Source organism: Serratia sp. Ag1 (genome assembly GCF_000743355.1).
Classification (GTDB): Bacteria; Pseudomonadota; Gammaproteobacteria; order Enterobacterales; family Enterobacteriaceae; genus Chania.
The window spans coordinates 1-57671 of the sequence record NZ_JQEI01000024.1; the positions used below are offsets into that span (position 1 = coordinate 1).

Consider the following 57671-nt stretch of genomic DNA (forward strand, 5'->3'; position numbering starts at 1 on the left):
AGCGCCTTCGGGGCCACCTCGCAGCTGACGGTGAACAGCGGCGCCACCCTGAATGCCAACGCCTTCAGCCAGGCCGTGGGGGCCCTGACCAACCTGGGGAGCGTCATCCTCAACACCGGGGAATTGACCAGCGGCCTGCTGACCAACAGCGGGGGGATTGACCTGGCAGGCGGCACCCTCAACCTGTCGGCGGGCGGCACCTCTACTACCGTGGGCGGCCTGACCGGGCCGGTACCCTTAACGTCAACGGCGGTGACCTGGCCCTGAGTGCCGCCAACGGCGGCCTGTCCGCCACCACCCATATCGCCAGCGGGGCTTCGGTCACCGCCAGCGCCGCCAACGCCCTGGGCACCAGTGCGGTGGATGTCGGCGGGACGCTGAACCTGGACGCCACCGATACCCTGGCCAACGTGCTGAGCGGCGCAGGCACCGTCAACACCGATGCCGCCATTGGGCTGACGGGTGCCAACAGCTTCAGCGGCAGCCATAACGTCAATGCGGGTGGGGCCCTGACGGTCACTGCCGCCAACAACCTTGGCACCTCGGTGGCCCGTGTCAACCTGACCGACGCCACCGCCCAGTTACTGCTCACTGGTTTTGCCGGTACCCTGGCCAACACCCTGAGTGGCGTGGTGGGGTCCACCGTGCAGCTCAATACGGGCTCCTCTGTTAACCTGACCGGGGCCAACGCGGACTTTGACGGCCTGTTTGACCTGCTGGGCAACAGTACCCTGACGGTGTCGCAACCGGCCAACCTGGGCAGTGGCAGTGTCACGATTGCCAGCGGCAGTACGCTGGCGTTTGACACCTATGCCGGGGGGGCCCTGACCGCCCTGAGCAATGCCCTGAGCGGGGCCGGAACCTGGGTGCTGCGCAACAGCAATATTAATCTCTCGGGGAACAGCACGGATGTCGTGGGCTTTGGCGGCCTGCTGGACATCAACACCGCGTCCTCGCTGACGCTGGATGGCGTAACGGCGTTGAATGCCGGCACCGTGCTGAACGTCAATGACGCCAGCAGCACGCTGAACCTCGCCACCACCGGCAGCTATACCCTGAACAACACCCTGACCGGGGCCGGTCAGGTGAATGTCGACACCGCCAACACCGCCTTCAACCTGGGGGCCGGTGCAGGCAGCGCCTTTACCGGCAATATGACGTTGAATAATGCCACCTTCTCGCTGGCGGGCACCAATGCCGGGGCGCTGGTCGGGGCCGGGCTGACGCTGGGCAGTGGCAGTGTGACCACCGTCGGCGTGCCCGGCACACCGGCCACCGAGACGCTGCGGGCCCTGGCCCTGAATGGCGGGACGCTGACCTTTACCGGCGGCGCGCCGCTGTCGCTGGCCGAGAGCACGATTGACACCCAGAGCCTGACCGCCAATGGCGGCACCGTCAACGTGGTGGGCGGCGGGGCGTGGGACAACACCCTGCCGGTGGTGCCACCGAACCTGTCGATACTGGACCAGAACCGCGGGGCGACGGCGATGACGCTCATCAACGCCAACACCGCCAGCGGGGCCGATACCCTGACGCTGATGATTGACGGCGTGGCGGTCACCCCGCAAGGGGTGGTCTCGGCCATCAACCAGAACGCTTTTCACGTGGCGGACGCCACCTACAACTATGCCTTGTCCAACACCAACGGGGTGGGGGCAACGGGCCTGTTCCTGGACTACGGCCTGAGTGCCATCAACCTGTTGCTGGACACCCCCAATGCGCTGGTGATTGCCACCGACGCCAGTCCGGATGCCAACAAGACCCTGACGGCACAGCTGACCGGGGTGGGTGGCATTGTGTTTGATGCCACCCACGATACGCTGACCGTCACCAACAGCCTGAACAGTTACACTGGCAGCACCACGGTGACCGGCGGCACGGTGCTGCTGGGCAGCAACAGTGCCTTCGGGGCCACCTCGCTGCTGACGGTGAACAGCGGCGCCACGTTTAATACCAATAACTTCAGCCAGAGTGTGGGGGCCTTGACCAACCTCGGCACCGTGAGTCTTGACCCCGGCGTGCTGACCAGCGGCCTGCTGACCAACAGCGGGGTGATTGACCTGGCAGGCGGCACCCTCAACCTGTCGGCGGGCGGCACCTCCACTGCCGTGGGCGGCCTGACCGGGGCCGGTACCCTGAACGTCAACGGCGGTGACCTGGCCCTGAGTGCCGCCAACGGCGGCCTGTCCGCCACCACCCATATCGCCAGCGGGGCGTCGGTCACCGCCAGTGCCGCCAATGCCCTGGGCACCAGCGCGGTGGACGTCGGCGGCACGCTGAACCTGGACGCCGCCGATACCCTGGCCAACGTGCTGAGCGGGGCCGGCACAATCAATACCGACGCGGCGGTCACCTTGAGTGGCACCAACAGCTTCAGCGGCAGCCATCGGGTGAATGCGGGCGGGACCCTGACCGTCACGGCGTCCAATAACCTCGGCACCTCGGCGGCCAGTGTCAACCTGACCGACGCCACCGCCCAGTTGCTGCTCACCGGTTTTGCCGGCACCCTGGCCAATACCCTGAGTGGCGTGGTGGGGTCCACCGTGCAGCTCAATAACGCCGCCAACACCACCCTGACCGGCAATAACGCGGGCTTTGCCGGGCAGTTCGACCTCACCGGCAACAGTACCCTGACGGTGTCGCAGCCAGCCAACCTGGGCAGCGGCAGCGTCAATATTGCCAGTGGCAGTACACTGGCGTTTGACAGCTTTGCCGGGGGGGCGCTGACCGCCCTGAATAATGCCCTGAGCGGGGCCGGGACCTGGGTGCTGCGCAACAGCAATATTACTCTGGCGGGGAACAGCACGGACGTCGTGGGCTTCGGCGGCCTGCTGGACATCAACACCGCGTCCTCGCTGACGCTGGATGGCGTAACGGCCCTGAATGCCGGCACCGTGCTGAACGTCAATGACGCCAGCAGCACGCTGAATATCGCCACCACCGGCAGCTATACCCTGAACAACACCCTGACCGGGGCCGGTCAGGTGAATGTCGATACCGCCAACACCGCCTTCAACCTGGGGGCCGGTGCAGGCAGCGCCTTTACCGGCAACGTGACGTTGAATAATGCCACCTTCTCGCTGGCGGGCACCAATGCCGGTGCGCTGGTCGGGGCCGGGCTGACGCTGGGCAGCGGCAGTGTGACCACCGTCGGCGTGCCCGGCACACCGGCCACCGAGACGCTGCGGGCCCTGGCCCTGAATGGCGGGACGCTGACCTTTACCGGCGGCGCACCGCTGTCGCTGGCTGAGAGCACGATTGACACCCAGAGCCTGACCGCCAGCGGCGGCACCGTCAATGTCAATGTGGGCAGCGCCTGGGACAATGTCCTGCCGGTGGTGCCACCGAACCTGTCGATACTGGACCAGAACCGCGGGGCGTCGGCGATGACGCTCATCAACGCCAACACCGCCAGCGGGGCCGATACCCTGACGCTGATGATTAACGGCGTGGCGGTCACCCCCGGCCAGGGCGTGGTGTCGGGGATTAATCAAAACACGGTGCACGTGGCAGACGCCACCTACAGCTACCTGTTGTCCAACACCAACAACCTGAACGCGACAGGCCTGTTCCTGAACTACGGCCTGAGTGCGCTCAACCTGTTGCAGGACGGCCCCAATGCGCTGGTGATGGCCACCGACGCCAGCCCGAGCGCCAACAAGACCCTGACAGCACAGCTGACCGGCACGGGTGGTATCGTGCTGGATGCGACCAACGGGGCGCTGACCGTCACCAATAGCCAGAACAGCTACACCGGCAGCACCACGGTGACCGGCGGGACCGTACTGCTGGGCAGCAACAGCGCCTTCGGGGCCACCTCGCAGCTGACGGTGAACAGCGGCGCCACCCTGAATGCCAACGCCTTCAGCCAGGCCGTGGGGGCCCTGACCAACCTGGGGAGCGTCATCCTCAACACCGGGGTATTGACCAGCGGCCTGCTGACCAACAGCGGGGGGATTGACCTGGCAGGCGGCACCCTCAACCTGTCGGCGGGCGGCACCTCTACTACCGTGGGCGGCCTGACCGGGGCCGGTACCCTGAACGTCAACGGCGGTGACCTGGCCCTGAGTGCCGCCAACGGCGGCCTGTCCGCCACCACCCATATCGCCAGTGGGGCGTCGGTCACCGCCAGCGCCGCCAATGCCCTGGGCACCAGTGCGGTGGATGTCGGCGGCACGCTGAACCTGGACGCCGCCGATACGCTGGCCAACGTGCTGAGCGGGGCCGGCACCGTCAACACCGAGGCGGCGGTCACCCTGAGCGGCGCCAACAGCTTCAGCGGTAACCATAACGTCAATGCGGATGGCACCCTGACGGTCACGACGGCCAATAACCTTGGCACCTCGGCGGCCCGTGTCAACCTGACCGACGCCACCGCCCAGTTACTGCTCACCGGTTTTGCCGGTACCCTGGCCAACACCCTGAGTGGCGTGGTGGGGTCCACCGTGCAGCTCAATAACGCCGCCAACACCACCCTGACCGGCAATAACGCGGGCTTTGGCGGGCAGTTCGACCTCACCGGCAACAGTGCGCTGAGCGTCAGCCAGAACGCCAATCTGGGCAGCGGGTCGGTCACGGTCGACACCGGCAGCCAGCTGGTGTTTGCCGGGTTGACCGGCACCCTGAGCAACCTGCTCGGCGGCACCGGTGCCTGGGTCCTCACCAACAGCCACGTGCTGCTGAACACGGCCAATGCCTCGGCCTTCACCGGCACGGTCAGCCTCAATGGCGGGTCGGTGCTGAGCCTGGACAGCATTGACTGGTTCAACCCGGCGGCCACGGTGGATGTGGTCAGCGCCAGCGACACACTAAACATCAGCAACAACGGGGACTTCACCTTTGACAACCGCCTGCTCGGGGCGGGCGTGCTGAACATCAACACCCACCACAACCTGTTCAACTTCGGCAGCAACGTGGGGACCGGGTTCACCGGGCAGGTCAACCTGCAGAACACCCAGTTCCAGCTGTCGAACACCAACACCACCAGTAACAGCAACACGGTGTTGAACCTGGAGACCGACAGCCGCACCCTGGTCGGCGATGGTGTGCAGGCTATCGGCGCCCTGACGATGAACGGCGGCACGCTGGTGTTCAATAACATCATTGATAACAGCGGGTTGCTGACCTCCGGCGGAACCGTGACCGCCACCCGTATCGACACCACCGGGGGCGGAACGGTGAGCGTCAACCTGCCACCGAACGTCTCCCCGAGCCTGGAGGGCATCAGCACGCTGTCCCTGGACACCGGGGCGATTGTGGTTGACCTGGTGAAAGGTGCCGCCACCGGCACCGGGCGTGAACTGACCCTGACGGACGGCAGCAACACGCCGATTATTCAGGACTATTTTGAAGGGATCACCAACCCGAACAGCAGCGTGGTGGCGGCGATGGGGACCTTCGGTTTTGGCCTGACCACCGGCGAACAGCGGGACGGCCTGTACGTGAACTACAGCCTGAAGAGCATGGAGTTGCTGACGGCGGGCAGCGAGGCGCTGGAGCTGGTCGGCACGGCCAGGTTTAATGGCACGCCGGGCAACGAGCTGTTTGCGCACATCACCGGCAGCGGTGACCTGGCCATCACCGAAGCGGATCCGGGGACGGTAGTGGTGATTTCGGGGGCGGACAACACCTACACCGGGGCCACTCTGGTGCATGCCGGTACCCTGCAACTGGGGGCGGATACCGCACTGGGCCAGACTGCGAACCTGGTGATGGACAGCGGGGCGGCAGTGGACCTCAACGGCCATACGCAAACCGTGGGGGCGTTGAACAGTGCCACCGACAGCCTGCTGAACCTGAACGGCGGTGCGCTGACGGTCAGCAACGGCGGGGTGGCCGATGGCGCCCTGGCGGGGGCGGGTGACCTGGTGCTGAACGGCGGGACGCTGAGCGTCAACCACAACAACACCGGTTTTAGCGGCACGACGACGATTGCCAGCGGTGCAACGGCGGACGTCACGCAGGCGCAGGGGCTGGGCACCGGGAATATCCTGGTGGACGGCACGCTGCAACTGGACGGCCGCACCGGCGGGCTGGCGACGGCTGCCCTGGTCAACGCGCTGCAGGGCAGCGGCACCACCCTGCTGAGTGACGGGGCCAATGTCATCCTGAGCGGTGACAACAGCGCCTATGCCGGCACCTTCACTACCCAGAGCGGCACCACCCTGACGGCAACGCAGGGGGCTAACCTCGGCGCGGCGTCGGTCCTGAACGCCGGGAGCCTGGTGCTCAATACCGCCGGGTACTGGGACCTGACCACGCCCATCAGCGGCAGTGGCAGCCTGGTGAAACAGGGCAGCGGGACGGTACAGATTAACAACAGCCTGGTGAGTGCCGGCATGACCACGGTGCAGTCCGGGACCTTGCTGGTGGGGACGCCTGCGGTGAACGCGCCCGTCCAGCAGGCGGTGCCGATGGCGTTTGCCTTGCCGACGGCGTTGGCATCGGTCGGGAGTGCCACGCTGACCAGCAACGTGACGGTGCAGGCGAACGGCACCTTCGGCGGTGACGGTCAGGTTATCGGCAACGTGAGCAACGCCGGTAACCTGGTGGTCGGGCGGGCCGCCACCGGGGGCAGTTACAGCGATTTCGTCATCAACGGCAACTACCTGGGGGATGGCGGTAACGTGACGCTGAACACCGTGCTGGCCGGGGACGATGCCGCCACCGACCGTCTGGTGGTGACGGGGGACACGGCGGGCACCAGTACGGTCACCGTCAACAACATCGGCGGCGACGGGGCGAAGAACATCAACGGTATCCAGGTCATTCACGTCGGGGGGACGTCGGCGGGGACCTTTACCCTGAATGGCCGTGCCCAGGCCGGGGTGCTGGAGTACTTCCTGTACCAGGGGACCCCAACGGCCCCGACCGACGGCAACTGGTACCTGCGTTCGAACTATCAGGACAAGGTGGTGACCTATAACCCGGAAGCGGGGGCCTTTATCGCCAACCTGGCGGCGGCCAAGACGCTGTTCAACACCCGGCTGGACGATTTGCACACCGGGGAGCACCGTGACAGCGGTGACGTGAGCGGTGCGGCGCCGCACTCCAGCCTGTGGCTGCGTCAGGTGGGCTCGCGCAACACGTTCGAGGATGCATCGGGGCAACTGTCCAACACCAGCAACCGCTACGTGGTGCAGTTGGGGGGGGACGTGCTGGAGACGCAGTTTACCGGTCAGGACCGTTTCGGGCTGGGGGTGATGGCGGGGTACGGCCGTGCCACCGGCACCAGCGATTCGCATGAAACCAGTTACAAGGCCGATAACAGCCTGACGGGGTACACGGTGGGGATGTACGGCACCTGGTATGCGAATGCCCGTGAACGCCACAGCCCGTATGTGCACGGCTGGCTGCAGTACGACTGGTTCAATGCGTCGGTGAGCAGCAGTGCCTACGACAGCGGGAACTATCGGCTGCGTGGGGTGAGCACTTCGCTGGAGGGGGGCTATCCGGTCTCCCTGTACCAGGGTGAAGCGAATGACCTCTTCGTCACACCACAGGCACAACTGACGGTGAACGGGGCGAAGATGGGCGACCTGGAGAACAACGGTTCCCTGGTGCAGCAGAATGGCAACAACAACCTGCAGACGCGTCTGGGGGCCAAGCTGTCGAACGATACGCACCTGGGGAAAGACCGGTCGGCTATCCTGACCACTTATCTTGACCTGAACTGGATACACAACACCCGCCTGCCGGGGGTGACGGCAGACGGTCTGGGGGTCCAGCAGAGCGGTAACCGCCATCTGGTGGAGGTGAAAGTGGGGGCGGAAGGTCAGCTGAGTGAGAATGTCAGCGTATGGGGCAACCTGACGCAGCAGCTGGGGCAGAAAGGGTACGATGACAAGGCGGCGATGCTGGGGGTGAAATACCGCTTCTGACGCAGCGTGAGAATGCGAGCTGCCCCTGCGGGCAGCTCGCATTACGCGGAACTCTCTCCTTTCCCCTTAATACCCCGAACAGCCAAGTACCGACTGAGCCTCTTCGCCATTTCAGGGCAAATCGTGGGACGGTTCAATTACTGCAACTGAGACAACTTATTACTGTCGCAACCGGTACTCTTACACTCACGCTCCACGCTTTTCAGGAAATTAATCCGGCTTTGCATGGTCTTGTTTGAACAATCCAGGAACAGGCGTGCGCCGTCGCTACATTCGTTATCCCGGTTTTGCAACCACTGGATTTGCGATTGTTTCAAGATCTGCTTTTGCTGTGGGTTCAGTAGCCCTACCACTTTCTTGTATTCCACATTCAGTTCCTGATCCAACTGAACCATTTCCAGTGACGCACAATAGGTTCTGTCGTAAGCATTACGTGGGTTATCGCAGCCACCCGCCAGCGCAGCGGCGGAAACTAATAGCAGCGAGCATCCCAGAATGGTTTGTTTAAACACTTTACACTTCTCCTTGTTTTGTCTTGAACCAGGCACACAGTAAACCAAAGCGGTGCATTGGAATATACCCATCAGGCTTTAGGCCCGGGTGTTGGCTGCATGTTGTCGCCTCGGTCACAGAGTCATAGTCTGCGAATGATCATTGATAGTGGTTCACATAAAAAAGCCCCCTTTATCGCTAAAGAGGGCTGGGTAACCGGAAGGACGATCAGGCTTCGGTTTCTGCCGTGACCTTTTGCTTGTCGGAGTTCATGCAACTGTAGATCACCGGCAGTACCAGCAGCGTCAGCACGGTGGCAAAGCCCAGACCGAACATGATAACCACCGCCATGCTTTGGAAGAAGGCGTCGCTAAGCAGCGGGGCCAGACCGAGCACGGTGGTAAAAGCGGTCAGCAGGATCGGGCGTAAACGCGAGGTCGATGCATCAATAATCGCTTCCAGCATCGGTTTCTCTTTGCGCTGCAGGCCGATCTCTTCCACCAGCACAATACCGTTACGGATCAGCATACCACTCAAGCTCAGTAAACCGATCAAGGCCATAAAACCAAATGGAATACCGGTGAGCAGGAAGCCTAGCGTTACCCCAATCAGCGCCAGCGGAATGGTCAACCAAATCGCCACGGCATTTTTCAATGAGCTGAACATCAGCACGGTGATAATGAACATGATCACAAAGGCGACCGGCAGGCTGGTGAACAGCCCGGCCTGTGCTTCTTTGGTGCTTTCATAATCGCCGCCCCACTGCAGTTCATAGCCGCGTGGCAGAGGGATAGCGTCAATCCCCGGTCTGATACGTTGCAGCAGTTCGGCAGAGGTTTCACCACTCTGGGTGCTCGGATCGGCTTGCACTGTCAGGGTCCGTTTACGATCCCGGCGCATCACTAGCGGATCTTCCCACTCGGTTTTGAAACTGCTGACCACGTTATCGATAGGAATAAACGCCTGCCGCGCCTGGCTCCAGATCATCACGTCGTTCAGCCGTTCAGCATTCAGTCGTTCAGCATCCGGTGTTCTCAGCACAATCGGCATCAACCGGGTACCATCGCGGTACAGCCCAACCGTGGCGCCGCCAAAGCTCATACGCAACGCGCTGTCGATTTCGCGTTTATCCACACCCAGTTCACGGCCAAGGTAGTCGGAGAACTGTGGGCGGATCACTTTGGTGCGCTCTTGCCAGTCGTGCATTACGCCATCAGCGTTCGGATCCGAGCTGGCCACTTTCTCTGCTTTGGCAGCCAGTGTACGCAACACGTTCGGATCTGGCCCAATAAAGCGTGCTTCAATTGAGCTGTTATTGGACGGGCCAAACATGATGCGTTTGGCTTGTGCGTTGACCTGCGGGTAATTTTCACGCACGTAGGTTTCGATCTGGCCGATCATGCCCGGGATCTGGTTCAGCTGTTTAGCCCGCACCATCACCTGCGCATAGTTGGAGTACTGCCGCTGTGCGTTATAGGTAAGCATAAAGCGCATGGCACCCTGGCCCACGGTGACCATGGTATCGCTGACGGTCGGCAGCTCCTTGATGTGCTGCTCGATCTGGGCGGCGATCTTCTCGGTATAGGCGATGTCGGTGCCATAGGGCAGCCAGATATCGACAAAGAAGATCGGCGTGTTGGACGGCGGGAAGAAGCTTTGACGCACGCTGCCAAAGCCGATCACCGAAGCGACCATCAGCGCCGCCAGCACCGACAGGGTAACGGTGCGCTGGCTGAGCAATTTGCTGAGCAGATTGCGATAGACGCGGAACAGCCAGCCGTCGTAAGGGCTCTTGGTTGATTCACCCTCTTTCGGCTCGACGATTTTCTGCTTCTCAAAGGCCCATTTGGTGAACACTGGGGTCAGGGTCAGCGCGGTAAACCAGCTCAGCATCAGTGAGATCAACAGCACCTGGAACAGCGACTTACAATATTCCCCGGTGGAATCGTTGGATAACCCGATCGGTGCAAACGCCAGAATGGCGATAATTGTTGCCCCCAGGAGAGGGAACATGGTGCGTTTCACCACGTTGTTGATGGCTTGCAGGGTACTTTCGCGCTGTTGCCGCCCGACCAGTACGCCTTCGACAATCACGATGGCATTATCCACCAGCATACTCAAGGCGATAACTAATGCCCCGAGTGAGACCCGCTGCAGCTCGATGCTGAACAATTTCATGATCAACAGCGTGCCCAACACGTTCAGCGCCAGCGAGGCGGCAATGACCAGGCCGCTGCGTACCCCCATGAAAATCAGCAGGGTGCCGACCACGATCAACAGGGCCAGCAGGAAGTTCATGATAAAGCCGTTTACTGCCCCTTCCACCTCATGGGATTGATCGTAGAAAACGCTGATGTCCATCCCTGCCGGACGTTCAGCTTCCAATTGCGCCAGACGCGCTTTGACTGCCTCCCCGACTACGATCACGTTGACGTTCGGCGCAAAAGAGACCCCGATAGACAACGCCGGTTGGCCGTTGGCGCGGTAAATATTGTTAGGCGAATGGGTGAAGCCCTGAGTGATGGTGGCGATATCACGCAGGTAGACGCTCTTGGCACTGCCCGGTTCGCTGATCAGCAGGTTACCCAGCTCCTGCACGTTAGAGAATTCGCCGGTTGGGTGCAGCCTGATTGATTCGCTGCCAACCAGCAGATCCCCGGCGTTAGACACCACGTTCTGCCGGCTCAACAGATCGAATAACCGCTGCGGAATGATATTGGCGGCAGTCATTTGAGCGCGGGAAATTTCGATTTGCACTTCTTCCGGTATGATGCCGACAATGCCGACTTTACCGACGCCGGGCACCACTACCAGTTCACGGCGCAGGACTTCGGCAAAGTTGCGCAGTTCCTGGTTGCTGTAGCCCGCCCCGTGCAGCGAGAAGAAAAAGCCGTAGACGTCGCCGAAGTCATCATTGACCAGCGGCGGACTGGCGCCGGGCGGTAAACGTACGCTGGCATCATTGATGCGGCGGCGCAGCACGTCCCAGATTTGTGGCAGTTCCGCCGCACCATATTCGGCACGAATATTAACGGTGATCTGCGATAATCCCACGCTGGAAATGGACGTCACGTTATCCACATAGGGCAACTGTTGAATGGCGTTTTCCAGCGGCAGGGTCACTTCCTCTTCAACCTGTTGAGCCGAAGCGCCTTCATAGCGGGTGACGACTACCGCCGTTTTAATGGTAAAAGCCGGATCCTCCAGCCTGCCAATATTCAGAAAAGCAATGACACCACCAATCCCCAGCAGCAGAATGGCCAGCCAGATACGGGTGCCGTTGTTGATGAAGTTCTCTGTCAGTTTCATTACAGACCTCGCTCACGAACCCAGGCGCGCACTTCTTGATTTGGACGCAATTCACGGGTGCCCGTTGCGACGATCTGTTCACCATCGGCCAGACCGGAAACGATCTGAATACCGTTGGCGGTCAATTGCCCGGTTTCAACCCGGCGGGATTCAACAAAAAGCTTCCCATCCTTTTCTTTCACCACCCAGACGTGGGGCTGATTACGCGGTGAGTTGTCCGGATCAAAGACGGCTTCTACGGGCACGATCACATTGCTGTCCTGTGTCGCAGTCGCCAGGTTACCCAGGTTGATTTTTACGCTACCGCTCATACCTGAGAGCAGCGGCAAGTCTTGTGGGCGAGCCATAGATAAGGTCATTTGGTAGGTTAACGAACCTGATGTGGTGTTGGTGGTGTGTTCTTTATACTGAGCGACGAATTCACGGCCCGGTAAGTTGTTCAGAATGACTCGGGGCTGATACTTCGCATTGTTGGCATCAATGATGACAAACAGGTTTTCGGGAATGCTGAAGATAACATCCAAAGAATCCAGTGCATTCAAGGTCGCGATAGGTTGACCCGCAGGTATCACCTGATAGTTACGTGAGTCAACGGAAGCGATGACGCCTGAAAAGGGGGCGCGGATCTGCATATCGCTCAGTTCTTCTTGCGCGAGCTTCAGCGCTGCCTGAGCGGAATCGCGGGCGGCCCGTTGTACGTCAAGCTCTGCGCGTGGGATGACATTGCGTGCGCTCAGCGTGGCGAAACGGTTGAACTGGGCCTGTGCCAGATCGAAGGTTGCCTGGCGATCTTTGAGGCGCAGCCGGGCATCATTGCTGTTAAGTTCAGCAATCAACTGACCTTGGCTTACCCGTTGGCCTTCACGCACCAGCAACTGTTGTAATTGACCGGGGCGTTTAAAGGCCAGATCGGTTCTATCGCCAGCGACGATCCTGGCGGGGAAGATCCGCTCGCCTTGCTGGGCATTGTTTGTAACATCAAAGATGCTGACCGGACGCACGCTTTCGTTATTTTCAGGGGTCCCTCGGTCACAGGCGACAAGGGACAGTGTGAAAAGCAGAACGGCAACAAGTTTTATATTCACGATGCAATCTCTTAGGATCAGATTTTAAGGGAGCGATGACTTAACTTAATCTACCAACAGGCGTTACTGGCGCTGTGGCTTATCGCTCGTCCGGGCCTGCTCCGGCCCATATTCACGCCTGTAGTGGCGTGAATATAAATGGCTCGTTGCATCTGTCAGGATGAGGTAACAGATAACGAGCTATACCCGTCATACTTCAAGTTGCTTGGGTGTTGGCTGCGTTACTCGGCCCAGACTGGGCCTCGCCCCTTCGGGGCCGCTGCAAGCAGCGTTCAAGTCTGCTTACGCAGACTTGTCACTCACCCCAGTCACTTACTTCAGTAAGCTCCTGGGGATTATGAGCCTCAAAGAGGCTCACCCTGCGGGCCAGCGCAAGCGCTGTTCAAACCGGTCTTTGACCGGTTTGTCGTTCAGTTGCCGCCTACAAGCAACTCGAATTATTTTGGGTATAAGTTCTCATAAAGGTACAGCAACAACATGATTTACTGGGCCGCAAACACTAGGCGGCTCGCTCGGTAACCATCCCACATCCAGATTTGCGCCTAGCCAATAGCTTCATCCTCCTCTTTATGCTACTGATTCTAAACATGCCTCTTACGAGAGTAGGCCATAACCACGCAAGGCGACAGTACAAATCTAAGATTTCCCTGGTTCGATTGTGACTCCCAACATCGCAATCGTTTCCTTGAGTTTCAATCACTCGCAGTCTTTACAAGTTTAGTTTGCTTGTGGCAATTGAGATGAAATTATCTTCGCGACGTCACCAGATTAGGTGCGCTTGGTATCTACCCGTGATACATCAAGTTGCTTGGGGGGGACCCCATCACACCGTGGACCACTTTTTGGCTTCTCCCGCGCTACTTGGTCAGTGCAGGTGCGGTTCAAAAACGCGTTGCGTTCTTGCAGACAACATGAATGATTGGGGGCGATGCCAGAAAAATTCCTTTAATATTTTAGCGATGTCGTTGCTGATAGGTATTCTTTGAAAGAAATATCCCGTATTTGTTTTTTTTCTATTCGATGATATTAATGATTATTTTTATTTAATAGAGTATTTATATAAGAATTACTAAGAAATATCCTGACATTAATAATTAAACTGTTTATAAACACCCTGTCGCCTGCGATAAAAATTGTATTGATCTGACCCATGCGTCACGCTATCCTTGCCCACCAATGCAGTACTAATACAACAGATGGAACGTAAATAACTTCCTCTTGATTTCTACGTTTTAATAAAGGCATGGTTTGTGCCTTTATATCAAGCGTAGATTTGTCCTATTGTAAAGATAGGCAATGCTAGGGTTGGTTTTATTTCACTTTTATATAAGGATGATGTTGTGAAAAAGATTAATTTGTTCGAAGCTAATGCAATCGTTGGTGGTACTTGCACTACTTGTAGTGTTGAGTATGTCAGAGGGTCACTGACTACTTGTAACGCAGTTTCAACTTGTGTAGACAAGAATGGTCAAATTGTAAGTACTGAAACTACTCCTACTGATATTGCAAACTGCGGTGTTGTCGACCCAAGCTAAGCATTAGCTTGCTTTCCTATATTCTAGGATATAACTTCAGTGCTGATGCGATAAGATATTTCGTATCAGCCTGTTTGATTTTTGTGCTTTTAAATGGACAGGGATGTGATTGCTGCTGGTATTATCAGTGGCGCAAGCGTGCTGAAAAAGACAATGATTGTCCCTCCTGTTTCTAAGAGTTAATGAATCTGCCTTTTTAGGACGTACTTGTTTATGTTCAAGAAACCCTTGTATCTAATCGCTTATACCCTTTTTGTGATAGTCGTCTCTTCTCTGATAACAACGGCCTATTTCCACTATTTCATTCTTAATCAGAATTCGGGTAGTGGTGCAGAACAAAACAGCCTGACTTCGGTCAGTGCCCAAGAAGTGCAAAACAGTCCAATCAAAGACGACAACAGCATTGTCGAATTGTTTTCTTATGCTTGCCATTATTGCTCAATCAATGAAGGGAATGTGGACAAGCTGGAAGCGCGTATGCCACAAGGCTCCAAGCTGCTCCGGCTACATGTCAATGGCGATCAGATGGGGGCATTTTCGAATACAGCTCCGCTGTTTGCTACGCTGACCGTAATGGGTATTGAGCCCAAATACCGTGAAAGCGCCTATAAAGCCGTTATTAAAGATAAAATTAACCTGAGCGATATACAGAATCGCGATCGCTGGTTGCAGGATAACGGTATTGATCTGGCCGCTTACACCCAGGCCAGCCAGTCACAACAGGTTAAAGACTTGTTGAATTATATGACTGAAGTTGCCAAATATTACAAAATTAATGCAACACCCACCTTTATCGTGAATAAAAAGTGGTTGGCACAGCAGGATCGTGAATTCCCAGAATTTATCGATAAATTGCTGTCGCTGTTGCAACATGATAAGCCGCTGGAGCAATAATGCGTTTATTTGCCGTGTGGGTTTATTTGGCGTGGAGAAGTTTACTCACAAAAATAGCGCGCAGCTTTGATCCCGTGCGCCGTACACGCGGCAGGGTTATTTGTTGGATGCTGCGGTACGGTGATTATCGGCTGCTGCTTGGGTTGGCAGCCGTCGGGCGCTGGTTGAAATTGAGCGATCGGGGTGAGCGCCAGCGCGCGTTTGTTGCTGCGGCGAATAAACAGTGTTTGCTTGATGACGAGCGCCAGGTTGATTTTGTCAAAATCAGCCAGCGCCGTCGCCTGCTGGAGCTGGCAGCAACCGTTGGTCAGAATGCTCAGGTGATGGCCCAGTTGGATCGTTGCAAAGCTGAACTTAACGCCGTGGTTGAACCTTTGCATCAGGCGGGTTCACCCGTGGTGTTAGCGCCGTTGCATATGGTTTCTGATATGTTGGCTGGTCTGGTGGGTGGCGCGGCATATCCTGGTAAAGCAACGGTGATCGTGTCTGCCAGCATCGAGGTTTATAACGAAAAATTTCGGCAGCAGGGGGGCGTTGATCTCTCTTACTGTTCTATCCACGATGATAATCGCGCGATTGCTGGTAATTTGATGACGGCAATTATGGAAGCGACTGAACACCAGCGCAATATTATGATATTCCCGGATATCACCCCAGATTACACCGTAAACGCCAATAAGGCTGAGACGGCAAAATTACACTGTAGACTATTTGACCGCCCAGCCAATGTGCATAGTGGCGTGATCCGGATCGCCAGAGCGTTGTCGGCACAGGTGGTTTTTTATTATCTGTATTATGACAAAGAAATAAAAATCCATATTTATCCGCCTACGTCAGCGCGCAGCCTGAAGTCATCGTTGCCCGAGATTATTGAATCCTCAATCACCCGGCATCCACAAGACTGGCTGCTATGGCACTCACATTCGTTATTTTTTATCAATGAATAACCTGGAAATTTAAGAAGTCAGATCATGGAAAAGATAATCCCAACGCTGGTTTTTCAAGGCGAAACGAATGAATGTGGGTTGGCCTGTATCTCCATGATGGCCGAGACGCAAGGTATCAGTGCACCGCTGGAAAGTTTGCGTGAGCGTTATCCCGCGTCGCAGCACGGTACTTCATTGGCTACGCTGTGTACCATCATGTCTGAGTTGGCAATGCCGTGCTACCCCGTGGCCTTTGAGCATGACGAATTGGCCGAATTGCCGTTGCCTGCCATTCTGCACTACGGAGCCAGCCACTATGTCCTGCTTGCCTATCGCAAGGGGGATTATGTTTGCGTGATGAATCCGGCGATTGGTCAGCAGCTGTTGCCCGTAGAGGCGTTAAAGCGCGATATCAGCGGTTATGCGCTGGTGTTAGACAGTGAAACGCAGCCTGATCCGCAGGCACTGGCAGGCGTGAAGCGCAGCAAACGTTTCAGCGCTATGGAATGCATGAGTCTGAAAGAAACTGCGGGCATTCGCGGTATTTACCGCTTAATGGTGCTGTCTTTCCTGATTTCACTCACCTTGTTTATCATGCCGACGATGGTCAGTTCGGCCATCAATAAAGTGTTCTCCTCGGCGGGTGAGACTGATTTCCCGTATTTCTATTTCCTGCTGGCGTTTGTGGTATCGACGACGCTGGCATTTGGCGTGCGCTGGGTTACTGAGCGCTTTATCAAGCGCTTTGTGGTGGTGAACAGCGTGGGGGGGTTCTCGCGGTTACTCAGCAATTCGCTGAACTTTTTCGACAAGCGTGCCCCAGGTGAAGTGTTCAGCCGTTTTGCCAACTGGCAGATGGCCTCTGCAATCAAGATCGAGTTGGATAACGGCCTGCGTACCGACTGGGTGATTGGTGCTATTGCCTTGGCTGTGATGTGTTATATGAGCCCGCTATTGGCGATGGTATCAGGTATTGGCGTCACGCTGATGGGCTTGGTCAGCGTCTGGGCGATCTACCGCGATCGTTATTTTACCCAGCAGATGCAGGTCAAAACCGCTGAGCAGAGTGATTTTATTCTGGAAAGCATTCAGGGCTTCTCTACTATCAAGTCGGCTGGCTTAGACAGCCAGCGTAAAAGCCTGTTTGCCAAGTATGCCCTGTCGTTATTTAGCTGTCGTCAACGGCAGAAGATTTATGAGCAGGTAAAAAGCAGCCTGTATCAGATGATCGGCAGCCTGGAGATGGTGTGCTTTATGTTCCTGGCATTACCGCTGCTGAAAGGCGGCACCATTACGCTGGGTGAGTTTTTTGCTTACAGCTTTGTCCGTGAGATTTTTACCTCATATATCACCAAAATCTTTTATGCCATCCTGCAGAAGAACCAACTGCATGTGATTGATACCCGTGCGCGCGATCTGTTCCCCGCGTTGCCAGAGCGTGAAGAATCGGATTCCGCCATTCCTGCCGCCATCCCGACTTTCGCTTCACAACTGCGGTATCACAATATTGCTTTTGCTTACGATGCCCAACAGCCAGTGCTGCGTGATCTTTCGTTGTCGCTGAAGCCTGGCCAAAGTATCGCCATTGTGGGGGAATCTGGTGCGGGTAAAAGCACCTTGCTGAAAGTGATGACCGGCTTGATGGCACCGCAGCAGGGCGAGGTTCTGGTGGATGGTGAACCGGTTGACTATCGTCAGATTCACTCGCTGTTCTTCCTGCAAAGCCAGGAAGATATTCTGTTCAACGCCTCGGTGCTGCACAACATCACGCTGTTTGATGACCAGTTTGATGAACACAAACATCGGCAGATTGAACAGTCGCTCAAGGGGCTCAACCTGGCGTCGGTGGTGGAAAAGTTGCCGGGTGGCTTGAATGCACTGATCCGCGAAAGCCATGCCGGGCTGTCATTAGGCCAGCGCCAGCGTTTGCTGTTGGCTCGCGCAATGTATAGCGAACGCCCGATTCTGGTGTTGGATGAACCGACGGCAAACCTGGATGAAGAAACGGCACATCTGGTGATGACCACGCTGCTGGATCACTGCCGTGAACACCATAAAACTCTGATCACCGTGACACACAGTGAGAGCGTATTACCGATGTTTGACCGTGTTTACCGTATGTCCGGCGGGCATATAGCCGGTGTTAATACAGAATTTGAGCCTCAACCGGTTCTGGCAACGGCGGTGGGTTGATGAAAACGACCTTGCCGATTTCAGGTAAAAGAACAGTACGCGTGATGTTGTTGCTTGGTTTACTGGCAGCAATAGCACTGGTGGGTGTAGCGATTTGGTATTTTGCTGTTCCCAAACAGGTTCAGACGCTGAGCACTGCGGTAGTGACGCAGGGCGACATTGAGAAAACCGTGCTGGCTACTGGCATTCTCAAACCGGCACTGCAGGTGAGTGTTGGTGCCCAGGTTAACGGTCAGTTGACCAAACTGTATGTCAAACAGGGCGATCGCGTTGTTCGTGGGCAGTTGCTGGCGGAGATCGACCCTAGGTTACAGCAGAATGAATTGCGTAAATCGGAAGCGGCACTGCAAAGTGCTCAGGCGCAGAAACAGGTCACTCAGGCAACGTTACGCCAATACCAGCAAGAGCTGAATCGCCAATTGAAGCTGGATCGTGACAGAGCCGGTGTGAAAAGCGATCTGGAAAAAGCGCAGGCGCTGTTCCAGACGCAGGTGGCACAGTTAAAAGTCAACGAAGCACAGATTGTGCAGTCTGAGATGGCGCTGGAAACGGCCAAGGCTAACTTGGATTTTACCCGGATTGTGGCTCCGATCGACGGTGAGGTATTGGGGATTGTCACTAAAGAAGGGCAAACCATCGTTTCGTCTCAGACCGTGCCGACCATTCTGGTACTGGCCAGTTTAGATACGATGACGGTTCACACCCGCATTTCTGAAACTGACATTCTGAAAGTGCGCGTGGGGCAACCCCTGTGGTTTTACGTGGTGGCGGATCCCAAGCATCGTTATGACAGTGTGATGGGAGCCATTCAGGAAGCACCAAACGATGCTTTATTGGAGAGCAACCTGTCAGCTTCGACGAATCAGCAGCCTGCTGCGGTTTACTACAACGGTATTTTTACCATTGCCAACCCTGAACGTGTGTTGCGTACTTCAATGACTGCACAGGTGTTCATTATCACTGAACAGGCGAAGAACGCCCTGCGTGTGCCAGTTGCCGCCTTGGGTACACAGCAGGAGAAAGATCGTTATCAGGTGCGGGTATTGGAGGGCGATCAACCCGTTTCCCGCTGGATCCGCGTAGGCACCAACGATGGTCAGTTCGTTGAAGTGAAAGAAGGGCTGAAGGAAGGGGAGCGTGTTGTGCTGCCGCAGCAGTCCGGTGGGGGAGTGGGCCATGGTTGATCAACGCTCGCCACTCATTGAGCTGCGTGGTATCTCACGCCATTTCGTTTCCGGGCTGCAGACGGTTGCGGTGCTGAAGAATATCTCGCTGACCATCCAGCGTGGCGAAATGGTGGCGATCGTTGGGGCTTCCGGTTCGGGTAAATCCACGCTGATGAATATTATTGGCTGCCTGGACAAACCGACAGAAGGTGAGATGCGCATTAAGGGCATTTCAACGCAGTTGGCTAGCAGTGAACAACTGGCACAATTAAGAAGCCAGTACATCGGATTTATTTTTCAGCGCTATCACCTGATGCCTTATCTGAGCGCCACGGAAAACGTGTCGATTCCGGCACTGTACACGGCAATGCCGTCGACAGAACGGCAAACGCGGGCCGAATACCTGCTGACCCGGCTGGGATTGCAGCAGCGTATGGAGTACAAACCGGCGCAGCTTTCTGGTGGGCAACAGCAGCGGGTCAGTATTGCCCGTGCGCTGATGAATGGTGCTGAAATTATTCTGGCCGATGAACCGACCGGTGCACTCGACAAGGCCAGCGGGCATGAGCTGATGGGGATCCTGCATTCGCTGCACCAGTCCGGCCACACCATTATTATCGTTACCCACGATCGCGACGTTGCCAATCAGGCACAGCGCATTATTGAAATCAGCGATGGTGAGATTATTGCCGACAGGCGTAATGAATCGGTGCCAGCGCTGGAAAACAAACCGTCGATACCGGTCGCGGTAGCCACCGGGCGGGCGCAGTTATGGCAGAGCGTCAAAGAGGCGGTCAAGATGGCCTGGCGTGCCCTGCTTGGGCACCGGGTGCGGGCTTTTCTGTCGATGCTGGGCATTATCATCGGTATTTCTTCCGTTGTCTCGTCAATGGCCGTTGGCGAAGGGGCGCGGCAAAGTATTCTTGAGCAAATCAGCCAGCTTGGTACCAGCACGCTGGAGATTCGCCCAGGCTTAGGTTGGGATAAACCGCGTGCTGATTATGCCCGCTCTCTTAAGCTGGCGGATGTCGAACTGTTAGCGCGGCAACCTTATGTGGACAGCGTATCCCCGGTGATCAGCAATTCCGTCACGGTCGTTCGCGGCGGGAAAGAGGCGTTTGTTTCGCTTTCTGGCGTCAGTGACGCTTATTTCCGCGTGCGGGGCCTGCGTTTTATTTCTGGTAACAGCTTCACCCGAAGCGATGTCGAGGAGCGGGAACCGGTGGTTATCATCGATCCCGATCTGCGCTCAACGCTGTTTAAAAAAGATGAACAGCCAGAAGGGCAGATTATTCAACTTGCCGGGGCACCTTATCGGGTGAGTGGTGTCGCTGAACCTAAAGGCGGCAAGTTCAGCGGCATGATGCTGGGGGCGTGGATGCCCTATACCTCGTTACTGGAGCGGATGTCTGGCAGCATGCCTATTGAGTCGATCACTCTGCGTTTACGCGATGGTTTCTCATTGAGTGAAGCGCAGAAAGACGTAGAGCAGTTACTGGAGCAGGCCCACGGTCGGCGCGACTTTTTCACTCAAACCAACGATCAGATGACCGAGACCATGCGTAAGGCATCGGATTCGATGTCGCTGCTGATTACGGCGATTGCAGGTATTTCGCTGTTGGTGGGGGGGGTTGGTGTGATGAACATCATGCTGGTTTCGGTGACCGAACGCACTCATGAGATCGGTATTCGTCTTTCTGTCGGTGCCCGTCCGGCGGACATTATGCGCCAATTCCTGATTGAAGCCATGGTGATCTGCTCGCTGGGCGGCATGATCGGCATTATCGGTTCCGGGATCGCCGGGCTGATTTTTTCTCAGGTTACGCAGCAATTCACCATGATTTTCACCTGGCCACCGATCGTGCTGGCTTGCGGGTTCTCGGCACTGATTGGGTTGGGATTCGGCTTTTTCCCTGCGCGCAACGCGGCGCGCCTTCACCCTACGGAGGCGCTGGCGCGCGAGTAAGATGAATAAAATTTCTTTGGCTATCGCGATCTCACTGGTGCTGACGGGTTGTGGCTCTTTAGTAAAAAGTGATTACCAGCAACCGATGTTGTCGGTGCCTAAACAGTGGCGGGTGCAAGATACAGGGGCGGGTTTTCTGCAACAGACCGATCACTGGTGGGAGAATTTCAACGATCCACAACTTTCGATGTTGATTGGCCGAGTGTTGACCAGCAACAACGATCTGGCGATTGCCGGGCTGCAGCTGAAGCAGGCACGGTTGGCCGCTGGGTTAACCAATACCAATTTGACGCCGGATGTTTCCGTAACCGGCAGTGCCAGCAACACCAAGAACCTGCGGGAAAACCGTGAACCAGTAGAATCTTACGGCGCTGCGCTTGGTTTGAGCTATGAGCTGGATCTGTGGGGCAAGCTGGCGCGTGCGCGTGAACAAGCAGAGTGGCAAGTTAAAGCATCGGAACAGGATCGGCAAAACACCGCGTTAACGCTGATTGGTACGACCGCGCAACTCTATTGGCAGATTGCCAACCTGAATCAGCAGATCGTACATCAGCAAGCGGGCCTGGATATTGGTAAGCAAACGCTAGAGCTGGTGCAGTCACGCTATGCGGCAGGAGCTGCTGGGCAGATCGAACTGTTGCAGGCGCAACAATCGCTGCTCGATCGTGAAAACCAGTATCAGACCCTGCAGCAACAGCGGGAGGCGGCGCGTAATGCCATGGCGATCCTGTTCAACCGTGCGCCGACCGATCGCCAGCCTGAACGAACCTCTTTGGATATCACACAGAACGTTGCCATTGCGCAGACTCTGCCATTGGAGGTGATCGCTCGCCGCCCGGATGTGCAGGCGGCAGAGGCACGTTTGCGCGCTACGTTGGCCGGTTCCGACGTTGAGCGCCTGAGCTTTTATCCAACATTGTCGCTGAGCGCTACGCTGGGCGCGGGCAGCGCTATTTTCCAGCAATGGTTCAGTAACCCATACAGAACGTTGGGAACGAACGCTGCATTACCGTTTATCCAGTGGAATAAAGTGCAACTGACCATCGAAAAGTCGGAGCTGGATGTGCAGCAGGCGGCGATCCAGTTCCGCAGCAAAGTGTACAGCGCCTTATCTGATGTGGATAACGCGATGACACAGCGCCTGAGTTACCAACAGCAACGGATCAATCAGCAACAGAATCTACAGCTTGCCGAGCAGCGCTGGATTCTGACGAAGAGTCAATACGAATCGGGTGCGGTTGCTTTCAAGACGTTACTGGATGCGGAAGACGCGCTGCTGACCAGCAAAATAAATCTGTCACAACTGCAATATAACTATCTCAATGCCACCATGACGCTGTGGCTGGCCTTGGGCGGCGGTGTGGAAAAAGATAATGATACAAAAGGAATAAAATCATGAATAAAGACTCTTTGCCACGTCGCGTGGTCGTCACCGGGTATGGTGCCGTCACCCCAATGGGGATGAATGCTCAGCAAAGCTGGGCGGCAATGATGGATTACCAGTTAGGTTACCGTTATTACGATAGATCCCAGGCTGGGATCCAGTCCCGCTTTATGGGGCTGATTGATGAAGAACCTAATCTGAAAGGGATCCCGGCGGCCATCCGTCGCCGTTCGCCGCGTTTTGCCCGTTTGGCCCTGGGAGCGGCGCGTGAGGCCATGACCATGGCATTCGACAGTGGAAGCCCGGCAGATTACTACGACTTGTTGGATTGTGGCGTCATCATGGGGACCGGCTGGGCCGGGCAAGATGAAACTCAGGTCAACTACGATGATTATAAAAGGGTTGGGTTAGGATCGCCTTTTGGCTGCTTCCTGACGATGCCTAATGCGGCTACCGCTGCCTGTAGCCTTTACTGGGGCTTGCGTGGTTACCAGAGCACCCCGATTGCCGCTTGTGCGACAGGGACTATTGCGATTGGTGATGCCTTTGAAGTGATCCGTAGTGGCCGTGCTTCCATGATGCTGGCCGGTGCTGGTGAATCGTTGCGCACTGATTTTGCGGTCTGGAATATTGATATCCTGCGCGCCCTAGCGAGCGAACAAGAGGACATCACAAAAGCCTGCTGCCCGTTCAGTCTGGATCGTAACGGTTTTGTGTTATCCGAAGGGGCTGCCGTTTTGTGCCTGGAAGAGCGCGAAGCAGCACTGGCGCGGGGTGCGACCATCCTGGGTGAGATTAAAGGATATGGCAACTATTCCGATGCCTTTGATTTCACCGCACCAGCGGAAGACAAAATCGCCAGAATAAAGACCATTCAGTTTGCGTTGCAGCAGGCCGGATTGAATGTTGACGAGATTGATTACATCAATGCGCATGGCACCTCGACACAGCTTAACGATCTGAACGAAACCGAAGCGATCAAACTGGCGCTGGGCGAAGCCGCCTATACCACCCCGCTTTCCAGCACCAAGTCTTATTCCGGGCATCTGATTGCCGCAGCGGGTAGTTTTGAGTCGATCATCTGTCTGCAGGCATTACAGCACCAACTGATGCCCGCGACCTGCCACCTGAATAACCCCGATCCGGCCTGCGATCTGGATTACATCAGCGAAGGGCATCGCCCGGCCAAATTGCAGAACACGCTGAATCTGAGCTTTGGTTTTGGGGGCGCCAATGCTGCCCTGGTGATCGGGCAGGCATGAGCATGAACCTGACTTACACGGTGCGTGACGCAGAAGAGTGGGCGGCCTTCTCCGGGGATTACAACCCGATCCATTTTGATCTGCAGTATGTGCGCAATATGGGGGCCGAACAACTCAGCGTCCACGGTATGCGTGCGATGTTGGATATGAAACGCCACCTGAGTGCAGCGTTGTTGGCAACTTCGCCACAGGAGGCGTTTTATACCTGCAGTACGCGCCTGCGCCATCCGGTGCTTTGTCATACCCCGTACCAGTTGCAGATTACTGAAAACGGTAAGCAAATCACCGGCAAATTGCTTGATAGCACCACCCAAGAGTGCTGTTTCAGCAGCAAACTGACGGCGTCACAGCCGTTGGCACTGGCGAGTCAGGGGCAGGAGCATCGGCTCCCTTTGGCCGAGGTAATGACCCTCAGCCAGCAATTCCCCGGTGAGGCGTCAGATACGGCTCAGACTTGGGGATTCTTTGATGCATTACTCTTCCAGCTTCTGGTGAAGTCGCCGGAAACCCTGGCGATGGTTACAGAGACTCTGCCAGAGCTGACGGCGGCGACGCTGATTGATGTGTTTGCTCAGATCCCGGTAGTTCAGACGCATCATGAAACCCAGTTCAGCGCGAAATTATTGCTGCCTGATGCACATTACCATCTGGTAGAAGGTTTGGATTATGCCATCCAGCCGATGCTAATCATGGGCAGCAGAGACAGTGGTTTTGTTCTGCGTACCGAGATCCAGGGCAGAGTACAGCAGCAGCCGCTGATCACCACCGCCGTAACATTGAAAACATGGCCGTTGGCCAGTCATTAAATAAGGATATAAAAATGGAAAAGTACGAACAGGTTTATAACACCGTTTGCGAAATGATTTGTGATGCTAAAGATCTGGAGATGTCCGATTTGTCTCCTGAAATGCCTCTGCACCAGTTGAAATTGGACAGCCTGGACTATGTCGAACTGATGGTTCTGGCCAAGCGTGAATTTGGTGTGACGCTCACTGCTGAAATGTTTATCGATAAGCCGGAAATGACGCTTGATGAACTGTGTCAAATGCTGATGGAAGAGCCGAAATAATTGTATGACTAAACAATGGGTATTGGTCACCGGTGGTAGCCGGGGCATTGGCCGTGCGCTGGTGGAAGAGCTGGCTAAACAATGGAATGTAGTGTTTACCTGCCGCAATAGCCAAGCGCAGAGTGCCGAGGTGATCGCAGCTTGCGCCGGTTTACCCGGTTGGGTTGAAAGCTGCGTCTGTGATGGTAGCGACGAAGAGGCGGTGAATCAGGTTGCCCCCGAGTTGTTGTCGCGTTTCGGTGCGCCTTTCGCCGTGATCCATAACGCGGGTATCACGCTTGATGGACTCCATATTCAGCAAAATGGCGACAACTGGCGGCAAGTGATGGATACCAATTTGAACGCGATATTCTATTGGAACCGACATTTGCTGCCAGCCATGATGGCGCAAGGGGAGGGGGCATTGGTATTGATGTCCTCTGTTTCCGGTGTTAAAGGCAATATTGGGCAAACGGCCTACGCTGCCACTAAAGCGGCAATGATTGGTATGGGGCGCTCATTGGCGCTTGAGGTCGCCCGCTTTGGTATCCGGGTGAATTGCCTGCTGCCGGGGATTATTGAAAGTGATATGACCGATGCCATTCCGGCGGAAGCGTTGAAAGCGTTGCGGAAACAAATTCCATTGCGCCGTTTGGGCAAGGCCAATGAAGTCGCTCGTACCGCTGTATTTATGATTGGTGATGACAGCCGCTACATGACAGGGCAATCTCTGATCCTGGATGGTGGCCTGACCGTCTGAAGCCGCATGTTCCTTATTGGTGGTGTCTCTGTGACTATACAGCGGCAGCCCTAAAAGCCATAGCGGGCTTTTGGGGCTAATCCAAAGTGGCGGGGATATTTGTCCCAGAAAATCTCGTGGTTTCTACCTCTATTCTGTTCAAACTCAAATGATCACCTGTGCTCAAGGGATACACTGTTTGAGTCTTGAGCTATTTCACCTTCCTGTAATACCCTGCCCATTTTAATTTACATCTAATCAATACTCATTTGGGGTTATTTTGCCTTTTGGGAGCAAATTTGAGTTTAATTCTTTAATTTAATAAGAATTAACCTGATAATAATTAAAAATAAATTCAATTGGTTGATTTTAAGCTGTTTTGTTTTTTGATTTCAATTTATTTTAATGGGTTTGTTCTGATTTGTTTCAGTGATTCATTGTTGGTTAATTACATTCGGTTGGTTTTTTGTTGCAATAAAATTGTCAATTTAATTTTTTATTGATGTGGGTTATGTATAGCCGATAAATTATTTGTATTTTCTGGTGAAATAAATGTTTGTGGAAACATGGACATAATTAAATTCCTCTACTAGATTTTTTTAACCTGTTGGTTATTGCTTCTTTTTTAAAAAGATCGGTGCCTGTGTCAGGTGTTTAGTGTGATGTTTATTTTCCAAAGCTCAAATTAATTATGTCCATATTATTTCTATTTCCTTGGATGGAGATGTTATTCATGAGTAAAGCAAATAGTTCTATAGGCAATACCTCATTAAATCGCCTCACGCTGGCCATTTTGGGCAGCCTGGCGTTCGGCTCCAGCTATGCGGCAGATCTGCCAGCCGGTGGTGCAGTCAAATTTGGTAGCGGTACCATCAGTCAGCCAACCAACCAACAGATGCAGATCAACCAAAGCAGCGATAAGTTGGCGATTGAATGGCAGAGTTTTAATGTTGCCGAAGGCAGCAAGGTTAATTTCCAACAACCCAACAGCAACGCCATCGCGTTGAACCGGGTGGTGGGGACGGAAGGCTCCAAAGTGATGGGGCAACTGAACGCTAATGGTCGTGTGTTCCTGGTCAACCCGAATGGCGTGCTGTTTGGCAGTAATGCACAGGTGAACGTTGGCGGGCTGGTGGCTTCAACCCAGGATTTGACCCCCACCAACTTCTCTCTGGGTAAATACAACTTCAGCGGTGGCAATAGCCCGGCGAGCGTGGTTAACCAGGGTACCATTACCGCCAAAGATGGTGGTGCGGTGGTGTTGCTGGGCGGCCAGGTGAGCAACCAGGGGAATATTCAGGCCAACCTCGGCAGCGTGAAGCTGGCGGCGGGCAAAGCGACCACGCTGGATTTCGGCGGCGATGGTCTGGTGAATATTCAGGTGACGGGCGCGGCGGCGAATGCATTGGCGGAAAACAGCGGCTTTATTCAGGCCGATGGGGGGCAGGTGGTGATGAGCGCTGCCTATGCCAACAGCAACGTGCTGCAGACCGTGGTGAATAACACTGGCACCATTCAGGCGCAAACCCTGAGCAATAAGTCGGGCAAAATCGTGCTGAGCGGTGGGCAACAGGGACTGGTCAACGTGGACGGTATTCTCGATGCCAGCACTGCCGATCAGGGTAACGGCGGTAATATCGAGACCAGCGGCCAGTCGGTCAATGTCAGCGCCAGTGCCAGTGTGGATACCCGTGGTTTTGGTGGTCAGACCGGCACTTGGACCGTGGCAGCCGACAAGTTGAACGTGAATGACAGCACCAGCAGCAATAAAGTCTCCGCCCGCGCGGTGACAAATAGCCTGCGTACCAGCAATGTTGAGCTTATTAGCAACAGCGGCGATTTGACGTTGGGCAATGATGTCAGTTGGAGCACGGCCAATCAGTTGCTGTTAGCAGCACAGGATAACATTGTGCTGAATGCCAACCTGAAAGCCACGGGCAAGAATGCCGGAGTAGCCTTTATTGAAGGCGGTGACTATGTGTTGGCGAAAGGGAAGAGCGTTACCCTTTCTGGCCAGGGCGCGAGCTTCAGCAATAATGGCCAAAGCTATACCGTGATCCAGAATGTGAATCAGCTACAGGCAATGGAAAACGATCTGGCCGGGTATTATGTGCTGGGCAATACCATCGATGCCAGTTCAACCGCGCAGGGGGCTGGGTTTAGGCCGATAGGTGGTGGAGGTGTTTATGAAGAGAACCCTTTTAGCGGCATATTTTCCGGACTTGGGCAGACCATTAATCAACTCACTATCAAAGAAGGGCGAGGCTATTATTCCTCTCAGTTTGGTTCCCTTTATCGATACAGTGGTTTATTTGGAACCTCTACGGGGGAACTTCGCAATGTCGGGTTGGTGGGTGCTAATGTGAGTGCCGGTGGCCTTGTGTCCGGTATTATTGAAGGAACAACATTCATTGACGATTATGATGCTCTTGGGCGTCAACGTCCATACGACTATGTAGGTGGTTTAGTTGCTAAACAAACAGGAGGGAGCATTCATGACGTTTATGCTGAAAATGTTAATGTTAACAACTCAGTCACCAACGCTTATCGTATAACTGCAACCGGTGGGTTAATTGGGCATGCCGATGTTACGGTAATAAATAATGTTTATGCTACAGGGACTGTGAAATCTGATCAGCAAGATGTAGGAGGATTGATTGGTTCTTTATATGGGAACCCATTCACTGGACAGATTTCTTACCTCAGTAATAGCTATGCTGCTGTCAATGTTAATGGCACTCATAACGTCGGTGGCTTAATGGGAATAGGAGGTGGAGCCATCAGCAACTCTTACGCGACAGGCAATGTTGTTGGAACCGGTACAAGTGTAGGCGGATTGATTGGTTCGAGTAGTGGAATGCTGAGCAACCTATATGCTTCAGGAGATGTGAGTGGTGGTGGATATCATATTGGTGGTCTGATTGGAGCTTTAGGGGCTGGATATGATAGCCCGACATTACTCATTGATAGCTACGCTTCTGGGAAGGTTAGTGGGCAATATCTGGTCGGTGGGTTGGTGGGTGGCGCTACTAGTGCAGTTGATTATGGTGGCAGTACATTGACTATCAGCAAGTCTTATGCAACTGGAAACGTAAGCGCGAGTAGTTCTAGTGTTGGTGGCTTGGTTGGTAGCCTTTGGAGTTCCGAGATTAATGACTCTTACGCTACAGGGAGTGTCACAGGTTCTATGACTGTGGGCGGTTTGGTAGGTACTGTTGCGCAATCAACTATAAGTAACTCTCATGCTACAGGGAACGTCATTGCAACAATTGTAGCCAATGGGTATCAGTCGCAGGCTGGCGGCCTAGTTGGCTTTATGCAGCGCTCAGCTATCAAAGACTCTTATGCGGCGGGTAATGTCACGGGAGGTCAATATGTAGGTGGGCTTGTAGGTTCGGTTGTTCAATCAACGATCAATAACTCGACAGCTCGTGGGAATGTTGCTGGTAGTACCTCTGGTGTTGGTGTTCTGTTCGGAGGAGTTGATTATAAGCCAGAGACCATTATAAGTAATTCCTATGGTTACGGCACCGTGAATGGTAGTAAATGTACAGGTTGGTACTGCGGTCTGTAACATCCAATTTTAGCCTGGCACAAGCCAGGCTTTTTACTGCCGATATCAAGCTACCCCTAACCTGACAAGACAACGTAATGACAAACAATAAAAAAAGTTCCCGGCCACGCAATGCCTGGCCTTGGTTGCCGCTACTGCTGGGATTTGGCAGTGTGCAAGCGGCGACGCCAACCCTACCTGATGCCGGGCAAAGCCTGCGTGAACTTGATACCCGTCGGCCAATGCTGGCACCAACAACCGCCCCCGAGCTGGGGCTGCCTATGCCTGCTAAACCTGCCCCAGCGGCACCTGCCAGCGATGAGCAGGTTACGGTCAAAGTGAACACGTTTACCCTGAGCGGCAATACGCTATTTTCTAACGCTATTCTGCTTGCGCAACTGCAGGAATACACCGGACGTGAACTGACGTTGCCGCAGTTATATGAGGCGGCACAGCGTATCACCACCTATTACCAGCAGCGTGGTTATGTGCTTAACCGTGCCTACCTGCCGGAACAGGAGATTGACAACGGTGTGGTGAACATCGCCATATTGGAAGCGCACTATGGCGAGATCAAAACCGACAACAGCTCGCGTCTTTCTGATGCCACGTTGAATCGCCTGATCGGCAGGATCGCGCCAGATGAGGCCATTAACGCCGGTAAACTGCAGCAAACCCTGTTGTTATTGAATGATACGCCTGGCGTGCAGGCTCGTTCGACACTGCTTGCCAGCAAAAAACCGGGTGCTGCCGATCTGCTGGTGGAAGCTAAACCGACACCTTTGCTTAGCGGTAACCTTGAGGTGGATAACTACGGCGGCAAATATACCGGTAAAAACCGCTTGAATGCCGATGTTGCGATCAACAGCCCGTTAGGTTTGGGGGATCGTCTGCGCTTGCGTGGTTTGGCTAGCGATGAGCGGCAACATTATTACTTTCTGTCATACGATGCCCCGATAAATCGCTGGTTTACCCGCTTGGGGGCTGCGTATTCCAATATGGACTATACTCTGGGAAAAGATTTTGCCGATCTGGATGCGTACGGTAATGCTCGCACTACCAGTGCCTATATCTCCCAACCGTTATTCAGAAGCCGAACGTTAACCATCAGCAGTCAACTGCAGTTTGACGACAAGCGGTTGCGGGATAACATCGATCTGTTCGACAGCAAAAGCCATAAAAACAGCCGGTTGTGGACGGCCAGTCTTAGCGCTAATGGCCAGGACAGTGTTGGCGGTGGTGGGTTAAACTTTGTTTCCGCCAGTATCAGCAACGGTAACCTGGAGATGACTGATCCCACCACTGCACAGAACGATAGCCAAACTGCGCGCACGGCGGGTAACTTCAGCAAATTCAATCTGACTGCCCTGCGGTTACAGGCGATCAGTGAACGCTGGAGTGTCTATAGCCAGTTTAGCGGTCAGCTAGCGTCGAAAAACCTCGATTCTTCAGAACAATTCTCGCTGGGGGGCGTCAACGGTGTGCGGGCTTATGCATCGGGCACTGCCAGTGGTGATTTGGGCTGGATGACGAATCTAGAACTGCGCTATGCGATCGCTCCTGCCTGGCAGTGGAAAACCTTCTTTGACTATGGTGGAGTGCGAACCAGTAAATCGCCGTGGACAACGGATAAAAACCACCAACAGCGTGGTGCCTTAGGAACCGGAGCCAGTTGGTTTGGCGATCAACGTCAGGTTTCACTGCAACTGGCGTGGCGGGTAAATCACCCCGATAACAGTGACAGCAAGCAGGATGGACAACCGCAAGTGTGGCTGCAGGCATCACAGGGTTTTTAATCGCTTGTCCCTATGCCCGTTTGGTTACGCTACGGGCATAAAACTTTCTTATATGATGCTCCATCGGGTTGTTGTCTTATTCGAGCCATTATCTCCCCTCGCCCTTGTGTTTTAAAACCGAGTTATAGGTTTGACGCATGACTAATGTTGGACGGAATAGATCAACTTTTTAGGTAAAAAAAGGAAAACTCTCTGTGTTTTTTATTGGAATAATCCTGCATTTTTGCGCTAGTTTCATTTTTTTCATAGGATGAGTTAATTCACTCTCAATTGACTTAGCAGGCATTTTAGCTATTAACTTCTGTACCGCTTAATCTATGTGGTAGTTATTTCTACCATTTCAATTCTTTATTGATTAATAAAGAATCTCTTTTTTGATTTGTTTTTAATCATTAAACATAAGCATTATTTAACTTGCTGATAATTTTTGAGATTATGCTGTTTTGATATAACATGAGAAGTTCTTAACCTTGAGTGTTAATGTTTTAGAAACACTAATATCATAAGTGTTACACTTAAGCTGATCGGTTATACTCTGTTCAGGATTCAGGATGTTATCCGGAGGTAGGGGCCAAAGCTCCTGAAAGCTATTGTGGAAATGACAAAGGAAAAAGAAATCCACATTTTTCTTTGTGAAGATTAACGAGGTTGTATGACTAGTCGTAAGCATTTAACACCTTCTGAGGTGGAAAAGTTGCTTGAGGCAACCCTAAAAGGTAAGAATCCTGAACGAGATTACTGCTTGATTTGGATGTGTTTTATTCATGGCTGTCGAGTGAGTGAGATTAATAGTTGGCGGTTGTCCGACATCGATCTTGAGGGGGGCAATATCTATATTCATCGACTGAAGAATGGCTTCTCGACAATTCACCCTTTGTACATGCGTGAAAGGAAGTGCCTACAACGCTGGTTGGCAAAAAGAAAGCATTACAGAGGGGCAGATAGTGAATGGTTGTTTCTTTCTAACCGGGGTGCTCGTTTATCACGCCAACGAATCTACTGGTTAATTCGTAATTATAGTGAGGCTGCTAATTTAGAGGTGAATGCTCATCCACACATGCTCCGTCATGGCTGTGGTTTCGCATTGGCAGATAGAGGGATAGACACTCGCTTGATTCAGGATTTTCTTGGGCATAGGAATATTCAGAATACGGTATTATATACCGCAAGCAATGCCAGAAGGTTTAAGGAAGTATGGTGATTGACACGTAATTAAATATGTCTAAGGAGTCACTTTGAACTAAATTGCAACATACTCTAAGGATGCTCAAAAATAATGTCAACACTAACGATTCAATATTTTAGAATTCGCTAAAAAATCAATAAAAAACAAATAGTTAAAAGAGTAATGTTCTTCTTGGAAACCCAATTATATCTCGGCTTTTTCTCAAAAAAAACAAGTGTAAATCTCCACTAAAAATTAGCTCATTTTTTGACTGGAATTTTATCCCGTTAAATTAATTTATTCAGATTTAAAATCTGAATAAATTAATTTATTTTTTAATTTTGGATTTTTCCTCTAAAGGAGTCACTTTAGTTCAAAATGAATCGTTTGGCTGGAAAGGTTTGCGCTGCTCAATACCTATTGACGGAGGGAGCTTCCAGGCTCTGAACTAAATAAAAAGGAATGACATAGGGTTATGTCAGAAATAAACAAGTGCACGTATAAAGTGCATTATTTTAAAGGAAAAGTAGTATGAACAAGAATCTTGTCGCCGTTGCCATGTTAGCTGCCTCCGCGTTTACCGCCAATGTGTTTGCTGCAGATGGTAAGATTAATTTCACAGGGAGCATTATCCCTAACCCTTGTACTGTTACTGGTGGTACAGCCGATCAGACTGTTAACCTCGGTACTATTGGTGTGACCGCATTCCCTGTTGCTGGTGCTCTGGCCGGTGCTCAATCCTTTACCCTGAAACTGACTAACTGCCCAGATACTATCACTTCCGCTCGTGTAAGTTTCGACGGTACTTCAGCTTCAAATGATAACTCTGTGCTGGCTTTGACCCCTGCTGCAGACGCTGCTACAGGCGTTGGTGTTCAGATCACTGATAAAACGGGTGCAGTAGTTAAGCTGTTCGACAGATCTTCTGAGTACGCATTGGCCAGTGGTACTGCTGTTAATAACCTGGATTTTGTTGCTCGCTATATTTCAACTTCAGCGAACGTGACTTCTGGTTCTGCTAACGCCGTTACCAACTTTACTATTGTTTATCCTTAAGTTTTGTCTGCCTGATTTCACCAGGGCAGCATAAAGCCTGGTCAGGGGGAATTCCCCCTGGCTTTTCTCTATATGGTTTAAATGGGTAAACAAGAAATGAAAGTTTGGCAGAGCGCAACAGCCGCAGTGCTATTATTGATATCAGGCTTGCAGGCTCAGGCGGGTGTTGTCATTGGCGGAACTCGTTTGATTTATGATGGAGCGAAAAAGGAGTCTTCTTTAAATATCAGTAACCCTGATAAGGTTCCTTATCTGGTTCAGTCTTGGGTTGATACTCAGGAAGGTGATACCTCTAAAGCCCCATTTATTATAACGCCGCCACTATTCCGCTTAGACGGTGGGCAAGATAATATTCTGCGTGTGGTACGTGCGGGGGGCAATCTGCCAACCGACAAAGAGTCTTTATATTGGCTCAATATTAAATCTATTCCTTCCGCAGAGAAAAAAGATAATACGCTGCAAATCGCGGTTAAAACCCGCATCAAGCTGATTTATCGTCCACAGGGGTTGCAAGGTTCGTTGGATCAGGCGGCTCAGGCATTAAAGTGGCAACGTAGCGGCAATGCATTGCAGGTGACGAACTCTTCGCCTTATTACGTTACCTTCTTTAACGTCAAGGTTAACGGTAGCCCTATCAAGAATGCAACCATGGTTGCACCACAATCCAGTGCTCGTTTTGATCTGCCTGCGGGTGTCAGCGGTGGTGCACTGAGTTGGGAAATTATTAATGACTACGGCGGTACCAGTAAACCTTTTACCGGGAATTTATAAAGCACACGTCAAGATAATTAAAAATCAATCCTTGTACAGGTAATGACAGGGAAAGGACGCGGCTTGCCGGAATCTGCTGGCACTGCTGATAAATGGAGTTAAATGGATGAATAACCCGAAGCGTTTAGGCTCTCGCGGATTTAACCGTACCCCTCTGGCTTGGTTAATTTCATGTCAGGTTGCAATGTTAATGGGGCTTTCCGGTGGTGTACAGGCTCGCGATTTTTTTAACCCCGCATTGTTGGAGCTCGATAATCCGTCTCAGCGAGGCGCTGATCTGACGGTTTTTGAGGATGGTAACACTCAGGCTCCAGGTAAATATCGGGTTGATATCTATTTGAATGGCCAAATGGTCGAAACTCACGACCTTGATTTCTCCCTGCAGAAAGATGCTGCAGGTAAAGAGAGCCTGCAGCCTTGCCTGAGTAGCGGAATGCTTGAATCGATGGGGGTAAAAATTGATTCATTCCCAGCGATCAAAGCCTCAGGAGAGTGCGTCAATCTGGCAAACTCCATTCCACAGGCTGCGGCTACATTCCGTTTTAATCAGCAACGTTTGGATTTGAGTATTCCTCAAGCTGCTTTGAACTTGGCTGCTCGTGATTATGTTTCGCCAGAGAAATGGGATCAGGGTGTCCCTGCTTTGTTAGTGAATTATAACTTCAGCGGGGCTAATAGTTGGAGCCGAGATGATAACAATAATAACAGCAATAACAATAGCGGCATAAATGGTTCTAATGGTAACACCAGCAGTTACTTCCTTAATTTACGTTCCGGGGCAAACCTGGGGGCGTGGCGTTTGCGTAACTATTCCACTTGGAACCGCGATACTAATGGTGATAACCATTGGAATTCCATCAATACCTACCTGCAGCGCGATATTATTGCGCTGAAAAGCCAAATGGTATTGGGTGAGAGCAGTTCGCCAAGTGATGTATTTGATAGCGTGCCGTTCCGGGGGGGGCAGTTAGCTTCTGATGACGATATGTTGCCAGACAGCATGAAAGGTTATTCGCCGGTAGTACGTGGGATTGCTCGCAGTAACGCACAGGTTACCATCCGTCAGAACGGCTTTATCATCTATCAAAGCTATGTGGCACCCGGTGCTTTTGAGATCAAGGACTTGTATCCCACCGCAGGCAGTGGTGACCTGAACGTTTCGATCAAAGAGGCGGATGGCAGTGAGCAGAATCTGGTTGTGCCATTTGCGTCTGTGCCAGTGCTGCAACGTGAAGGGCGTTTCAAATATAGCCTGACCAGTGGTCAGTACCGTTCATCTAATAGCGACGTCGAAAAAACTCCGTTTACTCAAGGTACGGGGATTTATGGCTTGCCGTGGGGTGCGACCATTTATGGTGGCGTACAGGCAGCCAGTAAATACCAGTCAATCGCGCTTGGCTGGGGGCAGAATATGGGCGTAATCGGCGCACTGTCTGCCGACATTACTCAAGCCTGGGCTAAGCCAGAGAATATGGCGAAGGATAACGGTCAATCATATCGTCTGCGCTACGGTAAGAGCTTTGTTGAGACCGGGACCAACTTCAGTTTGGCGAGCTATCGTTATTCAACGCAAGGGTTCTACACGCTGCAAGAAACCTTGGATACTTATACCGACGGTAGGTCAGCACCGTATTTTGCTCATAAAAAGAGCCGGGCAGAGCTGTCGTTGAGCCAAAGCTTGTGGGAAGGCGCCGGTTCGGTGTCGCTCAGTTTGGTCAGTGAAGATTACTGGAACGAGAATCGCCGCAATCAGTCCGCGAGCGTTGGGTATAACAATAACTGGAACAGCATCAGTTATGGCCTGAACTATACCTACAGTAAGAACGGTTACGATAGTAATGGCGATCGGACAAATTATACCGACCAGATCTTTGCCTTAAATATCAGCGTACCCCTCAGTAAATGGCTGACCAATAGTAGTTATGCCTCTTACAGCATGAATACCAGTCGCCATGGTGCGACCAGTAATACTGTAGGGGTGGGCGGAACGGCGTTGCCAACCGGTAACCTGAGCTACAACGTTAGCCAGGGATACACCAGTCAAGGAGGTGGAGCTAATGGTAACGCTAACCTTGGCTATCGCGGTGGTTTGGGCCAAGTTAACGTAGGTTATGGCTATGATAAATCACAACACCGCCTCAATTACGGTGCGCAGGGGGGCGTAATGGTGCACGAAAACGGCCTGACCTTGTCGCAATCGCTAGGTGAGACCGTGGTGTTGGTGAAAGCACCGGGTGCTAAAGGTGTCAATATCGCCAACCAAACTGGGGTAACGACCGACTGGCGTGGTTATGCAGTGGTGCCTTATGCCTCTGCTTATCGTAAGAATACTGCAGGTTTTGATACCACAACGTTGCCTGATGATGTGGATATGACGTTGACCAGCCAGACGGTGATCCCAACCCGTGGTGCGGTGGTTCGTGCTGAATTTAAACCCAATATTGGCCAGCGTGTGTTGATGACCTTGCTGATGCAAGGTGGAGCGCCGGTGCCGTTCGGTGCCACTGTGACCGATGAGGCAGGGCAGAATGCCAGCATTGTAGGTGATAGCGGGCAGGTTTACCTCACCGGGATGTCCGGCAGCGGCAAGCTGAATGTGAAATGGGGTAATGCAGCCTCAGAACAGTGCCAGGTATCTTATTCTGTTCCTGAGCAGAAAGAGAATATCGGTATTCAGCAGATAAATGGCCAGTGTTTATAAAGGTTTGATTATGAAAACATTACGTTCGATGCTTCATCCGTTAGCAACTAGCATGGCCCTCTTTGGGAGTATATGTCTGATGCAGAATGCCTATGCTGCCACTGGTATCTGCATGCCTAGTGCTTCACCTAATAATGCTACACAGATTAACGTTGACTTTACTAAAACATACCCGAACCCTTCGGAGAACGTTGCTGGGCAAACTCTCGTTAACGTTTCTGCTGGCTTTTGGAATAAACCAACGTATGTCATGAATTGCGACTGCGATAATCCTCCAAAAATGCAAGCCTCATATATTAGAGCTGTAACACCGTTACCTTTGGCGGGTTTTGACGTAAATGGTCTTACCGGATATATATTAAATGATTATCTGGCGATCTCTTCAGAGATCTGGATCGCTGGTAATGTAAAGAAGTATGTAGCAATCCCTTTCCCCGAAATGTCGAATGGTGTTTCAGATCAATTCTGTGAGTGGGCATATGATACTGGTGCCACTGGGATGCTGCATCTATACTTTCGTCGTCCATTTATTGGGCAGCAGGTCATAACACCAGTAAAACTAATTGATATATTTATCTCCTCAAAACCTAACAGCGGTAATGCTACTCCTGCTGTCAATGTTTGGTTATCAGGTACTGTGACTGTTCCCCAAAGTTGTGTTATTAGCCCAGATCCTATCACCATTAACCTTGGTGATATTATGTCAAGTAAATTCAAAACGGCGGGGGCTATGCCAGACGGTTTTACACCAGTAAAACAGCAGATAACGGTAGCATGTCAGAATATATCAGAAGGGGTTAAGGTCGACCTTACCCTTAGTTCTGAACCCGATTCTAAGATGGGCGATGCACTAAAAACGACAAATAACGATATCGCAATAAAAATTAAAGATGGCAATGGGAATGAGATTTCACCGGTTAATGGGGCAATTCCTGTCAATATGACTGGGCTTGGACAGCAGGAGAGTACTGGGCAAGCGGAAATTAATGTTTACCCTGTGAATACCACTGGCAACACGCCTGCAGTAGGTGTGTTTAATAATGTGACAGGCACCATCAAGGTTGAGATTCAATAGTATTTATAACTAGCTTCTGTAGCTGAATATTTAAAAGGATAAGGACATTATGAAAGATTATAAGCAGGCATTAAAGAAAACATTACTCTGCATGGCTATAGCGAGTGTGGGGATCAGTTACTCTGCGCTGGCAGCAGATACAGTAGCATTAAACATCACTGGCACAGTCAAAGCCTCCCCATGTACCGTTGATGCCGCAGGTGGCAATATTAACGTTAATTTAGGGGACAATATTCAGGCTACAAGCCTGACGGCGAAAACCGGTTCTACTTGGGTACCGGTCACTATTAGCTTGAAAGACTGCCCCACGTCCACGACTCAAATCACAGCGGCATTTAGTGGTACTCAAGCTGCCGAAGAAACCGGTCTTTATAAAAATACCGGCGATGCGACTAATGTACAAATCGAGTTGCAGAACGTGGCTACAGGCGTGAGACAAGGTAATGGCAGCACCCTGATTGCGCCAGTGGTATTGGCAACCAATCAGGCTACTTACAATTTGCAGGCCCGTGCTTATTCATTCCAAGGTGATGTAGCACCAGGTAGCGTTGTGGGTACTGTCCAAGTGGCATTTACCTATCAGTAACTACTAATTCGTTTTTATCCGTCATGAGATATTTAACCCCGCTCTCATGACGGATTCTTCATTGCCTGTATTTAGGTTATTTGTTGGTGGGGCTTTTATTTTATAGCGATTTCGTTTTGAGCAGTCACTTGGGAAAAGTAAAGAAAATAATAACCCTCAGTTAATAAAGGGCAATTCTATATACCCATTGATAAAGGACGTAGTAAAAAATCGGTAATCTGCAGAAAGGGAGAATAACTATGACCATAGCTCATACTTATCAGAGAGTGAGTGCGCCTTCGCCACATCTTTATGGGCAAAAAGGGGAAAGCGTGATTGTAATGGAGTCCTGCCCAATCACCGCACTCGGTATGCGTAACATTTTGGCCCAGTCCTGTGGATTTGCGGATGGGGTGCAAATTGTCAGCAACCTTTCGGAAATCCCTACGTTGATGCATCAACGCCCCGCTAAATTACTGATTATGGAATTGTGTGGGGAAGAAGAATCTGTGCTGGATGGCTTGCGGCTTATTGCTCTTTGCCTGGAACACTGGCCAACGACCTCCATGATTGTCTGTACCGCGCTTGATGACCCTCGGGTGCTGCAATTACTTACCGCATCAGGGATCAAGGGGCTGGTATTGAAGCAGGAACCTGCAATCGCTCTGACACAATGTGTGCAGCAGGTGATTGCCGGACGCCGCAGTTATAGCCATAAAGTCAGACAGTTACTGACTAATCATTCTACTGGTGGAAAAGCGTTAACGGCTCGCGAGCTGGACGTACTGGCTTATCTGTTCTCCGGAAAAAGTGTGACCACAGCCGCGTTGATGATGCATCGCGATGTCCGCACCGTCAGCACTCACAAGCGTAATGCCATGCACAAGTTAGGCTTCCAGAGTGACGGCGAGCTTTATCTGCAGGGCAAATGGATGGCAAAAACTGGCCCGGTATTTGCCCGCTAGGCTGACGTTTATACAGATGGTACTCATTCTTGGATGGAATGAGCGCGTTATTCATACAGGAGTAGAATATGGCTTTTTCGTCGCAAAAACCGATTGGTATCGCCTTGATGGATCGCAGCCCGCTTACGTTGACCGGGTTGTCGTGTTTTATTGGGTCGCTGAGCGTACCGAATGAAATTATTGTACAGGAAACCAGTATGGCGGCGGTTTCCGAAGGGTTGTTATATCAGCCGGTCGATATTCTCATCACGGAATTGAACGGTCTGAATGAAACAGCCGTGCAGGGGCGCGAAGCCTTGCTGAATTTGTGTGCACAATTGCCCGCGTTACGAGTGATTGTTTACACCCGTTGCCAGAAAAGGGAAGACTTGGGTAAATTGCTTGATGTTGCTAACATCAGCGTTGTTTCCCGTGGAGATGCCCTGCAACTGGTGGGTGAGTTTTTCAGCCGTGTATTCAACGGCGAACGCGTATTAAGCCCCTTGATTGGTTCTTATCTGGCCCGTGCCGATTCTGATGATGTTTCCAGCCTGTATAGCCTGACTCGTTGCGAAAATGATGTACTGACATTCCTGTTCAATGGTATGAGTCTGCGCGAAATTGCTGAACTGCAGCACCGTAGTATTAAAACTATCAGCGCACATAAATGTAATGCCATGCGCAAGCTGCAAGTCAAAAATGACAGTGAGCTCTTCTCGCTCAGAAAGAACATCACCCAGCAGTTTGCGTGTGATTGATGACCTTGCGAATAGGGATTCCCTATTCGCTTATCCTATATACCAGCCTAAATGGGTGTTGGTCACACGCTGTCGCCCCAGTCACATAGTGATGCTCTTAGGATATCCAGCATTTGTCGCCTACAAGCGCCTTGAGTTATTTAGGGTGTAGACAAATACCTTCACGATCATACTTGCGGGCAGTCAGCCATCTTTCTCATGGAAGGGAAATTTCATGACTCTATGCAGTTCACCGATCTCACGTGCCGCGCTACTGATTCCTTGCCAAATGATGGCGAACGGCATTGAACATCACTTGAAAGAGCATAATGGTATCTGGCAATGTTGGCGGATGCATTCTCTGACTGAGGCCCGCTTAAGGCTGGTCACCTCCAACATTGAGCTGCTGGTGGTCTCCGTTGGTCGGCAGCAGACGGACTGGCTGGAGCAGTTACAGTTTATCTGGACACTACGCCAGACCAGGCCAAACATGCAGATTGCCGTGATAGTGGATGTCTATATCCCCTATTTCTTGCGGCGTTTATATGAGTTGAATGTCAGTAGCATCTTAAGTCAGCATGATTCCTTGCGGGAAATTCAGGAAGCTTTTACGCAGATAGGGCGTGGAACTTTCTACTGCAGTACCAGAATAAAAAATGTATTGTCTGATAACTTGAGCAAAGTTCCAGATGAGGTAACATTGCGTCTGATGGAGCTGAGGGTATTACAGCACTTACTGGAGGGGGACTCGGTAAAGCGTACCGCGAAATTGCTGCTGCGCAGCGAAAAAACGGTAATGGCAATCAAGGGTAAAGCCATGCATAAACTGGGGATCACTCACAGTGCCGAACTGGTGGCAATGAAAGAAATGCTGGAATATTTGTATCTGGAGTTGACCTTGTGTGACGACTCAGAGGGCTCGGTTGACGGTCTCGCAGGCCATATTCGTGGCAATAGCCGAGAAATTAAAACATTACCGACATGGTTACCCCCGGTGGAGGTGCTCCACCCCAGGGTGATGATGGCAGGTCATTATCCAGCGAGGAAGGAATAGAATTGGAACAACTTCAGAAAACCAACAGAGGCAGCAGGCGGCTGTTGGTTGGATTTATCGTCAGTAGCGGTTTGTTATTGGCCGGTTGCGCAAGCAAAAGCAGTCCCCCTCCACCCAAGGTGCAACCGAGCATTTCCTCTCCTGTTGCCATCGAACCGCCGATTCAACCTCAACCTGTGATTGAACAATCAGAAGCAAAACCAAATCGTCTGGGCTTATGCCAGAGTGAGCTTGCTTCACTGAAAACGGTAAATCCAAAGGCCTATGCCGCCAGAAAAGCGTATTTCGATAGTCTGGTCAGAAATGCGTCGGTCTATAGTGCCGTACGTGGCGATGTCAACACGTCGACCAAAGATACATTGGACGCCTTGTATAAATATAAAACCAATCAGGTGTGTGCTGAAATTCAGCGCGATGTGTTGAATGGATTGATTCGTAAAGGGGAGAGTCTGAAGTGAAACCGGGTCTAAAATATGGCTTTTTTTTTACATTGACGCTGCCTTTGAGCTGCGCTTTTGGTGCCGATAAACTGCAAGATGACATGAGGAGCACGCTCGAGTCATTGAATGCGATCACCAGCCAAGTGGATGAAACTCCTGCGCTGTTGCTGTTGACTCCCTCGCAGCTAGAAGCCGCCACACCTCCCCCGATTGAAAAGAGAAGCCCCACAAAATCGACCAGAAGTGCACAGAGCAAGCGGGCAAGTGAGGCGCAATCCGCGCCTGTGGCAGAGCTAAAAGCGCTACAGGCCAAAATCAACCAGTTGAATACCTCTCTGAGCCAGCGGGATCAGGAACTGAAACAGCTGCGTCAAGTAGCCCAACAGGATGCTGATGCGCGTGCTGAAATTGCGCAGTTGAAACAAAATCTCCAAGATAACCTGCGGGCAACGGAGCAGATGCAGCAGGATTTGGCCGCAGCTACGGCAGCCAAGTCCGAGGTTAAGCAGGATACTGGCCGCCTGCAGCAGGCTCTGGATAAAAGTCAGCAGCAAAGTGCGTCATTGCAGAAACAGTTAGAGGCATTGGCGCTATCCCAAAATGAGAAAAATAAACAAAGCCAGCTACTTCAGACACAGCTGAACGAAAGCCGTAAGCAAAATGAAGAAGTACAAAAAACATTAGCTGTGTTAACAGCAAAAGCCAGCGAGAAAGAGCAAAAGGCCTCGGCATTGCAGAAGCAACTGGAGGCAATGACCGTGGCACAAACGGGTAAGAGCAGTGAGCAGGATGCCCTGAAAGCGCAATTGGCGCAAAGTAAGCAGCAGAGTGAGGCAGCACAACAGCAGTTGGCAATGCTGACGAATAAAGCGGCTGAAAGTGAGCAACAAGTGGCTGCATTGAAAAAACAGCTAGAGACATTGTCTGCATCACAAAGTGATAAAGCCAAAGATAATCAGGCATTGCAGGCCGCTTTGGATCAGAGCCGCAAGCAGAGTGACGAACTGCAGAGCCAGCTTGTTGCATTACGGGATAGTGCAAGCGAGAAAATGCGTGACTACAGCGCATTGGAACAGCAACTGTCCGCATTACAGAAAGCTCAGAATGATGCCGTTGTAGAACCGAAAACCGAGAGTGAAATTCGTGATTATGCGATCGGTAGCTCGTTGGCCGATGATATGCTGGCATTGCTGAAAGAAAAAACGGCACAAGGGATCAAGGTCGATAGCCGCTTGGCGTTAGCCGGCGTGCAGGATACGTTCTCTGGCAAGATCAAGCTGCAGCAGGAGCAAATAAATAAAGCATTGCAGGCTACCGAGGTTGAGCTGAGTGCCAATGAAAAGCAGCGTACACAGGAAACGGAAGCTGCAGGCTTGCGCTATATTGCGCAGTTTAAAAAGCAGAAGCAGGTGAAGAAGGATGCTTCCGGCTATTTCTACCGCATCGACAATGCGGGTAAAGGCAAGATTGACGATACCAGCATTGTGTCTGTGGTTGTGAAAGAAAGCCTGACGAATGGCAAAGTGATTAAAGATATGGAGGCTGCTGGCACCTCGATCAGGCAACCATTGGGCAGTTATCCTCCTATGTTTAAAACCGCACTTTCACAGTTGCAAAATCACGGCAGCATGACGATGGTAGTTCCGCCAAACCTGGCTTACGGCGACAAAGGCCTACCACCCGACATCCCGCCGGGGTCTACGATGGTATATAATGTGAAGATATTAGACGTAGTGGCTCCTGCCGATACTGTTACTCCTGTAAGGTAATGGTAATCTTAAGACGTTGAGCGTTGGGGATAATTAAAGACAGCTCGATTTTTCGGGTTAAATATTTATAGTCCTGAAACGCTCAACGTTACTTGCGGTATAAATCACAGTGTTTTGAATATTTCGGTGCCCTAAATAATCTTGAATTAGCCGTGTATCAACGCCTTTGTCAGCAAGTGCATATCCACAGGAATGGCGCAGCATATGCGGATGCACTTGCACACTGATCCCGGCTAATTCTCCGTAGGCTTTTATCAAACGATAAAGTTGCTGCCGTGAAATTTGCCCGCCGTGACGTGACAGAAATAACCATGGACTGTCAGATTCCAGATAGCTTGGTCGTTGGGCCAGCCATTTTTTCAGTGCTAAACGTTCGCGAATTTGAATCGGATGTTGAACAGAGAAACCATTTTTTAAACGAGAAACATGCAGGCGATTGGTTGTAAGATCAATGTCTTCTAAGCGCAACCCTCTGAGTTCACTGACGCGTAACCCGTGAATAAAGCACATCAACAACATACAGCGATCTCGCCAGCCATTGGGTCCATCCGGTATGGCAGAGATCATTCTCTCAATTTCAATGTGACTGAGATATTTGCGTTTTTTCATTTTCCATATCCTGAGTTATAAAAAGCAAATATTAATTTGACGTGGTTATTTAAACATCGAATACCTCTTGTCAGCAATTGAAATAGCGATGGCCCAATCTAAGAATTTTCTGTTAAAATTTGCGTGAGAGTAGTGTTACAGAGGGGTTTCACGCTATTAATGTGAAAAAAAATAGCGCATCTGTTCATAAAATAATCGTTTAATTGAGGGTGATATCCTATGATATCTTGTAATCAAGCGGATAAATGCATTTTTTTTGCGGGGTAAGCATTTTCTTATGGATGGTTAATGCATACATTTTTCATGGTTATTGGATAATTTAATTTTGAACAGCATTTTTATTTCAACAGGCTACGTTATCTGTGGCTGAAGATTAATTTTCTATGAACTAATTTTCACCGGTTTGTTTAGACGCAGTTTAAGGAAAAGTTGATAGTATAATAGTGCTGTAGTTGTATTTTTCGTACTCTTATATACCCACCAGACTTCAGGCTGTTCGTTCCCTTACTCACTACTTGAACCCGCTTTTGAGGATTACGAGCCTCAAAGAGGCTCACCCTGTGGGCTGGCGCAAGCGCCGTCCGAATGGGTCTATTGGCCCATTTGTCGCTCTGTTGCCGCGTTACTCGGCCAAGTCTGGGCCGAGCCCCTACGGGGCCAGCGCAAGTGCTGTTCAAAAACGCAGGGCGTTTTTGTCAAGTAACTCGAATTATTTGGGGTATAGCTGCAATTACATGTACTTGGGTATAAACTTATTACTGATTTATATAAAATTAAGAGGAATAAATATGCCCTATTACAGCCCCCGCCGTATTGCTCTTTATACCGCCGCCGTCATCCTTATTTTAGTGGTTGTTGGGTTAGTCACCTATGTCGGCGTCGGTTTGCTTAGCTGAGTGAATCGATGATATTGCGAGGTTGCGCGTTGAAAGAGGGGCTTTTTGCTCTTTGGCGAAACGGCCTTCGCAGCACGTTTTTATAGACGGTTGGTTCTGAACACCCTATCTCAACTGACGAACCATGGGGTGCCCGTTGAGATAGGGTATAAGAGTATTGCCCGATGCTTTAGTACACCGTTGGTAGCGGGCTCAGCGCCATGTGTGCCAGCCCTTTTTCATTGCGGCTGAAACGCCAGCAGGTCTGGTGATACTTCGCCACGCTGTTGCGGTGTGCCACGCTCACCAGCGTAACGTCTGGCAGTTCGTCCACCAGCAGGCAGTACATCAATTGCTCGGTTTCATCATCCAGCGCACTGGTGGCCTCATCCAGGAACAGAACGTCTGGGCGGGTGAGGATGGCGCGGGCAAATGCCAACCGTTGTTGCTCACCTGGCGATAACCGATGGCTCCAGTTGGCACTGGTATCCAACCAACGTTGCAGGTGTTTCAAACGGCAATTTTCCAGCACTTTTAGTAACTGCTCATCGCTGTAGTTTTTGTCCTGATGTGGATAACTCAGCGCTTCACGCAACGTACCGATTGGAATATAGCTGCGTTGCGGCAGGAACAAGGTGCTTAAGGTCTTATCCAGGCCGATTTCACCGGAACCGTAAGGCCAGATCCCGGCAATGGCGCGCAGCAGGGTGGATTTACCACAGCCAGATGGGCCGACGATCAGCACACGCTCCCCACGTTTCAGCGTTATAGTCGCTGCGCCCAGCAGCGGTTGGCCATCGGGCAGGGTCATGCTCAGATCGCGCAGCGCCAGCGGTTGGGTGCTTTCTGCTTGCAGTTGAATACCGCGAGGTTGGTTATGCACTTCGTCTATTGCCGCGTTAAAACCCGCCAGACGGTTAACGCAGGCCTTCCAGGTGGCCAGATTGGTGAATGCATCAATAAACCACGACAGTGCCCCTTGCACCTGGCCGAACGCAGAGGCGATCTGCATTAATCCCCCCATCTGGATAGCGCCAGAGAAGTAACGCGGGGCGGCCACCAGCAGCGGGAAAATAATGGCAAACTGGCCATAGAAGTTACTGGCAATATTGAGGCGGCGCGTAATACGCATGATGGACCACCAGTTGCTGCGAATCGCGTCAAAGCGGCTATTCAACTGTTGTTTTTCCCGTGGTTCACCGTGATACAGCGCAATGGCATCGTTGTTTTCACGGATACGGATCAGGCCGAAACGGAAGTTTGCCTCATAGCGTTCCTGGTTAAAACCCAGCATGACCAGCGGCTTACCGACCCACCAAATCACCAGTGAACCCAATGCCGCGTACAGCAGGGCAAACCACACCATATAGCCCGGTAGGGTGATGGAATGTTGGGCGATCGCGAAGGTCATTGGTCCGCTGATGTGCCAGAGAATGCTGACAAACGAAGCGAGTGTGACCACGCTGGAAAGCAGGCCGAGTGACAGCGACAGCGTATATTGCGTCAGAACGTTGAGATCGTCAGCAATACGTTGGTCTGGGTTATCGATAATCTGCTGCTGCTCGGTATGGTAGTAGGCGCGATGAGCCAGCCATTTCCCCATGAATCTTTCCGTCATCCAGCTTCGCCAGCGCATTTGCAAGCCTTGCATCAGGTAGACCTTGTAAACCGCCAACACGATGAAGATCAATGCCAGGTAGGTAAAGCGCCACAGTTGCTCTTTAAATACCGGATAGTTTTTATTTTGCAGCGCGTCGTAGAACACCTGATTCCACTGGTTGATCAGCACGCTGATATAGACCAACCCAAGGGACAGAGCCACGATGGCGATCAGCATCGTCCAGGCGCGCCATTTCTCTTCCGAAACCCAAAAGGGTTTAATTAATTGCCAGACGGCATGTTTCTGCGAAATAGTGTTGTTCATGATCTTCCAGAATATATTGTTTCCTACCAGCATGGGCGCACGAAGGGTAACAAACAAATTATGACATGTAAGCAGTTTTGACACGGCTAACTATTTTGTCATGGATGAAGGCAATGGATTGTGGGGGTGGTTTGGCAGGGGAATAACTTGCCCTTCCAACAGAAAGGGCAAGCGGTGTTCAGTGTGCGGTATTGCTCAGCAGTTCTTTCCAGGCTGCCACATCTCCCAGATAGTTGCCCACTGGAATTTGGCGCAGATGCCCATCGCTGTGCTGTAGCGCGAAGGTCGGAAATCCATGGCCTTGAATCTGGGCAAGCAACGCGCGGCTTTCTGCAATGTGCTGGGTGGTCGGTGCCCCGCTTTTGAAGCGCATCTCGGCAAGAAATACGGCAGTCGATAGGCCCAATGCTTTTGCCAATGATGTCAAAACCGGCGTATCAGCAATGCGTTGCCCTTCTTGATAGTGCGCCTCCTGAATTAGGCGCAGCATGTCAACACCACGCCCAGCGATCTGTTCGGCAGCCAGAATTGCGGTAATCGGTGGTGTGGAATCCATCACGGCGGTGGTATCGCGCAGCAGCCCGTTAAAGTATTTTTCACCGAACTTCTGCCCGGTCAGTGAGGCAATCCGTTTATCGTGTGGCATCACGTAGTTACGCCATTCGTCGCCGAGCCGGCGGCGGTTGCTGCCAGTCATCATGCCGCCGGCGTGCAAGGCAATCCGTAGCCCAGGAAGCGTCTGAGCAGCTTGTACCAGCGGTGCTGCACCATAGCACCAGCCACACAGCGGATCGAAAATGTAATGCAGCGTTGCGGTATTCATTGCTTTACCCTCATTGCCCGGTTTATTGCGGCCACTTCATTTCACCTTTCAGCACTTTTGCACTCAGTTCCAGGCTGGAACCGTCTTTCAGGCCGGGGTAGTGCTTTTTCATCGCAGCGATCAGGGCGTCGGCATTCTTCGCCTGCGGTAATTCTTTTTCCAGTACCTTCAGGTAGTTTTGGGTAAAAGTCACTGATTCCAGAGATTGTGCGGCACCTGGCAGGAAGTGACCCGGCACGACAACTTCTGGCTTCAACACTTTGATGCTTTCCAGCGTTTGCTGCCAATGAGCCCGGGATTGTTCACTCTGGTTATCCGCCAGCCAAGGATGAATATTGTTACCGGCCACCGCAACACCGCCGACCACGGCCTGTAACGCCGGGATCCAGACATAAGTGCGAGCGGGTGTCGGGCCAGTCAGGCCCTTTATTTCTACTCTCTGGCCATCGAGGGTAAAACTATCGCCCTGCAACGGTTGTGGAACGATAATTTCTTGCGGCGCATTGTCTTTGAGGATCGGCCCCCAATAGGCCATTTTACCGTCTTTAGTGGCGTTGATTGCGGCGATCGTGCCAGGTGAGGCGATGATTTTAGCCTGCGGGAAGGCTGCCTTAATCACATCCAAGCCGAAGTAGAAATCCGGATCTGAATGGCTGATATACACGGTGGTCAGTTTCTTGCCGGTAGCTTTGATTTTTTTCACCAAATTTTGGGCATCGTTACGCTGGAATTGCGCATCAATCAGAGCCACTTCGTGTTTACCGCTGATAATTTCTGAAGAAACCGGGAATAGGCTGTTCTCGCCAGGATTATACACTTCCATCGTCAGCGCATTGGTTGCGTGGGCATCAGTGCCAAAAACGGTGAAACTGGTTAACGCCAGGGTCATTAATGATTTCTTAAACATGTGCAGGTGTCCTTATAGTGGGTTTTCCAAGATGATATGTTGCATAAACCGAGAGAAAAATCGGACAATAAGCAATTATTTATTGCATAAATCGAGCGAATCATGGATCGCATTACTGCAGCTGAGGTTTTTGTCACCATTGTCGAACGTGGCAGTATGATTGCGGCCGCAGAGCGGCTTGAGATGTCGCGTGCCATGGTGACGCGTTATCTGGCGCAGATGGAGCAGTGGGCTGGGGCACGTTTGCTGCACCGCACCACCCGCAAGCTGAGCCTGACCGACGCTGGCGAACGTACGCTGGAGCGTTGCCGCCAGATGCTGGCGTTGGCTGGGGAAATCGATCTGGTCGATAACCAGCAAAATGACGACTTACAGGGGCTGTTGCGCATTTCCTGTTCGCAATCGCTGGGGCAGACCGCGTTGGTGGGGGCGGTGGCACAGTATCTGCAGCGTCATCCACAGGTGGCGGTGGATCTGCAAATGAACAATCGAACGGTGAATCTGGTGGAGGAACGCATCGATTTGGCGCTACGCATCACCAATGAACTGGATCCGAACCTGATCGCGCGGCCACTTTCTACCTGTGCTTCGGTGGTTTGTGCTTCACCAGCTTATCTTGCAATTCATGGGACACCGCGCTACCCGCAGGATCTGGCCACGCATAACTGCCTGACGTACTCCTACTTCGGTAAAAGCCTGTGGCACTTTGACAACCAAGGGGTGAAGTCGGCGGTAGCGGTCAGTGGCAATCTGAGTGCTAATGAATCGGTGGTGCTGCTGGCGGGAACGGTGCAAGGGGCGGGCATTTCAATGCAGCCTTACTACTCGGCGGCTCCGTTGTTGGCAAACGGCGATCTCATCGAATTGCTGCCAGACTACCAGCCGCAATCGATGGGGATTTACGGTATTTATACCTCGCGCCGCCAAATGCCAGCAACGCTGCGCACTATGCTGGACTTTTTAGTGGAATGGTTTGCCACCGATCCCAACTGGCGCGCGACCTTGCGCTGATGGCTAGCGCTGGATGACAGCCGCCAAACGGGCCGGGAGTTTTTCTGCCTGCGATTGTAGGTGCTGCATAAATGCCGTTACCAGCGCGGAAGAGGGCCGGTGCAGTGGGCGGATCAGACTGACGGTGAAAGGAACCTCTACGCTGAATGGCCTCACATGTACACCGTGAGTGGCGTAGTCCAGCGCGGTTAGAGGGTTGACGATCGAGACTCCAACCCCTTCTTTTACCATGGCACAGACTGAGGCGGCGCTGTGAGTCTCTAACACCAGGCGGCGTTCAATGCCCTGTTCATGGAACAGAGAGTCCAGCAACTGCCGGTAACTGTCGGTGCTGGAGAGGCTGATAAAATTCTCTCCGCTGAAGTCCTGCGGTGTCAGCACCTTTTTCGCCAGCAAAGGGTGCTGGGCAGGCAGCACACAAACTTCATTCATGGTCATCAGCGTCACGCGTTCCGTGCCCGCAGGGGTGAGGGTGTTTTCCGTCAATCCCAGATCGTGGCGCTGTGCTGACAGCCACTCTTCAAGCAGTGGCGACTCCTGTGGAATGACGCTGAAGCTCACTTCTGGGTAACGATCGATAAACGGCTTGCAGACGGCAGGCAGCAGCGATTGGGAAAACACTGGTAGGCAGGCGATAGAAAGCTGCGCCTGCTGAAACTGGCGGATACCGGCAGCGGCATTTTTGATGCGATCCAGGCCATAGTAGGAGCGCTGGACTTCTTCAAACAGTTGCAGACCCTGCACTGTCGGGTACAAGCGGCCACGCACGCGCTCGAACAGCTGCAGTTGGATCAGCTTCTCGAAGCGCGCCAACTCGCGGCTGACGGTGGGCTGCGAGGTTTGCAGCAGCGTTGCGGCCTCAGTCAGATTGCCCGTGGTCATCACCGCATGAAAGATCTCAATCTGGCGCAGGGTAATGCTGTGCATAGCGTCTCTACGAGAAAGGAAACCCATATCATAAATGAATAGAGTGTGGCGAAATAGATATTTTTCAAATCAACTCCCCTGCGGCATGATGATGAAAAATTTACTTTTGAGAACACACAGATGCCACGCGCTTTAAACGACACCTCTACCGCACTGAATGCCGCTAACCTGCTGGCTTTGCCGCAACGTTTCGGTTGCCCGGTCTGGGCTTATGATGCCGAGATTATCTGCCAGCGTATCAACCAGCTACGCCACTTTGACGTGATCCGCTTCGCGCAGAAAGCCTGTTCAAATATTCATATTCTGCGCCTGATGCGCGAACAGGGCGTGAGGGTGGATTCGGTATCGCTGGGGGAGATCGAGCGTGCGCTGCAGGCGGGTTTTGTGCCGGGCGGGGAAGAGATTGTTTTTACCGCTGATGTGCTGGATCACGCCACGCTGGCACGCGTGAGCGAGCTGAAAATCCCGGTAAACGCCGGTTCTATCGATATGCTGGAACAGCTTGGCCAGGCTTCGGCAGGCCATCCGGTATGGTTGCGCGTCAATCCCGGTTTTGGTCATGGTCACAGTCAAAAGACCAATACCGGTGGCGAAAACAGCAAGCATGGGATCTGGTATGCCGATCTGCCGCAGGCGGTGGCAAAAATTCAGCAGTACGGTTTGAAACTGGTTGGTGTGCATATGCATATCGGTTCCGGTGTGGATTATCAGCATCTGGAAAGCGTGTGTGATGCCATGGTGCAGCAGGTGATCGATCTGGGGCAGGACCTCAGCGCGATTTCAGCCGGTGGCGGGCTTTCGATCCCTTATCAATACGGGGAAGAAGCCATTGATACTGAACACTATTATGGCTTGTGGAACCGTGCTCGCGAGCGTGTGGCTGCGCATTTGGGGCACCCGGTAAAACTGGAAATCGAACCGGGGCGTTTCCTGATGGCGGAAGCGGGCGTACTGGTGGCTGAGGTGCGCGCGGTAAAAGATATGGGGAGCCGCCATTTTGTGCTGGTGGATGCCGGTTTTAACGATCTGATGCGCCCGGCGATGTACGGCAGTTACCACCATATCTCACTGTTGCCAGCAGATGGGCGTGATACGGCGGGCCAACCACTGCGCGATACTGTGATCGCCGGGCCGCTGTGTGAATCCGGTGACGTTTTCACCCAACAGGCGGGCGGTGGTATTGAAACCCGTGCTTTGCCGCCGGTAAAAGTGGGCGATTATCTGGTGTTTCATGATACCGGAGCCTACGGCTCATCAATGTCGTCGAACTACAATAGCCGCCCGCTGTTGCCGGAAGTGCTGTTTGAAAATGGCGAGCCGCGCCTGATTCGCCGCCGCCAGACCATCGAGGAATTAATCGGCCTGGAATTGATTTAACGGATAGGGTGCAGCGTGCTGCACCTTCATTTGTTGCTGGCATAAGGCCCTGGAACCACAGATTCCCGCAGTTTCAGCTCACCGGTAAACGGCAGCAGTGGCTGCACGTTTTCACCGTTGATCAGGCGGAAAGCCTGTGTGATGGCGGCTTCAATCATTGCGTCGATCGGCAGATATACCGTTGATAACGCCGGTTGCAGGTAAGCGGCGCTGGGTTCGTCGTCAAAGCCAAACAGTGAAACGTCCTGCGGTAAGCGCTTGCCAGCCTGGCTGAGCGCTTTCATCGCGCCGATCGCCATATCATCGTTGCTGGCAAATAAGGCGCTGAATGGCGCACCGGTTTGCAGCAAGGTGTTACAACTGTGATAGCCACCCGGTACGCTGCTGTCGCCGTAGGTGACGAGTGTTGCAGCGAAGCTAATCTGATGATGCGCCAATGCTTGGCGATAACCCGCCAACCGCGCTTGTGCGGTGGGCGTGTCGATTGGGCCAGTGATACAGGCGATTTCACGATGTCCTTGGCGAATCAGGTAATCCACCACGTTGAACGCCGCCAATTGTTGTTCGAAGAACACGCAACGTTCGCGGGCTTGTGGCAGATCGCGGTTAATGATCATCATCGGCACTGGCAGGCTTTCCAGCAGCGCCATCAGCGCCTCTTCGCTCATAAAACGGGTATACAGGATAATGGCATCACAGCGGCGATCGGCCAGTAACTGCACCGCCTGCAGCTCGTCTTCCGGCGTATCGTGGCCATCGGTGACGATCAGGTGCTTGCCGCTGGCTTCGATCAATTTCGCAGCCTGACGCAGCAGGCGGCCAAAATAAGGCCCATCAAAATTGGACACCACCAGGCCAATGCTGTTAGAGCTTTTATTCGCCAGCGATTGCGCCAGAAAGTTTGGCCGATAACCCAATTCATCCATGGCCTTGAACACTGCGTCACGCGTGCTCTTTTTCACCTGGCCGGTGCCGTTTAACACGCGTGAAACCGTGGCTTTAGAAACCCCTGCGCGAATGGAGACATCCAACATGGTGATCATCAGTGGCTAACCTCTTTCAACGGGCGCGGTGGCAAATAACGCCCAGTTTAGCATAGGGTTAAGTTTGGTAGCGCCTTGCATTACCTGTGGCATGCGCCATAGCATAGGTGGCCTGTTTTTAAGAGGAAATTAGAGTGATTCGCATTGTTCATTTGGCTGATTATCCGCAATATCAGCAACAGGTTATCGACTGGCAATGGCAGGCATTTGGCAGCGACAACAGCCGGGAGTTTTTTGCCAGCGTGGTGGCAAGCAGCCTGCGCCACGAAGGGTTGCCGATCACCTTCATCGCGCTTTTGGATGATAAACCGGTAGGCACCGTGGGTTTATGGCGCTGTGATCTGATCAGCCGCCAGGATCTGACGCCTTGGCTGGCGGCGCTTTACGTTGACGAAAGCCAGCGTGGCAAGGGTTTAGGGCTGCAATTGCAGCAGTTTGTGCAGGATTACAGTCGCCAGGCCGGATTCAGCGATCTGTATCTGTATGCCGAGTTCAGCGGCTATTACGATCGCCACGGCTGGCAATATATTGGCGATGCACTGGAATACCCGGATCGTCTGGTGCACCTTTACCACCGTCGTTTAGGCTAGTTTTGTTCGAACACGTTATTAATACTGGCGACCGAATGGCGGCGCACCAGCGTTGGGCTGAACATGTTGGTGATTTCCGGTAGCGGTTGATGGTTAGCCAAGGCTAATGCCAGTTCGGCGGCCTGGGTGGCCATCGCCACCACCGGGTAGCGAATGGTGGTCAGGCGCGGGCGCAGGTAGCGTGAAATCAGCACGTCGTCAAAACCAATCAGCGACATCTGGCCTGGCACGTCAATGCTGTTATCACTCAGTACCGAAAGCGCCCCGGCAGCCATTGGATCGTTATAGCAGGTAACGGCGGTAAAATTCTGGCCGCGCCCCAGTAACTCGGTCATGGCGTGTTCCCCACCGATTTCATCCGGTTCACCATAGCCAATCAGTTTCTCATCCACTGTGATGCCATGTTCCGCCAGCGCATCCAGATACCCTTGCAAACGGTCATTGGCATCGGAAATCTGATGGGTGGAGCAGATAATAGCGATGCGCTGGTGGCCTTGCTGGATCAGATGGCGCGTAGCCAACCAGGCACCATAGCGATCGTCGAGTGCCACGCAGCGCGTTTCAAACCCCGGCAAAGTGCGATTGATCAGCACCATACCCGGGATCTGTTGCATCCAGATGGTCAGTTCATCGTCGGTCAGTTTCTTGGCATGCACCACCAGCGCGTCGCAACGGTGGCGCACCAGTTGCTCTATCGCCTGACGCTCTTTATCGGCGTCGTGGTAACCGTTACCAATCAGCAGGAAATTATGCGTGGCGTAGGCGACTTGCTCCACCGCCTTGACCATGGTTCCAAAGAACGGATCGGAAACGTCGGAAACGATCAGGCCGAGGGTTTCTGTCGATTGCTGGGCTAGCGCCCGGGCATTGGCGTTGGGGTGATATTGCAGTTCTTCCATCGCCGCCAGTACCGCAATGCGTGAACCTTCACCGGCTTTCGGGGAGTTATTTATTACGCGAGATACCGTGGCGACGGAAACACCCGCCAGCCTGGCAACATCCTTAATCGTGGCCATATCTGTCAATACTTCCTGGGTAATCGCTTACATTCCCCAGTTTTGCGGAAAAAACGAGGAGCTGCAAGCGTTGGTGTGTGTAACTTGTGGCGGCTATTGCATTTTATTCTTGCTGCGCCAATGGAATGGTGATTGTTTCAGCGAGTTATTACCGAACCGTGCGGGAAATTTACAGCTGGTTGCATTTGGAGCAAAACTCTTGCGATTCAAGGATAGTTTCTTCAGCGGCTCCCTTCTAAAGTAGAAGTCCCAGAGGTATTGATTGGTGAGAAATCAGCATACTCTGTATGTTGAAGCCATTTTTCATTGCACCAACCTACGCGGATGCGTAGGTTTTTTTTTGCCTGCCATATAGTATCCTCTCCCATCACAATGAGTTATACCCGCCATACTTCAAGTTGCCTCGGGCGAGCGGACTTGCCGCCTACAGGCAACTGGAATTATTTAGAGTATAAAACTATCAACCCCAGGGAGAGCGGGATGATTTTTTCTATGTTACAAGCGGTATTTCGCTGGTTGTTTCGGGTTCGGGTTGAAGGCGATGCCCAACATCTGGCGCAACAGAAGTTGTTGATCACCCCTAACCACGTTTCTTTTATGGATGGCGCGCTACTGGCGTTATTCCTGCCGATCAAACCGGTATTCGCGGTCTATTCCAGTATCTCAGAACGTTGGTTTATGCGCTGGTTGAAGCCGTATATCGACTTTGTGCCGCTTGATCCCACCAAGCCTATGGCAATCAAGCACTTAGTACGCATGGTTGAGCAGGGGCGGCCTATCGTGGTGTTCCCAGAAGGGCGCATTACCGTGACGGGTTCATTGATGAAGATTTATGACGGGGCGGCGTTTATTGCCGCTAAATCCGGTGCAACAGTGGTGCCGGTGCGCATCGACGGCCCGGAATTCAGCCTGTTTGGCCGGATGAAGGGGATTTTCAAAATCCGCTGGTTCCCGCAGGTTAGCATCCATATTTTGCCCCCCACCCAGATCCCGATGCCAAATGCGCCGCGTGCTCGTGAGCGCAGGGTTCTGGCCGGTGACCATCTGCACCAGATCATGATGCAGGCGCGGATGGATACCCGCGAGCCACAAACCCTGTTCAGCGCTTTGCTGGCGGCACAGCAGCGCTATGGCCGCAACAAACCCTGCATTGAAGATGTAGCCTTCAAGGAAGACAGCTATCAGGGGTTGATCAAAAAATCGTTGGGCGTCAGCCGTATTCTGCAACGTTTCACCGAGCAGGGCGAACATGTTGGGATGCTGCTGCCAAACGCGACCATCACTGCTGCGGCGATCTTTGGTGCCTCATTGCAGGGGCGGGTACCGGCGATGCTCAACTATACCGCCGGGGCCAACGGGCTGAAAAGCGCCCTGACCGCTGCGATGATCAAAACTATTGTTACCTCGCGTCAGTTTCTGGAGAAAGGCAAGCTGACTCATCTGCCTGAGCAGGTGCCGGAAGCCAATTGGGTGTATCTGGAAGATTTGAAAGATACCGTCACCTTGAGCGATAAACTGTGGATCCTGCGCCATCTGTTCCAGCCGCAACGGGCGATGGTGCCGCAACAACCGAATGATGCGGCGCTGATCCTGTTTACCTCCGGTTCGGAAGGCAACCCTAAAGGCGTGGTGCATTCTCATGCCAGCCTGTTGGCGAACGTGGAACAGATTCGCACCATTGCGGACTTCACCCCGCGCGATCGCTTTATGTCTTCACTGCCGCTGTTCCACTCTTTCGGCCTGACGGTGGGCCTGTTCACACCGCTGATGACCGGTAGCCGGGTTTTCCTCTATCCCAGCCCGCTGCATTATCGTGTGGTGCCGGAACTGGTGTATGACCGCAACTGCACCGTGCTGTTTGGTACCGCCACATTCCTCAATAATTATGCGCGTTTCGCTCATCCGTATGATTTTGCCCGTTTGCGCTACGTGGTGGCCGGAGCCGAGAAACTGGCGGACAGCACCAAGCAGATTTATCAGGACAAATACGGCATCCGCATTCTGGAAGGCTACGGGGTAACCGAGTGTGCGCCAGTGGTGTCGATCAATGTGCCGATGGCGACGAAAGTGGGCACCGTAGGGCGCATTATGCCGAAGATGGAAGCCCGCCTGATGGCGGTACCGGGTATCGACCAGGGTGGCCGCTTGCAACTGAAAGGCCCGAATATCATGAAAGGCTATCTGCGTGTTGAGCGTCCTGGTGAGCTGGAGCCACCGGCTGCTGAAGATGAAAACGGCGTATTGCAGCCGGGCTGGTACGATACCGGTGATATCGTCACGCTGGATGAGCAGGGCTATTGCACCATCCGTGGCCGCGTGAAGCGTTTCGCCAAGCTGGCGGGGGAGATGATCTCGCTGGAAAGTGTGGAGCAACTGGCGTGGCGTATTGCCCCAGAAGGGCAACATGCGGCAACGGTGAAAAGTGACAGCAGCAAAGGCGAAGCCTTGGTGTTGTTTACCAACGATGGCAGCATTACCCGTGAAGCTTTGCTGCGGGTGGCCCGCGAGCAGGGTAGCCCAGAGTTGGCGGTGCCGCGTGATATTCGTTTGGTCAAAGCCTTACCGCTGCTTGGCAGTGGCAAACCGGATTTCGTTACCCTGCGTAAAATGGCTGAACAGCCGGAGAATGCCTGATGAATGCTACCGATTCACCTCTGCTGTCGCGCGGTATGATCGCAGTAATCTGCGCTCAGTTTTTGTCAGCGTTTGGTGATAATGCGCTGTTGTTTGCTACCTTGGCGTTGATCAAACAGCAGATGTATCCCGACTGGAGCCAACCGATCCTGCAAATGGCGTTTGTGGCCACCTATATCATTCTGGCACCGTTTGTTGGACAGGTTGCCGACAGCTTCGCCAAAGGGCGGGTGATGATGGTGGCCAATGGCCTGAAGCTGGCGGGGGCGTTGGTGATCTGCTTTGGCCTGAACCCGTTCCTCGGCTACAGCCTGGTGGGCGTGGGGGCGGCAGCATATTCACCCGCCAAGTACGGCATTCTGGGGGAAATCACCAGTGGTGAAAAACTGGTAAAAGCCAACGGCTTGATGGAAGCCTCCACCATTGCTGC

Annotated in this window: 41 protein-coding genes (1 of these 41 running past the window's edge); 31 read left to right on the plus strand and 10 right to left on the minus strand. The window is 52.7% G+C overall.

Annotation, left to right across the window (positions count from 1 at the left end):
- Window positions 1–30 precede the first annotated feature (30 nt).
- Window positions 31–267 (plus strand): hypothetical protein, encoded by a 237-nt coding sequence (locus IV04_RS24725; RefSeq protein ID WP_152562887.1) that lies wholly within the window; start codon window positions 31–33, stop codon window positions 265–267.
- A 92-nt stretch (window positions 268–359) separates the two neighbouring features.
- Window positions 360–7880, plus strand: a complete 7521-nt coding sequence (locus IV04_RS14770; RefSeq protein WP_051916820.1) for an autotransporter outer membrane beta-barrel domain-containing protein — start codon at window positions 360–362, stop codon at window positions 7878–7880.
- 137 nt (window positions 7881–8017) lie between these two features.
- Here IV04_RS14770 and IV04_RS14775 read toward each other — a convergent pair whose 3' ends face one another.
- The 3 genes from IV04_RS14775 to IV04_RS14785 form a co-directional block, all read right to left on the minus strand.
- On the minus strand, window positions 8018–8392 hold the full coding sequence (locus tag IV04_RS14775; RefSeq protein WP_037400565.1) for a lysozyme inhibitor LprI family protein: 375 nt from the start codon (window positions 8390–8392) through the stop codon (window positions 8018–8020).
- A 208-nt stretch (window positions 8393–8600) separates the two neighbouring features.
- The gene (locus tag IV04_RS14780; RefSeq protein WP_037400567.1) at window positions 8601–11681 is read right to left on the minus strand and encodes an efflux RND transporter permease subunit; all 3081 of its coding nucleotides are present in this window, start codon (window positions 11679–11681) and stop codon (window positions 8601–8603) included.
- On the minus strand, window positions 11681–12766 hold the full coding sequence (locus IV04_RS14785) for an efflux RND transporter periplasmic adaptor subunit (protein WP_037400569.1): 1086 nt from the start codon (window positions 12764–12766) through the stop codon (window positions 11681–11683). Before IV04_RS14785 ends, IV04_RS14780 begins: the two co-directional genes overlap by 1 nt.
- 1340 nt (window positions 12767–14106) lie before the next feature.
- Here IV04_RS14785 and IV04_RS25315 point away from each other — a divergent pair.
- From IV04_RS25315 to IV04_RS14895, 24 genes are all read left to right on the plus strand, one after another.
- Window positions 14107–14301 carry a DUF4762 family protein gene (locus tag IV04_RS25315; protein WP_072010902.1) on the plus strand — a complete coding sequence of 65 codons (195 nt, stop codon included), beginning with the start codon at window positions 14107–14109 and terminating at the stop codon, window positions 14299–14301.
- 213 nt (window positions 14302–14514) lie between these two features.
- Window positions 14515–15195, plus strand: coding sequence for a DsbA family protein (locus tag IV04_RS14790; RefSeq protein WP_037400571.1), 681 nt, complete (start codon window positions 14515–14517; stop codon window positions 15193–15195).
- Entirely contained in the window at window positions 15195–16142 is a 948-nt protein-coding gene (locus IV04_RS14795) for an ABC transporter (protein ID WP_037400573.1), read from the plus strand. Before IV04_RS14790 ends, IV04_RS14795 begins: the two co-directional genes overlap by 1 nt.
- A 24-nt stretch (window positions 16143–16166) precedes the next feature.
- Window positions 16167–18314, plus strand: coding sequence for a peptidase domain-containing ABC transporter (locus tag IV04_RS14800; RefSeq protein ID WP_051916821.1), 2148 nt, complete (start codon window positions 16167–16169; stop codon window positions 18312–18314).
- Window positions 18314–19498 (plus strand): efflux RND transporter periplasmic adaptor subunit, encoded by a 1185-nt coding sequence (locus IV04_RS14805; RefSeq protein WP_037400575.1) that lies wholly within the window; start codon window positions 18314–18316, stop codon window positions 19496–19498. Before IV04_RS14800 ends, IV04_RS14805 begins: the two co-directional genes overlap by 1 nt.
- The gene (locus tag IV04_RS14810; protein ID WP_037400577.1) at window positions 19491–21446 is read left to right on the plus strand and encodes a MacB family efflux pump subunit; all 1956 of its coding nucleotides are present in this window, start codon (window positions 19491–19493) and stop codon (window positions 21444–21446) included. Before IV04_RS14805 ends, IV04_RS14810 begins: the two co-directional genes overlap by 8 nt.
- 1 nt (window position 21447) lies before the next feature.
- Window positions 21448–22845, plus strand: a complete 1398-nt coding sequence (locus tag IV04_RS14815) for an efflux transporter outer membrane subunit (RefSeq protein WP_037400579.1) — start codon at window positions 21448–21450, stop codon at window positions 22843–22845.
- Window positions 22842–24092, plus strand: a complete 1251-nt coding sequence (locus tag IV04_RS14820; RefSeq protein WP_037400581.1) for a beta-ketoacyl synthase — start codon at window positions 22842–22844, stop codon at window positions 24090–24092. The genes IV04_RS14815 and IV04_RS14820 overlap by 4 nt, the downstream gene beginning before the upstream one ends.
- 2 nt (window positions 24093–24094) lie before the next feature.
- The gene (locus IV04_RS14825) at window positions 24095–24898 is read left to right on the plus strand and encodes a MaoC/PaaZ C-terminal domain-containing protein (protein ID WP_081893226.1); all 804 of its coding nucleotides are present in this window, start codon (window positions 24095–24097) and stop codon (window positions 24896–24898) included.
- 14 nt (window positions 24899–24912) lie between these two features.
- Complete coding sequence (locus tag IV04_RS14830) at window positions 24913–25161, plus strand: acyl carrier protein (protein ID WP_037400584.1); 249 nt, start codon at window positions 24913–24915, stop codon at window positions 25159–25161.
- Between the two features lie 4 nt (window positions 25162–25165).
- A complete protein-coding gene (locus tag IV04_RS14835) occupies window positions 25166–25900 on the plus strand; it encodes an SDR family NAD(P)-dependent oxidoreductase (RefSeq protein ID WP_037400586.1) in 735 nt (244 codons plus the stop codon).
- Between the two features lie 712 nt (window positions 25901–26612).
- Entirely contained in the window at window positions 26613–29453 is a 2841-nt protein-coding gene (locus tag IV04_RS14840; protein ID WP_051916822.1) for a GLUG motif-containing protein, read from the plus strand.
- Window positions 29454–29530: 77 nt separating this feature from the next.
- Window positions 29531–31228 carry a ShlB/FhaC/HecB family hemolysin secretion/activation protein gene (locus IV04_RS14845; RefSeq protein WP_051916823.1) on the plus strand — a complete coding sequence of 566 codons (1698 nt, stop codon included), beginning with the start codon at window positions 29531–29533 and terminating at the stop codon, window positions 31226–31228.
- A gap of 652 nt (window positions 31229–31880) precedes the next feature.
- Window positions 31881–32429 (plus strand): tyrosine-type DNA invertase, encoded by a 549-nt coding sequence (locus IV04_RS25320; protein ID WP_072010903.1) that lies wholly within the window; start codon window positions 31881–31883, stop codon window positions 32427–32429.
- A 495-nt stretch (window positions 32430–32924) separates the two neighbouring features.
- Complete coding sequence (locus tag IV04_RS14850) at window positions 32925–33449, plus strand: fimbrial protein (protein WP_037400588.1); 525 nt, start codon at window positions 32925–32927, stop codon at window positions 33447–33449.
- Window positions 33450–33545: 96 nt separating this feature from the next.
- Entirely contained in the window at window positions 33546–34220 is a 675-nt protein-coding gene (locus IV04_RS14855) for a molecular chaperone (protein ID WP_037400637.1), read from the plus strand.
- Between the two features lie 106 nt (window positions 34221–34326).
- Complete coding sequence (locus tag IV04_RS14860; protein ID WP_037400590.1) at window positions 34327–36921, plus strand: fimbria/pilus outer membrane usher protein; 2595 nt, start codon at window positions 34327–34329, stop codon at window positions 36919–36921.
- Entirely contained in the window at window positions 36905–37996 is a 1092-nt protein-coding gene (locus IV04_RS14865) for a fimbrial protein (protein WP_051916824.1), read from the plus strand. The genes IV04_RS14860 and IV04_RS14865 overlap by 17 nt, the downstream gene beginning before the upstream one ends.
- 49 nt (window positions 37997–38045) lie before the next feature.
- Entirely contained in the window at window positions 38046–38582 is a 537-nt protein-coding gene (locus IV04_RS14870; RefSeq protein ID WP_037400592.1) for a fimbrial protein, read from the plus strand.
- 239 nt (window positions 38583–38821) lie between these two features.
- Window positions 38822–39526 carry a response regulator transcription factor gene (locus IV04_RS14875; RefSeq protein ID WP_037400594.1) on the plus strand — a complete coding sequence of 235 codons (705 nt, stop codon included), beginning with the start codon at window positions 38822–38824 and terminating at the stop codon, window positions 39524–39526.
- Window positions 39527–39594: 68 nt separating this feature from the next.
- Window positions 39595–40263: a response regulator transcription factor gene (locus IV04_RS14880; RefSeq protein ID WP_037400596.1), complete on the plus strand. Its 669-nt coding sequence runs from the start codon at window positions 39595–39597 to the stop codon at window positions 40261–40263.
- 214 nt (window positions 40264–40477) lie between these two features.
- Entirely contained in the window at window positions 40478–41296 is an 819-nt protein-coding gene (locus IV04_RS14885) for a LuxR C-terminal-related transcriptional regulator (RefSeq protein ID WP_037400598.1), read from the plus strand.
- A gap of 2 nt (window positions 41297–41298) precedes the next feature.
- A complete protein-coding gene (locus IV04_RS24730; RefSeq protein ID WP_051916825.1) occupies window positions 41299–41754 on the plus strand; it encodes a hypothetical protein in 456 nt (151 codons plus the stop codon).
- The gene (locus IV04_RS14895) at window positions 41751–43505 is read left to right on the plus strand and encodes an FKBP-type peptidyl-prolyl cis-trans isomerase N-terminal domain-containing protein (RefSeq protein ID WP_037400600.1); all 1755 of its coding nucleotides are present in this window, start codon (window positions 41751–41753) and stop codon (window positions 43503–43505) included. The genes IV04_RS24730 and IV04_RS14895 overlap by 4 nt, the downstream gene beginning before the upstream one ends.
- A gap of 57 nt (window positions 43506–43562) precedes the next feature.
- Here IV04_RS14895 and IV04_RS14900 read toward each other — a convergent pair whose 3' ends face one another.
- The 4 genes from IV04_RS14900 to IV04_RS14915 form a co-directional block, all read right to left on the minus strand.
- Window positions 43563–44114 carry a tyrosine-type DNA invertase gene (locus tag IV04_RS14900; protein ID WP_037400602.1) on the minus strand — a complete coding sequence of 184 codons (552 nt, stop codon included), beginning with the start codon at window positions 44112–44114 and terminating at the stop codon, window positions 43563–43565.
- 1065 nt (window positions 44115–45179) lie between these two features.
- Window positions 45180–46913, minus strand: a complete 1734-nt coding sequence (locus IV04_RS14905) for an ABC transporter ATP-binding protein/permease (RefSeq protein ID WP_037400604.1) — start codon at window positions 46911–46913, stop codon at window positions 45180–45182.
- Window positions 46914–47091: 178 nt separating this feature from the next.
- The gene (locus tag IV04_RS14910; protein WP_037400605.1) at window positions 47092–47736 is read right to left on the minus strand and encodes a DsbA family protein; all 645 of its coding nucleotides are present in this window, start codon (window positions 47734–47736) and stop codon (window positions 47092–47094) included.
- Window positions 47737–47758: 22 nt separating this feature from the next.
- Window positions 47759–48643 (minus strand): MBL fold metallo-hydrolase, encoded by an 885-nt coding sequence (locus IV04_RS14915; protein WP_037400606.1) that lies wholly within the window; start codon window positions 48641–48643, stop codon window positions 47759–47761.
- Window positions 48644–48745: 102 nt separating this feature from the next.
- Here IV04_RS14915 and IV04_RS14920 point away from each other — a divergent pair, with 102 nt between their 5' ends.
- A complete protein-coding gene (locus tag IV04_RS14920) occupies window positions 48746–49654 on the plus strand; it encodes a LysR family transcriptional regulator (protein WP_037400607.1) in 909 nt (302 codons plus the stop codon).
- A gap of 3 nt (window positions 49655–49657) precedes the next feature.
- Here the strand turns inward: IV04_RS14920 and IV04_RS14925 are convergent, their stop codons facing one another.
- The gene (locus IV04_RS14925; RefSeq protein ID WP_037400609.1) at window positions 49658–50581 is read right to left on the minus strand and encodes a LysR family transcriptional regulator; all 924 of its coding nucleotides are present in this window, start codon (window positions 50579–50581) and stop codon (window positions 49658–49660) included.
- 120 nt (window positions 50582–50701) lie between these two features.
- Here IV04_RS14925 and lysA point away from each other — a divergent pair, with 120 nt between their 5' ends.
- Window positions 50702–51958, plus strand: coding sequence for a diaminopimelate decarboxylase (gene lysA, locus IV04_RS14930; protein WP_037400612.1), 1257 nt, complete (start codon window positions 50702–50704; stop codon window positions 51956–51958).
- Window positions 51959–51984: 26 nt separating this feature from the next.
- On the opposite strand, the gene IV04_RS14935 is transcribed toward lysA, so the two are convergent.
- On the minus strand, window positions 51985–53001 hold the full coding sequence (locus IV04_RS14935; protein ID WP_037400613.1) for a LacI family DNA-binding transcriptional regulator: 1017 nt from the start codon (window positions 52999–53001) through the stop codon (window positions 51985–51987).
- A gap of 134 nt (window positions 53002–53135) precedes the next feature.
- Between IV04_RS14935 and IV04_RS14940 the strand changes: the two genes are divergently transcribed.
- Window positions 53136–53591 carry a GNAT family N-acetyltransferase gene (locus IV04_RS14940; RefSeq protein ID WP_037400615.1) on the plus strand — a complete coding sequence of 152 codons (456 nt, stop codon included), beginning with the start codon at window positions 53136–53138 and terminating at the stop codon, window positions 53589–53591.
- Here the strand turns inward: IV04_RS14940 and galR are convergent.
- On the minus strand, window positions 53588–54607 hold the full coding sequence (galR, locus tag IV04_RS14945; RefSeq protein ID WP_037400618.1) for an HTH-type transcriptional regulator GalR: 1020 nt from the start codon (window positions 54605–54607) through the stop codon (window positions 53588–53590). The genes IV04_RS14940 and galR overlap by 4 nt on opposite strands.
- Window positions 54608–55087: 480 nt before the next feature.
- Between galR and aas the strand changes: the two genes are divergently transcribed.
- Together aas and lplT are read left to right on the plus strand one after the other, a co-directional pair.
- The gene (gene aas, locus IV04_RS14950; protein WP_037400621.1) at window positions 55088–57241 is read left to right on the plus strand and encodes a bifunctional acyl-ACP--phospholipid O-acyltransferase/long-chain-fatty-acid--ACP ligase; all 2154 of its coding nucleotides are present in this window, start codon (window positions 55088–55090) and stop codon (window positions 57239–57241) included.
- Window positions 57241–57671: the 5' end (the start) of a lysophospholipid transporter LplT gene (gene lplT / locus IV04_RS14955; RefSeq protein WP_037400624.1), read on the plus strand. Its footprint extends 757 nt past the window's final position; 431 of the gene's 1188 nt are visible here — the first part of the coding sequence; the start codon lies at window positions 57241–57243; its stop codon lies off the right edge, out of view. Before aas ends, lplT begins: the two co-directional genes overlap by 1 nt.

Excerpts from the sequence above, each read along its gene's own strand:
- IV04_RS14780 (WP_037400567.1), bottom strand. The coding sequence starts at position 11,681 with ATGAAACTGACAGAGAACTTCATCAACAACGGCACCCGTATCTGGCTG.
- IV04_RS14790 (WP_037400571.1), top strand. The coding sequence starts at position 14,515 with ATGTTCAAGAAACCCTTGTATCTAATCGCTTATACCCTTTTTGTGATA.
- IV04_RS14795 (WP_037400573.1), top strand. The coding sequence starts at position 15,195 with ATGCGTTTATTTGCCGTGTGGGTTTATTTGGCGTGGAGAAGTTTACTC.
- IV04_RS14800 (WP_051916821.1), top strand. The coding sequence starts at position 16,167 with ATGGAAAAGATAATCCCAACGCTGGTTTTTCAAGGCGAAACGAATGAA.
- IV04_RS14805 (WP_037400575.1), top strand. The coding sequence starts at position 18,314 with ATGAAAACGACCTTGCCGATTTCAGGTAAAAGAACAGTACGCGTGATG.
- IV04_RS14810 (WP_037400577.1), top strand. The coding sequence starts at position 19,491 with ATGGTTGATCAACGCTCGCCACTCATTGAGCTGCGTGGTATCTCACGC.
- IV04_RS14815 (WP_037400579.1), top strand. The coding sequence starts at position 21,448 with ATGAATAAAATTTCTTTGGCTATCGCGATCTCACTGGTGCTGACGGGT.
- IV04_RS14820 (WP_037400581.1), top strand. The coding sequence starts at position 22,842 with ATGAATAAAGACTCTTTGCCACGTCGCGTGGTCGTCACCGGGTATGGT.
- IV04_RS14825 (WP_081893226.1), top strand. The coding sequence starts at position 24,095 with ATGAACCTGACTTACACGGTGCGTGACGCAGAAGAGTGGGCGGCCTTC.
- IV04_RS14830 (WP_037400584.1), top strand. The coding sequence starts at position 24,913 with ATGGAAAAGTACGAACAGGTTTATAACACCGTTTGCGAAATGATTTGT.
- IV04_RS14835 (WP_037400586.1), top strand. The coding sequence starts at position 25,166 with ATGACTAAACAATGGGTATTGGTCACCGGTGGTAGCCGGGGCATTGGC.
- IV04_RS14840 (WP_051916822.1), top strand. The coding sequence starts at position 26,613 with ATGAGTAAAGCAAATAGTTCTATAGGCAATACCTCATTAAATCGCCTC.
- IV04_RS14845 (WP_051916823.1), top strand. The coding sequence starts at position 29,531 with ATGACAAACAATAAAAAAAGTTCCCGGCCACGCAATGCCTGGCCTTGG.
- IV04_RS25320 (WP_072010903.1), top strand. The coding sequence starts at position 31,881 with ATGACTAGTCGTAAGCATTTAACACCTTCTGAGGTGGAAAAGTTGCTT.
- IV04_RS14850 (WP_037400588.1), top strand. The coding sequence starts at position 32,925 with ATGAACAAGAATCTTGTCGCCGTTGCCATGTTAGCTGCCTCCGCGTTT.
- IV04_RS14855 (WP_037400637.1), top strand. The coding sequence starts at position 33,546 with ATGAAAGTTTGGCAGAGCGCAACAGCCGCAGTGCTATTATTGATATCA.
- IV04_RS14860 (WP_037400590.1), top strand. The coding sequence starts at position 34,327 with ATGAATAACCCGAAGCGTTTAGGCTCTCGCGGATTTAACCGTACCCCT.
- IV04_RS14865 (WP_051916824.1), top strand. The coding sequence starts at position 36,905 with ATGGCCAGTGTTTATAAAGGTTTGATTATGAAAACATTACGTTCGATG.
- IV04_RS14870 (WP_037400592.1), top strand. The coding sequence starts at position 38,046 with ATGAAAGATTATAAGCAGGCATTAAAGAAAACATTACTCTGCATGGCT.
- IV04_RS14875 (WP_037400594.1), top strand. The coding sequence starts at position 38,822 with ATGACCATAGCTCATACTTATCAGAGAGTGAGTGCGCCTTCGCCACAT.
- IV04_RS14880 (WP_037400596.1), top strand. The coding sequence starts at position 39,595 with ATGGCTTTTTCGTCGCAAAAACCGATTGGTATCGCCTTGATGGATCGC.
- IV04_RS14885 (WP_037400598.1), top strand. The coding sequence starts at position 40,478 with ATGACTCTATGCAGTTCACCGATCTCACGTGCCGCGCTACTGATTCCT.
- IV04_RS14900 (WP_037400602.1), bottom strand. The coding sequence starts at position 44,114 with ATGAAAAAACGCAAATATCTCAGTCACATTGAAATTGAGAGAATGATC.
- IV04_RS14905 (WP_037400604.1), bottom strand. The coding sequence starts at position 46,913 with ATGAACAACACTATTTCGCAGAAACATGCCGTCTGGCAATTAATTAAA.
- IV04_RS14910 (WP_037400605.1), bottom strand. The coding sequence starts at position 47,736 with ATGAATACCGCAACGCTGCATTACATTTTCGATCCGCTGTGTGGCTGG.
- IV04_RS14915 (WP_037400606.1), bottom strand. The coding sequence starts at position 48,643 with ATGTTTAAGAAATCATTAATGACCCTGGCGTTAACCAGTTTCACCGTT.
- IV04_RS14920 (WP_037400607.1), top strand. The coding sequence starts at position 48,746 with ATGGATCGCATTACTGCAGCTGAGGTTTTTGTCACCATTGTCGAACGT.
- IV04_RS14925 (WP_037400609.1), bottom strand. The coding sequence starts at position 50,581 with ATGCACAGCATTACCCTGCGCCAGATTGAGATCTTTCATGCGGTGATG.
- lysA (WP_037400612.1), top strand. The coding sequence starts at position 50,702 with ATGCCACGCGCTTTAAACGACACCTCTACCGCACTGAATGCCGCTAAC.
- IV04_RS14935 (WP_037400613.1), bottom strand. The coding sequence starts at position 53,001 with ATGATCACCATGTTGGATGTCTCCATTCGCGCAGGGGTTTCTAAAGCC.
- galR (WP_037400618.1), bottom strand. The coding sequence starts at position 54,607 with ATGGCCACGATTAAGGATGTTGCCAGGCTGGCGGGTGTTTCCGTCGCC.
- aas (WP_037400621.1), top strand. The coding sequence starts at position 55,088 with ATGATTTTTTCTATGTTACAAGCGGTATTTCGCTGGTTGTTTCGGGTT.